This window comes from Vogesella lacus, assembly GCF_979366295.1.
On sequence record NZ_CEETQT010000003.1, the window covers coordinates 1 to 57,671 of the forward strand.

The 57,671-nt window shown below is 59.0% G+C and carries 47 protein-coding genes, 6 tRNA genes and 1 rRNA gene (1 of these 54 running past the window's edge); 35 read left to right on the plus strand and 19 right to left on the minus strand.

Going from position 1 to position 57,671, the window contains the following annotated elements; translation table 11 throughout:
* The first annotated feature begins 8 nt into the window (after positions 1–8).
* Positions 9–122, plus strand: a 5S ribosomal RNA gene (gene rrf / locus ACZ9W6_RS04045).
* Positions 123–370: 248 nt separating this feature from the next.
* Positions 371–2,275, plus strand: coding sequence for a molecular chaperone HtpG (gene htpG, locus ACZ9W6_RS04050; protein WP_465189806.1), 1,905 nt, complete (start codon positions 371–373; stop codon positions 2,273–2,275).
* Between the two features lie 61 nt (positions 2,276–2,336).
* Here the strand turns inward: htpG and ACZ9W6_RS04055 are convergent, their stop codons facing one another.
* From ACZ9W6_RS04055 to aceB, 4 genes are all read right to left on the minus strand, one after another.
* Positions 2,337–2,528: a helix-turn-helix domain-containing protein gene (locus ACZ9W6_RS04055; protein ID WP_465189807.1), complete on the minus strand. Its 192-nt coding sequence runs from the start codon at positions 2,526–2,528 to the stop codon at positions 2,337–2,339.
* A 129-nt stretch (positions 2,529–2,657) separates the two neighbouring features.
* Positions 2,658–3,266, minus strand: a complete 609-nt coding sequence (locus ACZ9W6_RS04060; protein WP_465189808.1) for a glutathione S-transferase — start codon at positions 3,264–3,266, stop codon at positions 2,658–2,660.
* A 112-nt stretch (positions 3,267–3,378) separates the two neighbouring features.
* A complete protein-coding gene (locus ACZ9W6_RS04065; protein WP_465189809.1) occupies positions 3,379–4,083 on the minus strand; it encodes an SIMPL domain-containing protein in 705 nt (234 codons plus the stop codon).
* Between the two features lie 85 nt (positions 4,084–4,168).
* Positions 4,169–5,758, minus strand: a complete 1,590-nt coding sequence (gene aceB, locus ACZ9W6_RS04070) for a malate synthase A (RefSeq protein WP_465189810.1) — start codon at positions 5,756–5,758, stop codon at positions 4,169–4,171.
* 141 nt (positions 5,759–5,899) lie between these two features.
* Here aceB and ACZ9W6_RS04075 point away from each other — a divergent pair, with 141 nt between their 5' ends.
* The gene (locus ACZ9W6_RS04075; protein WP_465189811.1) at positions 5,900–6,790 is read left to right on the plus strand and encodes a LysR family transcriptional regulator; all 891 of its coding nucleotides are present in this window, start codon (positions 5,900–5,902) and stop codon (positions 6,788–6,790) included.
* Between the two features lie 88 nt (positions 6,791–6,878).
* Here the strand turns inward: ACZ9W6_RS04075 and aceA are convergent, their stop codons facing one another.
* Positions 6,879–8,189, minus strand: a complete 1,311-nt coding sequence (gene aceA, locus ACZ9W6_RS04080) for an isocitrate lyase (protein ID WP_465189812.1) — start codon at positions 8,187–8,189, stop codon at positions 6,879–6,881.
* Between the two features lie 386 nt (positions 8,190–8,575).
* Between aceA and grpE the strand changes: the two genes are divergently transcribed.
* From grpE to ACZ9W6_RS04115, 7 genes are all read left to right on the plus strand, one after another.
* Positions 8,576–9,106, plus strand: coding sequence for a nucleotide exchange factor GrpE (grpE, locus tag ACZ9W6_RS04085; protein WP_465189813.1), 531 nt, complete (start codon positions 8,576–8,578; stop codon positions 9,104–9,106).
* A 110-nt stretch (positions 9,107–9,216) separates the two neighbouring features.
* The gene (dnaK, locus tag ACZ9W6_RS04090; RefSeq protein ID WP_465189814.1) at positions 9,217–11,136 is read left to right on the plus strand and encodes a molecular chaperone DnaK; all 1,920 of its coding nucleotides are present in this window, start codon (positions 9,217–9,219) and stop codon (positions 11,134–11,136) included.
* Positions 11,137–11,237: 101 nt separating this feature from the next.
* On the plus strand, positions 11,238–12,359 hold the full coding sequence (dnaJ, locus tag ACZ9W6_RS04095) for a molecular chaperone DnaJ (protein ID WP_465189815.1): 1,122 nt from the start codon (positions 11,238–11,240) through the stop codon (positions 12,357–12,359).
* A 275-nt stretch (positions 12,360–12,634) separates the two neighbouring features.
* Positions 12,635–14,125 carry an alanine/glycine:cation symporter family protein gene (locus ACZ9W6_RS04100; protein ID WP_465189816.1) on the plus strand — a complete coding sequence of 497 codons (1,491 nt, stop codon included), beginning with the start codon at positions 12,635–12,637 and terminating at the stop codon, positions 14,123–14,125.
* Positions 14,126–14,192: 67 nt separating this feature from the next.
* Positions 14,193–14,393, plus strand: coding sequence for a hypothetical protein (locus tag ACZ9W6_RS04105; RefSeq protein WP_465189817.1), 201 nt, complete (start codon positions 14,193–14,195; stop codon positions 14,391–14,393).
* A 97-nt stretch (positions 14,394–14,490) separates the two neighbouring features.
* The gene (hemB, locus tag ACZ9W6_RS04110; protein WP_465189818.1) at positions 14,491–15,492 is read left to right on the plus strand and encodes a porphobilinogen synthase; all 1,002 of its coding nucleotides are present in this window, start codon (positions 14,491–14,493) and stop codon (positions 15,490–15,492) included.
* Between the two features lie 193 nt (positions 15,493–15,685).
* Positions 15,686–17,251, plus strand: a complete 1,566-nt coding sequence (locus ACZ9W6_RS04115; protein ID WP_465189819.1) for an alkaline phosphatase D family protein — start codon at positions 15,686–15,688, stop codon at positions 17,249–17,251.
* A 132-nt stretch (positions 17,252–17,383) separates the two neighbouring features.
* Here the strand turns inward: ACZ9W6_RS04115 and ACZ9W6_RS04120 are convergent, their stop codons facing one another.
* Positions 17,384–18,229, minus strand: coding sequence for a flagellin N-terminal helical domain-containing protein (locus ACZ9W6_RS04120; protein ID WP_465189820.1), 846 nt, complete (start codon positions 18,227–18,229; stop codon positions 17,384–17,386).
* Between the two features lie 265 nt (positions 18,230–18,494).
* Between ACZ9W6_RS04120 and ACZ9W6_RS04125 the strand changes: the two genes are divergently transcribed.
* Positions 18,495–19,922: a diguanylate cyclase domain-containing protein gene (locus ACZ9W6_RS04125; protein WP_465189821.1), complete on the plus strand. Its 1,428-nt coding sequence runs from the start codon at positions 18,495–18,497 to the stop codon at positions 19,920–19,922.
* A 91-nt stretch (positions 19,923–20,013) separates the two neighbouring features.
* On the opposite strand, the gene mfd is transcribed toward ACZ9W6_RS04125, so the two are convergent.
* Positions 20,014–23,409, minus strand: coding sequence for a transcription-repair coupling factor (mfd, locus tag ACZ9W6_RS04130; RefSeq protein ID WP_465189822.1), 3,396 nt, complete (start codon positions 23,407–23,409; stop codon positions 20,014–20,016).
* Between the two features lie 177 nt (positions 23,410–23,586).
* Here mfd and ACZ9W6_RS04135 point away from each other — a divergent pair, with 177 nt between their 5' ends.
* From ACZ9W6_RS04135 to ACZ9W6_RS04205, 15 genes are all read left to right on the plus strand, one after another.
* Positions 23,587–26,844 (plus strand): sensor domain-containing protein, encoded by a 3,258-nt coding sequence (locus ACZ9W6_RS04135; protein WP_465189823.1) that lies wholly within the window; start codon positions 23,587–23,589, stop codon positions 26,842–26,844.
* Between the two features lie 6 nt (positions 26,845–26,850).
* Positions 26,851–27,597 (plus strand): 23S rRNA (guanosine(2251)-2'-O)-methyltransferase RlmB, encoded by a 747-nt coding sequence (rlmB, locus tag ACZ9W6_RS04140; protein WP_465189824.1) that lies wholly within the window; start codon positions 26,851–26,853, stop codon positions 27,595–27,597.
* Between the two features lie 164 nt (positions 27,598–27,761).
* Entirely contained in the window at positions 27,762–28,658 is an 897-nt protein-coding gene (locus tag ACZ9W6_RS04145; protein WP_465189825.1) for a hypothetical protein, read from the plus strand.
* A 12-nt stretch (positions 28,659–28,670) separates the two neighbouring features.
* Entirely contained in the window at positions 28,671–29,039 is a 369-nt protein-coding gene (locus ACZ9W6_RS04150; protein ID WP_465189826.1) for a response regulator, read from the plus strand.
* 13 nt (positions 29,040–29,052) lie between these two features.
* Positions 29,053–29,346, plus strand: a complete 294-nt coding sequence (locus ACZ9W6_RS04155; RefSeq protein WP_465189827.1) for an STAS domain-containing protein — start codon at positions 29,053–29,055, stop codon at positions 29,344–29,346.
* A complete protein-coding gene (locus ACZ9W6_RS04160; RefSeq protein ID WP_465189828.1) occupies positions 29,336–31,468 on the plus strand; it encodes a chemotaxis protein CheA in 2,133 nt (710 codons plus the stop codon). The genes ACZ9W6_RS04155 and ACZ9W6_RS04160 overlap by 11 nt, the downstream gene beginning before the upstream one ends.
* A gap of 13 nt (positions 31,469–31,481) precedes the next feature.
* Positions 31,482–33,131, plus strand: a complete 1,650-nt coding sequence (locus tag ACZ9W6_RS04165) for a methyl-accepting chemotaxis protein (RefSeq protein WP_465189829.1) — start codon at positions 31,482–31,484, stop codon at positions 33,129–33,131.
* Positions 33,132–33,145: 14 nt separating this feature from the next.
* Complete coding sequence (locus ACZ9W6_RS04170; protein ID WP_465189830.1) at positions 33,146–33,709, plus strand: chemotaxis protein CheW; 564 nt, start codon at positions 33,146–33,148, stop codon at positions 33,707–33,709.
* A gap of 22 nt (positions 33,710–33,731) precedes the next feature.
* The gene (locus tag ACZ9W6_RS04175; RefSeq protein ID WP_465189831.1) at positions 33,732–34,538 is read left to right on the plus strand and encodes a CheR family methyltransferase; all 807 of its coding nucleotides are present in this window, start codon (positions 33,732–33,734) and stop codon (positions 34,536–34,538) included.
* A complete protein-coding gene (locus tag ACZ9W6_RS04180) occupies positions 34,531–35,067 on the plus strand; it encodes a chemotaxis protein CheD (protein ID WP_465189832.1) in 537 nt (178 codons plus the stop codon). Before ACZ9W6_RS04175 ends, ACZ9W6_RS04180 begins: the two co-directional genes overlap by 8 nt.
* Positions 35,064–36,137: a protein-glutamate methylesterase/protein-glutamine glutaminase gene (locus ACZ9W6_RS04185; protein WP_465189833.1), complete on the plus strand. Its 1,074-nt coding sequence runs from the start codon at positions 35,064–35,066 to the stop codon at positions 36,135–36,137. The genes ACZ9W6_RS04180 and ACZ9W6_RS04185 overlap by 4 nt, the downstream gene beginning before the upstream one ends.
* 89 nt (positions 36,138–36,226) lie before the next feature.
* Entirely contained in the window at positions 36,227–37,420 is a 1,194-nt protein-coding gene (locus tag ACZ9W6_RS04190; protein ID WP_465189834.1) for an EAL domain-containing response regulator, read from the plus strand.
* 85 nt (positions 37,421–37,505) lie between these two features.
* The gene (locus ACZ9W6_RS04195) at positions 37,506–38,135 is read left to right on the plus strand and encodes a 2OG-Fe(II) oxygenase (protein WP_465189835.1); all 630 of its coding nucleotides are present in this window, start codon (positions 37,506–37,508) and stop codon (positions 38,133–38,135) included.
* A gap of 55 nt (positions 38,136–38,190) precedes the next feature.
* Positions 38,191–39,291, plus strand: coding sequence for a chorismate synthase (aroC, locus tag ACZ9W6_RS04200; RefSeq protein WP_465189836.1), 1,101 nt, complete (start codon positions 38,191–38,193; stop codon positions 39,289–39,291).
* 67 nt (positions 39,292–39,358) lie between these two features.
* Positions 39,359–40,741 carry an EAL and HDOD domain-containing protein gene (locus ACZ9W6_RS04205; protein ID WP_465189837.1) on the plus strand — a complete coding sequence of 461 codons (1,383 nt, stop codon included), beginning with the start codon at positions 39,359–39,361 and terminating at the stop codon, positions 40,739–40,741.
* A gap of 94 nt (positions 40,742–40,835) precedes the next feature.
* Here ACZ9W6_RS04205 and guaB read toward each other — a convergent pair whose 3' ends face one another.
* Complete coding sequence (gene guaB, locus ACZ9W6_RS04210; RefSeq protein ID WP_465189838.1) at positions 40,836–42,299, minus strand: IMP dehydrogenase; 1,464 nt, start codon at positions 42,297–42,299, stop codon at positions 40,836–40,838.
* A gap of 195 nt (positions 42,300–42,494) precedes the next feature.
* Between guaB and ACZ9W6_RS04215 the strand changes: the two genes are divergently transcribed.
* The 9 genes from ACZ9W6_RS04215 to ACZ9W6_RS04255 all read left to right on the plus strand — a co-directional run bounded on the left by ACZ9W6_RS04215 (position 42,495) and on the right by ACZ9W6_RS04255 (position 45,941).
* Positions 42,495–42,905 carry a DUF4124 domain-containing protein gene (locus ACZ9W6_RS04215; protein ID WP_465189839.1) on the plus strand — a complete coding sequence of 137 codons (411 nt, stop codon included), beginning with the start codon at positions 42,495–42,497 and terminating at the stop codon, positions 42,903–42,905.
* Complete coding sequence (uvrC, locus tag ACZ9W6_RS04220; RefSeq protein WP_465189840.1) at positions 42,905–44,698, plus strand: excinuclease ABC subunit UvrC; 1,794 nt, start codon at positions 42,905–42,907, stop codon at positions 44,696–44,698. The genes ACZ9W6_RS04215 and uvrC overlap by 1 nt, the downstream gene beginning before the upstream one ends.
* Before the next feature lie 21 nt (positions 44,699–44,719).
* Positions 44,720–45,301: a CDP-diacylglycerol--glycerol-3-phosphate 3-phosphatidyltransferase gene (gene pgsA, locus ACZ9W6_RS04225; protein WP_465189841.1), complete on the plus strand. Its 582-nt coding sequence runs from the start codon at positions 44,720–44,722 to the stop codon at positions 45,299–45,301.
* Positions 45,302–45,379: 78 nt separating this feature from the next.
* Positions 45,380–45,455, plus strand: a tRNA-Gly gene (locus ACZ9W6_RS04230).
* A gap of 26 nt (positions 45,456–45,481) precedes the next feature.
* A tRNA-Gly gene (locus ACZ9W6_RS04235) sits at positions 45,482–45,557 on the plus strand.
* A gap of 25 nt (positions 45,558–45,582) precedes the next feature.
* A tRNA-Gly gene (locus ACZ9W6_RS04240) sits at positions 45,583–45,658 on the plus strand.
* A 28-nt stretch (positions 45,659–45,686) separates the two neighbouring features.
* Positions 45,687–45,762 (plus strand) — tRNA-Gly (locus ACZ9W6_RS04245).
* A gap of 25 nt (positions 45,763–45,787) precedes the next feature.
* A tRNA-Gly gene (locus ACZ9W6_RS04250) sits at positions 45,788–45,863 on the plus strand.
* 4 nt (positions 45,864–45,867) lie between these two features.
* Positions 45,868–45,941: transfer RNA gene (locus ACZ9W6_RS04255), tRNA-Cys, on the plus strand.
* 56 nt (positions 45,942–45,997) lie between these two features.
* Here the strand turns inward: ACZ9W6_RS04255 and ACZ9W6_RS04260 are convergent.
* The 11 genes from ACZ9W6_RS04260 to ACZ9W6_RS04310 form a co-directional block, all read right to left on the minus strand.
* Positions 45,998–46,312, minus strand: a complete 315-nt coding sequence (locus ACZ9W6_RS04260) for an STAS domain-containing protein (RefSeq protein ID WP_465189842.1) — start codon at positions 46,310–46,312, stop codon at positions 45,998–46,000.
* Between the two features lie 9 nt (positions 46,313–46,321).
* Positions 46,322–47,254, minus strand: a complete 933-nt coding sequence (locus tag ACZ9W6_RS04265; RefSeq protein WP_465189843.1) for an SLBB domain-containing protein — start codon at positions 47,252–47,254, stop codon at positions 46,322–46,324.
* 20 nt (positions 47,255–47,274) lie between these two features.
* On the minus strand, positions 47,275–48,798 hold the full coding sequence (locus tag ACZ9W6_RS04270; RefSeq protein ID WP_465189844.1) for a lipopolysaccharide biosynthesis protein: 1,524 nt from the start codon (positions 48,796–48,798) through the stop codon (positions 47,275–47,277).
* Positions 48,795–50,072, minus strand: coding sequence for a glycosyltransferase family 4 protein (locus tag ACZ9W6_RS04275; RefSeq protein WP_465189845.1), 1,278 nt, complete (start codon positions 50,070–50,072; stop codon positions 48,795–48,797). Before ACZ9W6_RS04275 ends, ACZ9W6_RS04270 begins: the two co-directional genes overlap by 4 nt.
* 166 nt (positions 50,073–50,238) lie before the next feature.
* Entirely contained in the window at positions 50,239–50,760 is a 522-nt protein-coding gene (locus tag ACZ9W6_RS04280; protein WP_465189846.1) for a serine O-acetyltransferase, read from the minus strand.
* A gap of 15 nt (positions 50,761–50,775) precedes the next feature.
* On the minus strand, positions 50,776–51,759 hold the full coding sequence (locus ACZ9W6_RS04285) for a glycosyltransferase family 2 protein (RefSeq protein ID WP_465189847.1): 984 nt from the start codon (positions 51,757–51,759) through the stop codon (positions 50,776–50,778).
* Position 51,760: 1 nt separating this feature from the next.
* Positions 51,761–52,912 (minus strand): glycosyltransferase family 2 protein, encoded by a 1,152-nt coding sequence (locus ACZ9W6_RS04290; protein WP_465189848.1) that lies wholly within the window; start codon positions 52,910–52,912, stop codon positions 51,761–51,763.
* Positions 52,909–54,963, minus strand: a complete 2,055-nt coding sequence (locus ACZ9W6_RS04295; protein ID WP_465189849.1) for a hypothetical protein — start codon at positions 54,961–54,963, stop codon at positions 52,909–52,911. The genes ACZ9W6_RS04290 and ACZ9W6_RS04295 overlap by 4 nt, the downstream gene beginning before the upstream one ends.
* Complete coding sequence (locus ACZ9W6_RS04300) at positions 54,960–56,234, minus strand: glycosyltransferase family 4 protein (RefSeq protein WP_465189850.1); 1,275 nt, start codon at positions 56,232–56,234, stop codon at positions 54,960–54,962. Before ACZ9W6_RS04300 ends, ACZ9W6_RS04295 begins: the two co-directional genes overlap by 4 nt.
* A 64-nt stretch (positions 56,235–56,298) precedes the next feature.
* Positions 56,299–57,669 carry an O-antigen ligase family protein gene (locus ACZ9W6_RS04305; protein WP_465189851.1) on the minus strand — a complete coding sequence of 457 codons (1,371 nt, stop codon included), beginning with the start codon at positions 57,667–57,669 and terminating at the stop codon, positions 56,299–56,301.
* Positions 57,642–57,671, minus strand: the 3' end of a protein-coding gene (locus tag ACZ9W6_RS04310; protein ID WP_465189852.1) for a glycosyltransferase family 4 protein. It continues 1,260 nt past the right edge of the window; 30 of the gene's 1,290 nt are visible here — the last part of the coding sequence; the start codon falls outside the window, past its right edge — the gene reads right to left on this strand; the stop codon is at positions 57,642–57,644. Before ACZ9W6_RS04310 ends, ACZ9W6_RS04305 begins: the two co-directional genes overlap by 28 nt.

Here is a 57,671-nt window from a genome sequence, read left to right on the forward strand (position 1 = left end):
AGTTAATGTCTGGTGGCCATAGCGAGGTGGTCCCACGCCTTCCCATTCCGAACAGGACCGTGAAACGCCTTAGCGCCGATGATAGTGCAGATTGCCTGTGTGAAAGTAGGACACCGCCAGACTCCCCCACGGAAGCCCGACTCTATGAGTCGGGCTTTGTGCTTTGTGCAGGACGAAGCAAGGCAATCTCCCCGCCAAAACGATGCCGACCGGCATCTGTCCCGCCAATTCCACTTCCAGCTAGATCCAGCATCCGCCTTGCGGCCAACTTTGGCGGCCATCTAACAACATCGTGATCGAATGGACTTGAAGCTTGGCACTCTGCAACCATATCAAGAGTGTTATCAACTCTGAATAATGATTGCTGTCTATGAGCGCACAGAAAGAAACCCTGGGTTTTCAGACCGAAGTCAAACAGCTGCTTAAGCTGATGATCCACTCCTTGTACTCCAACAAGGAGATCTTTTTGCGTGAGCTGGTATCCAATGCCAGCGACGCGGCTGACAAGCTGCGCTTCGAGGGACTGAACAACGCTGCCTTGTTCGAGAATGACCCTGAACTGAAAATTCGTATCCTGCTTGATCAGGAAGCGAAGACCATCACCATTGTCGATAACGGCATTGGCATGACTCGTGATGAGGTAATTGCGAACATCGGTACCATCGCCAAGTCCGGTACCAAGGCGTTTTTTGAACAGCTGTCTGGCGATGCCAAAAAAGATGCCAATCTGATTGGTCAGTTTGGTGTGGGCTTCTACTCTGCTTTCATCGTGGCAGACAAGGTCACCCTGACAACGCGTCGTGCCGGCGCTGTGGCTAGTGAAGGTGTACGCTGGGAGTCGGCCGGCGAGGGCGACTTCACACTGGAGCAGGTTGAAAAGGACGAGCGTGGTACCGAGATCGTGCTGCACCTGAAAGAGGGCAACGAGGACTTCCTCAACGACTGGTCGCTCAAGCGTATCGTACGAACGTACTCCGACCACATCTCGATTCCGATCGAGATGAAAAAGGGCAACAGCTACGGTGAAAACGGTGAGGTCATCGTCAGTGACGATTTTGAAACCGTAAATGAGGCTTCTGCCTTGTGGACGCGCAGCAAGAACGAGATTACCGAAGAGCAGTACAAGGAGTTCTACAAACACGTTGCACATGATTTTACCGAGCCGTTGGGCTGGAGCCATGCGCGGGTTGAAGGCCGTCAGGAATATACCGAGTTGCTGTACATTCCGTCGCGCGCCCCGTTTGATATGTGGGACCGTGATCGCAAGCAGGGTGTAAAGCTGTATGTGCGCCGAGTCTTCATCATGGAAGACAGCAACAAGCTGATGCCGCAGTATCTGCGCTTCGTGCGAGGTGTGATCGACAGCAATGATCTGCCGCTGAACGTATCGCGTGAAATCCTGCAAGAGTCCAAGGATATTGACGCTATCCGTGCTGGTTGCGTGAAGAAGGTGCTGGGTCTGCTGGAAGATCTTGCGGCCAACCAGCAAGAAAAGTACGCCGACTTCTGGAAAGAATTCGGTCAGGTGCTGAAAGAAGGCGTGGGTGAAGACTTTGCTAACAAGGAGCGTATCGCCAAGTTGCTACGTTTCGTGTCGACCACCAGCGAAAGCGATGTGCCGACCATCTCGCTGGCCGACTACGTTGGCCGCATGAAAGAAGGTCAGGACAAGATCTATTACATTACCGCCGATACGCTGTCTGCTGCACGTAACAGCCCGCATCTGGAAGTGTTCAAGAAGAAGGGTGTGGAAGTACTGTTGCTGACCGATCGCGTGGATGAGTGGGTAACCGGCTCGTTGACCGAGTTTGATGGCAAGAAGCTGCAATCTGTCGCCAAAGGTTCGCTTGATCTGGGCGCGTTGGAAGACGAGGCTGACAAGGAAGCGCAGAAACAGGTAGAGGAAGCTTCCAAGCCGGTTGTCGAGCTGGTGCAGAAGGCTTTGGGTGAGCGTGTCAAGGAGGTTCGTGCGACTGCTCGTCTGACTGACAGCCCCGCCTGCCTGGTCGTGGGTGAGCATGATATGAGCGCTCATCTGGAGCGTATGCTGAAGGCTGCGGGCCAGCCAGTGCCTGAAGCGGCAAAACCGACCTTGGAGATCAATCCGGAGCATGTACTGGTCAAAAAGCTGGCGGCAGAATCCGATGAAGCCCGTCGCGAAGATCTGGCCAATGTGCTGTATGACCAGGCCCTGCTGGCCGAAGGTGGCAAGCTTGAGGACCCTGCTACATTTGTGAAACGTATCAACAAACTGATGCTTGAGTTGTCAAACTAAGTAGCATTTATCTTCAATAAAAAACCCGGCGGCTGCCGGGTTTTTTATTGGGGCGGGTAAGTCAGCGTTCCTGATGTTTAATGGCATTCCGAAAGCGACAGTGGGCACGGGATACGGTCGATGGGCTGATGTCCAGTTGCTGGGAGGCTGCCAGGCACGACATGCCATCAATTTCAATCAGGCAAACCGCTTCGCGCGAACGTTTTTTCAGGCCAATCTGGTCGATAACGCGTTTCATTTTTTCAAGACGCATGATGAATCCCTCTCGGCTAGATTTGGATACTGCCAGATTCAAGCATAGTGCTGGATGCCGGATTTACCAAGCAGTTGCAGCCTCGTTCTCGAGAGGTCATATCTGCTGTGTGGTGACTGTAACGTCAGGCTAATGTGGTGGCTGGGTTTCTTGAATGCTGGGTCTTTGTTCGAGGCGGTAGAACCACTGTGCAAGATTCGGATATGACTCACGCCAGTTGAATTGCGGCAGACGAAAGTCCAGGTAGGCCAGCGCGCAGACAGTACAAATGTCCGCAATCGAATAGCTGTCGCCACAACACCACTGACGCGACCCCAGCCAGTCAGACAGGGTTGCTGTTCCGCGCATGACTTTATCTTGCTGGCGTGCTATCCACTGCGGGCTTTGTTGTTGTGCCGGGCGGCGCTGTTCGATGACCATGTTGGCCGCAGCATCGCAAATCCCGTCTGCGAGTGCCTCCCAGCGCCTCGCTTCGAGCAGAAGATGGCGGTCTTGCGGAAAGAGACGTGACACCGGTGAGATACTGTCCAGATATTCGGCTATCACGCGAGAGTCGAACAGATTATTGCCGTCATCCATTACCAGAACCGGTACTTTGCCTAGCGGATTGGCTTGGGCGACCTTACTGTCAGGCTCCCAAGGGATGTCTAGTTCCAGCGGGCAGTCGAGCTTTTTTTCCAGCAGAACAATACGGACTTTGCGGGCGTAGGGGCTGGTCAAGGAGGCGATCAGTTTCATGATGGTGGCTGCGCAGAGTAATGTTGTGACCAGTATTGGCAATCGGCCGTGGGGCGTCAAACCGCGCATGAAAAAGGCCAGCATTTGCTGGCCTTGTTTATTCCGGGCGGGCTTAGTGCAGTAACACCCGGCCATTAATAGTCAGGGAAATGCTGCTGCTGCCACTTTGCCATTGTGGCGTGGCCACATCTGCTGCCTCGCCAACGGCCATGGCAGCCTTGGCGCGATACATGATGGGTGGCGACTCGGGGCGGGCATCACCGAGCGTCAGCTCCTGAAAATCGATCTGCTGGCGGGAAAGCGCTTTGGCCGTGGCTTGGGCCTGGGACTTCAGGTCGGCAATGGCCAGTGGAATCAGTGCGGTTTCAGCCGCCTTGCGGGTTTCGTCAGCGACGCCGAACTGGATGTTCTCAAGCAACAGGTATTTCTGCAGCTGGGCAATGGCATTTGCCATCGCGGTGAAGTCCCGGCTTTGCAGTTGAATACTGGCTCGGCCACTCCAGCTCTGGATCTTGCCATTCTTGTCGTATACCGGCCAGCTCTGGTATTGGCCTTGTTCCTGCTTGATAACCGGGAAGGCTTTGAGCTCGCTGCCAGCACGATTCAGCAGCTTGTTGAGCTTGTCTGCCAGTACGCTGGCCTGGGCATGCTGATCCTGTATGAACAGGCTGGCACTCACCTCATCATTTGGTAGTTCTTTTTGCACCGATGTGCGCAAGTGAACAATGGTGCCATCGGCAGCGTGGGAGATCAGGGGTTGCGCCAAGGTGGCGGCCAGCAGGCTGGCCGTGGCGAGGATGCTGAGTTTGCGGGTCATATCGGGCTCCATTCTGGCCAAGGTTGGCCGCATCAGCCGATTATGGCATGTGAATCTAGGCTGTCCCGGCCAGAATTGTTAGCTTTTATGCCAGGTACTCATAGGCGGCCAGCGGGAAGAACTCGACAAAGTCATCGTTGCTGATCAACAGGTCAAACAGCTGGCAGGCTTCATCGTAATGCCGCAGCCAACGGCTGCCGTATTCGGCACGCAGCTTGTTGATCTCTTCGGCAGCGAGGTCGCGGAACAGATTGACCGTTACCTTGCGACCATCATCGAGCTGCCCCTTGTGGCTGCGTATCCATTGCCAGATCTGGGTGCGGGCAATTTCGGCGGTGGCGGCTTCTTCCAGTTGGTTATGAATGGGGACGCAGCCATTACCGCCCAACCAGGCGCCCAGATACTGGATGCCGACATTGATGTTGTTGCGCAGGCCTTGCTCGGTAATCGGCCACTCTGGCTGAAAGTTCAGCAGGTCGTGTGCATTGATCAACACGTCATCGCGTTGCTTGTGCCACTGCCGGGTTTCTTCGCCAAGCAGATCACGGAAGGCTTCGAATGTCAGTGGTACAAGTGAAGGATGCGCGACCCAGCAGCCATCATAGCCATCCTGCACGTCGCGCTGTTTTTCGCCATAGATCATCGAAAGTGCTTTTTCATTGCGGCTAGGGTCATGCTTGATGGGCAGCAGTGCTGAAATGCCACCAATTGCGGGGGCACCACGGCGATGGCAGGTCTTGACCAGCAAAAGCGAGTAGGAACGCATGAAGGGGACGGTCATGCCGATATCGTCGCGATTGGCGAGGCAGAACTCGGTGTTGCGACGGAAGTGGCGAATGCAGCTGAAGATATAGTCCCAACGCCCGGCATTGAGGCCGGCGCTGTGCGCCCGCAGCTCATACAGGATTTCGTCCATCTCGAAGGCGGCCAGAATATCCTCGATCATCACCGTGGCCTTGATCCAGCCGGCAGGGAGAGCCAGCAGTTGCTGGGCACGCTCGAACAGGGCGTTCCACCAGCGCGCTTCGAGATGGGATTCCAGCTTGGGCAGGTAGTAATAGGGGTTGCGGCCAACCTTTTGCAGTTGCGCCGCGCTGTGGAAAAAGCTCAAGGCAAAATCGAACAGTCCGGCATTGACAGGCTTGTTGTCGATTTTCAGATGACGCTCGGTCAGATGCAGGCCGCGAATGCGCAGCATGGTAACTGGCCGGCCTTGCTGGCATTCATACTGCCGGCCATCAGGGGCTTGCCAGCTTAATGCGTCATGCCAGATATCCCGGACATTCTGGTGGCCTTGCAGGATATTGCGCCAGCCAGGGCTGAAGGCATCCTCAAGGTCAACCATCACCACGCTGGCACCCGAATTCATGGCATTGATCATCGCGCGGCGTTCGGCGGGTGCGGTAATTTCAACGCGCCGATCACGCAGCTCTTCGGGGAGCGGAGCGATCTGCCAGTCCGCTTCGCGGATATGGGCGGTCTCCGGCAAGAAATCAGGAAGGGCACCAGCATTAAATTGTGCTTGTCTTTGCTGGCGCAGATTGAACAGTTGCTGCCTGTCGTCTTCGAACTCGCGATGCAAGGTCGCAATGAAAGCCAGCGCTTCAGGGCAAAGCAGGTCGGCAAACTGCGGTGACGTTGACGGGTCGACGACGGTTTCTGGCAGGCTATTCATATCGGCGTGTCTCTTCTCTGTATTGGTATGCAATGCTGTTGATATGGTTAGGCATATGCAATTTCAATGATTTTATCACATGAAATTTATTGGAATACCGGCTATGGTGCTAAACATATTTCACTTTTAATTAGCTAATCCATGTTCAAGCAGCTCGAAACATTTGTGACCGTGGCAACGCTGGGCAGTCTTTCTGCCGCAGCAAGGCAGGAAGGTGTCGTGCCGGCCATGATAGGCCGGCGTCTCGATGCGCTGGAGGAGCGTCTGGGGGTGAAGTTGCTGGTGCGAACCACGCGCAGTATCACGCTGACACAAGAGGGCGAGGCATTTTTTGAAGATTGCCAACGCATTCTTGCCGAGTTGGCCGAGGCCGAGGCGATGGTGGCATCTGGCAGCAGTCGGGCTCGTGGTCATTTGCGTATATCTGCTCCGGCCGGCTTCGGCCGCCGGCACGTTGCCCCGCATGTGGCCAACTTTCAGCAGCAGCATCCGGATATTCGAGTCACGCTGGACTTGTCGGATCGGCTGACTGATCTGGCGCGGGAGAAGGTCGACTGTGCGATTCGTATTTCTGATCTGGCTGACTCATCCCTGGTCGCGATCCGGCTGGCGGAAAACCGGCGGGTGGTCGTGGCTTCGCCTGCCTATCTGTCGCGGCGCGGGATTCCCAAACAATTGGAAGATCTGGCCCAGCATGATTGTCTGTCTTTAGGGGAAAGCCAGAGCCGGGGCTGGACTTTCAAGGTAGATGGCGAGCTGGTCAATCTGCGCGTGCGCGGTAATCTGGAGTGTAATGATGGTGCTGTGCTTCATGACTGGGCGCTGGCCGGACTTGGTCTGGCCTGGCGCTCGCTGTGGGAGGTCAAGGATGATCTATCAGAGGGGAGGCTGGTGATGGTACTGGAGCGGTTTTCCTCGCCAGACTATCCGGTTTATGCGGTGGTACCGCAGCGTCGCTATATGCCGGTGCGGGTGAGGTTGTTTATTGACTATCTGAAGTCGGTCTATCGGCAGCCCGGGTATTGGGACTAGTAATTGCCCTATCAACAAATGAAAACCCCCGGCGGGTGCCGGGGGTAGACGCAGACGGCGGGGTCGAATCGCCGTTTGAAGTCAAGACTTAGTGGAACTGTTCTTCTTCGGTAGAGCCAGTCAGCGCTTTAACCGAGGAGGAGCCGCCCTGAATTACGGTGGTCACGTCATCGAAGTAACCGGTGCCCACTTCTTGCTGGTGAGATACGAAGGTGTAACCCTTCTCGCGAGCTGCGAATTCTGGCTCTTGTACCATTTCCACGTAGTGCTTCATGCCTTCGCCGCGAGCGTAAGCATGGGCAAACTGGAAGGTGTTGTACCAGTTGACGTGGATACCAGCCAGGGTGATGAACTGGTACTTGTAGCCCAGTGCAGACAGTTCGTCCTGGAAGGAGGCGATCTGGCTGTCGTTCAGGTTCTTTTTCCAGTTGAAGGATGGCGAGCAGTTGTAGCTCAGCAGCTTGCCCGGGCAGGCTGCGTGAACTGCCTGAGCAAATTCACGAGCGAAGCCGATATCCGGCACGCCGGTTTCGCACCATACCAGGTCGGCATATGGCGCGTAGGCCACACCGCGGGAGATGGACTGCTCCAGACCGTTCTTCACGCGGAAGAAACCTTCCTGGGTGCGTTCGCCAGTCAGGAACGGCTTGTCGTTGTTGTCGTAGTCGGAAGTGATCAGGTTGGCCGCTTCTGCATCGGTACGAGCCAGGATCAGGGTCGGAACACCCATTACGTCAGCAGCGAAACGTGCGGAGATCAGCTTTTCGATGGCTTCACGGGTTGGTACCAGTACCTTGCCGCCCATGTGGCCACACTTCTTGGCGGCAGCCAGCTGGTCTTCGAAGTGCACGCCGGCAGCACCAGCGGCAATCATGTTCTTCATCAGTTCGAAAGCGTTCAGTACGCCACCGAAACCGGCTTCCGCGTCAGCGACGATAGGCAGGAAGTAGTCGATGAAGCCTTCATCACCCGGGTTAACACCACGCGACCACTGGATCTCGTCAGCACGCTTGAAGGTGTTGTTGATACGGCGAACCATGGTCGGTACGGAATCGTAGGCATACAGCGACTGGTCCGGGTACATGGTTTCGGAAGTATTACCGTCAGCAGCAACCTGCCAGCCGGACAGGTACACCGCTTCCAGACCTGCTTTGGCTTGCTGCATGGCTTGACCGGCAGTGATGGCACCAAAGGCATTCACATAACCTTTTTTCGCGCCGCCGTTCACTTTGTCCCACAGCACCTTGGCGCCACGCTGTGCCAGAGTGTATTCCGGCTGCAGCGAGCCGCGCAGACGAACGACGTCAGCGGCGGAGTAGCCACGCTTGATGCCTTTCCAGCGCGGATTTTCGGCCCAGTCTTTTTCCAGAGCGGCGATTTGCTGTTCACGAGTCGTCATGGTGATGAGTCCTTAACTTGATAGTTATGTTTTTGCCGGCTAGGCCAGCGTCCCAGTTTCTCTATTTCGCAAGCCGGACAAGGCACAGGCAGGACTTTTATCAAGCTGCCCGTCATGCCTCGATGAGGCATTTATGCCGGTAAGGTTGCGTTGTTGTGAAATCATTAAATCATAAAAAAATGCAGTTGTGTGCACTGCAGCACAAAAAAATCCTTTGTTTTCAAAAGGTAACAAAGGTGCACAAAAACGAATCATAACGAAACATCAGATGTGATCATTTGTGAAAAGCCGCTGTGCGAATGTGTGAAACAAGCGGCTCTTGAAATGCCCGGCAATGTCCCTATCTTGGGTGGGTCTATCATTGTTCGGTGTATTGGAATCCAGTCATGCAGGAAAACCAGAATCCTCAAGTAGAAGAAGTGCTTGAAAACGTGAACGTGCAGGCAGAAGGTGCCGCTGCGACTGACGCAGACCGCATCGCGAAGCTGGAAGCCGAATTGGCGGAAGCGAAAGAGCAGTTTTTGCGCGCCAAGGCCGAAACCGAAAACCTGCGCCGTCGTGCCCAGGAGGATGTCGTGAATGCACAGAAATTCGCGATCCAGAAGTTCGCCTCCGAATTGATCAGCGTAAAAGACAGCCTGGAAATGGCGCTTTTGGATCAGAGCGGCCAGTTCGATACTTTGAAGTTTGGTGTAGACCTGACCCTGAAGCAGCTGGTGTCTGCATTCGAGAAGGGCCAGATCAGCGAAATTAATCCGCTGAACGAAAAACTGGATCCGCATCGTCATCAGGCCATCAGCGCCGAAGAGTCTGATGCCGAGGCCAACACCATCATCCGCGTCATGCAAAAAGGCTATCTGATTGCCGATCGCGTGCTGCGTCCGGCCATGGTTGTCGTGGCAAAGGCAAAGAGCTGAACAAGGCTCTTGAAAACAGAAAAATAGCCAATATCTGGCAGAGCAACAGCCCGCTGCAAGACAAGCAAACGTAGCGGGATAAACAGAATAATGTGAAAGGAATCAGTCAAATGGGCAAGATTATCGGTATTGATCTGGGTACAACCAACTCCTGCGTTTCCGTAGTCGAGAACGGCAACCCGATCGTGATCGAGAATGCTGAAGGCACTCGTACCACCCCGTCCATCATTGCTTACATGGAAGACGGCGAAATCCTGGTAGGTGCACCAGCCAAGCGTCAGGCAGTGACCAACCCGAGAAATACCCTGTATGCGGTAAAGCGCCTGATCGGCCATCGCTTTGAAGACAAGGAAGTACAGAAAGACATCGAACTGATGCCTTTCGAAATCATGCGTGCCAAGAACGGTGACGCATGGGTGAAAGTACGCGACCAGGAACTGGCACCGCCACAGATCTCCGCAGAAGTACTGCGCAAGATGAAAAAAGCTGCCGAAGACTATCTGGGTGAAGAAGTTACCGAAGCCGTGATTACCGTACCGGCCTACTTCAACGACAGCCAGCGTCAGGCAACCAAGGATGCCGGCCGTATCGCCGGTCTGGATGTAAAGCGCATTATCAACGAGCCGACCGCTGCAGCCCTGGCTTTTGGCCTCGCCAAGCAGGAAGGCGACCGCAAGATTGCCGTATATGACCTGGGCGGTGGTACGTTCGATATCTCCATCATCGAAATCGCCGACGTAGACGGCGAGCACCAGTTCGAAGTGCTGGCCACCAACGGTGACACCTTCCTCGGCGGTGAAGACTTCGACCAGCGCGTGATCGATTACATCGTGACCGAGTTCAAGAAAGAACAGGGCGTTGATCTGAAGCAGGACGTCATGGCACTGCAGCGTCTGAAAGAAGCTGCTGAAAAGGCGAAGATCGAGCTGTCTTCCGCGACCCAGACCGAAGTGAACCTGCCATACATCACCATGGATGCGACTGGTCCTAAGCACCTGGCGATGAAGATTACCCGTGCCAAGTTCGAAAGCCTGGTGGAAGATCTGGTTCAGCGCTCCATCGAGCCTTGCAAGGTGGCACTGAAAGACGCCGGCGTATCGCTGTCCGACATCACCGACGTGATTCTGGTTGGCGGTCAGACCCGTATGCCGAAAGTACAGGAAGCCGTGAAGGCCTTCTTCGGCAAAGAGCCACGTCGTGACGTGAACCCGGACGAAGCTGTTGCTGTTGGTGCCGCGATTCAGGGTTCGGTACTGTCCGGCGATCGCAAGGATGTACTGCTGCTGGACGTGACCCCGCTGTCGCTGGGTATCGAAACCATGGGCGGCATCATGACCAAACTGATCCAGAAGAACACCACCATCCCGACCAAGGCGTCGCAGGTGTTCTCGACTGCTGATGACAACCAGACTGCCGTGACCATTCACGTGCTGCAGGGCGAGCGCGAGAAGGCTGCTGCCAACAAGTCGCTGGGCCAGTTCAATCTGGGTGACATTCCGCCAGCACCACGTGGCGTGCCACAGATCGAAGTTGAATTCAACATCGACGCGAACGGTATTCTGCATGTGTCGGCGAAAGACAAGGCGACCGGCAAGCAGGCGAACATCACCATCCAGGCTTCCAGCGGTCTGTCCGAAGACGAAATCCAGCAAATGGTGCGTGATGCCGAGCTAAATGCGGAAGAAGACAAGAAGCTGGCCGAGCTGGTACAGGCTCGCAACCAGGGTGAAGGCCTGATTCACAGCGTGAAGAAGTCGCTGGGCGAATACGGCGACAAGATCTCTGCCGAAGAGAAAGCCACTATCGAAGCCGCACTGAAAGAAGCAGAAGAGGTAGTGAAGGGCGACGACAAGGCGGCTATCGATGCCAAGGTTGAAGAGCTGATGAAGGCATCGCACAAACTGGCCGAGCAGATGTATGCCGCCCAGGGTGGTGCTGAAGCCGGTGCCCAGCAGCCAGCATCCGACGACAAGAAGGATGATGGCAATGTAGTGGATGCCGAGTTCGAAGAAGTCAAAAAAGACAAGTAATCGGACTTGATTCGGCAAGGCACAGGCTCCGCATGGGGCGCTGTGCCTTTTTCGCGATGGTATTGCGTTGCGGCCAACGTTGGCCGCACGGGTGAGACAGCATGGCAAAGAAGGATTTTTACGAGGTACTTGGCGTCAACCGTGATGCGTCCGATGACGATATCAAGAAGGCGTATCGCAAGCTGGCGATGAAGTACCACCCGGATCGCAATCCGGACAGCAAGGAAGCCGAAGAGAAATTCAAGGAGGTGAAATCCGCCTATGAAATTCTGTCGGATAACCAGAAGCGTGCCGCTTACGACCAGTATGGCCATGCGGGTGTTGACCCACAGGCCGGCATGGGTGGTGGTGGTCAGGGCTTTGGCGGTTTCGACTTCGGCGATATCTTCAGCGATATCTTTGGCGGCCAACGTGGTGGTGGTGGCGGTCGTTCCAATGTCTATCGTGGCTCCGATCTGCGCTACAACCTGGAAATCTCGCTGGAAGAAGCTGCTCGCGGCTGTGAAAAGCAGATTCGCATTCCGTCACATGAAAACTGTGACGTCTGCCATGGTTCCGGCGCCAAGCCGGGCACGCAGCCGAAAACATGTACCACTTGCGGTGGGCATGGTCAGGTACGCATGAGCCAGGGCTTCTTCTCCATCCAGCAGACTTGCCCGACTTGCCATGGCAGTGGCAAGCAGATTACCGATCCGTGCCACAAGTGCCACGGTGCCGGTCAGGTCAAGACCCACAAGACGCTGAATGTGAAGATTCCGGCAGGTGTGGACGAGGGTGATCGCATCCGTCTGTCGGGAGAGGGGGAGCCTGGCCAGAATGGCGGCCCGCCAGGTGATCTGTTCGTCGTTGCTCACATCAAGAAGCACAGCGTGTTCGAGCGGGACGGCATGGATCTGCATTGCGAGATGCCGATCAGCTTCTCGACTGCCGCCCTGGGTGGCGAGGTCGAGATTCCGACGCTGGATGGCATGGTCAAGGTCAAGATCGCAGCCGAAACCCAGAGCGGCAAGGTCTATCGCGTGCGTGGCAAAGGGGTGAAGTCGGTGCGTGGCAGCGATTTTGGCGACCTGATGTGCCATGTGATTGTCGAGACACCGGTGAACCTGACCGATCGCCAGAAAGAGCTGTTGCGCGAGTTTGAAGCCATCAGCCAGGGAGATGTGGCGACACATAACCCGCGAGCAAAAACCTTTATGGATAAGCTCAAAGACTTTTTCGGTTAATAAACTGTAGTCGTTTTTTGCCTGAAAACACCGCCATCAGAATTTTGATGGCGGTGTTTTTATTTTGTTAGCAATTATGTGAATCGGGTTTGCTGAATGTATTACAGATAATGGTTAATGTATCCAAGGTGCTGTTCAGCGCATGCATGTTTCAGTAAGGTTTCGGCTTCGCGAAGCAGACAAACGATCTGCGCGAAGGTGACGGGGCTGATCGCCGCGTCACGGTTACAACACCGTTGCAGACGGGGTTTCCCCAAAGAATCAGAGGAGTAAGCATGCAAGCAGCCGTTGATTTTCTGAATAGCTGGATCTGGAGCAAAGGTCTGATCTTCCTTTGCCTGGGTGTCGGCCTGTATTTTTCCATTCGTAGCCGTTTTGCCCAAGTCCGTCACTTTGGCGAGATGATTCGCCTGATGTTTGACGGCAAGTCCAGCGATAGCGGCGTGTCGTCGTTCCAGGCGCTGGCGATGACGCTGGCTGGCCGTGTTGGTACCGGTAATATTGCTGGTGTCGCCACCGCGATCACTTTCGGAGGCCCGGGTGCCGTGTTCTGGATGTGGATGGTTGCCTTCCTCGGTGCCAGTTCCGCCTTCGTCGAGTCCACCCTCGGCCAGATCTACAAAGAAAAAATCAACGGTGAATACCGTGGCGGCCCGGCTTTCTACATCGAGAAGGGCCTCGGCATGAAGCCATTCGCGATTGTATTTGCCATCGCGACCATCTTTGCCTGCGGCGTGCTGCTGCCGGGTACCCAGTCCAACTCCATCGGTGCCGGCCTGCAGAATGCACTGGGCATTGATCCGAACGTGACTGCTGCCATTCTGGCGCTGATGCTGGGCTTCATCATCTTCGGTGGCGTGAAGCGTATCGCCTCCTTTGCCGAGATCGTGGTGCCGTTCATGGCGCTGGGCTACATCCTGGTGGCCTGCGTGATCGTGGCGCTGCATATCGACCAGCTGCCTGACGTCCTGGGCCTGATCTTCAAGAGCGCATTCGGTTTTGACGCTGGTTTCGGTGCCATTCTTGGTATGGCGATCCAGTGGGGCGTTAAGCGTGGCGTGTATTCCAACGAAGCAGGTCAGGGTACCGGCCCGCACGCCTCGTCCGCCGCTGCGGTATCTCATCCTGCCAAGCAGGGGCTGGTGCAGGCCTTCTCGGTCTATATCGATACCTTGTTCGTGTGCTCTGCCACCGCCTTCATGCTGCTGATTACCGGCCAGTACAATGTACAGGGCCCGGATGGTCAGGTTCTGCATACCGGTATCGCCGGTGTGGCTGCCGGTCCTGGCTACGTGCAGACCGCGATGGAAAACATCATGCCTGGTTTCGGTTCCATCTTCGTGGCCGTGGCACTGTTCTTCTTCGCCTTCACTACCATCATTGCTTACTATTACATCGCTGAAACCAACATCGCCTACCTGAGCCGCAAGGTGAACCGTCCATGGCTGACGCTGGTACTGAAGATCGCGATCATGGCGACCGTGGTTTACGGCACCGTGAAGACTGCTGATCTGGCCTGGGGTCTGGGTGACATCGGCGTCGGCATGATGGCTTGGATGAACATCGCTGCCATCCTGATGCTGCAAAAGCCGGCTTTTATCGCGCTGCGCGATTACGAAGCACAAAAGGCGCAAGGTCTGGATCCGGTTTTCCATCCGGAAAAACTGGGCATCAAGAACGCCGATTACTGGCGTGGTCATCAGTCCGAGGACAATCTGGAAGCCGAGCGCAAGCATGGCGGCCAACCTGTCTACGACAAGGTTTGATATCCTTGTAATTCGGGATTGAACTGAACGCCGGGTTTCCCGGCGTTTTTTTATTTGGATATCAAGTATGGATCTGCTGCACAGTACCTGGCTTTGGGTGATCATCATCGCGGCGCCTATCGCCACCATCATCGGCACGCTTGCGCGCATGTCGCAAAAGCAGCCGCCACTAAATCTGCCGCCCGGTGTGGCTCCCGGTACCTATGCCCCGGCCAAACCCAAGGTTGACAAAGACAAGGCAGCCGAAGGCGAACAGGGCAAGGTCTGAGTTTGTGACAGAACAAGTTTTTCCGGATTGTGACTGGTACACCGGCAGCCGGCTTGTTATCGTAGTGCCCCTTCCTACCACCCACTGAAAGCGCGCCATGTTCACCAATCGCTACTTCCCGGCCACCCGTCTGCGTCGCATGCGCAAGGACGAATTCTCCCGCCGCCTGATGCGCGAGAATGTGCTGACTGCCAATGACCTGATTTATCCGGTATTTGTGCTGGAAGGGGAAGGGCGTGAACAAGCGGTAAGCTCGATGCCGGGTGTGGTGCGCCAGAGTCTGGACAAATTGCTGTTTACGGCCGAAGAGGCGGTGAAGCTGGGTATTCCGATGCTGTCGATTTTCCCTGTCATCGAAAACGGCAAGGATAACTCGGGCGAAGAAGCCTACAACCCGGATGGTCTGGTGCCCACCGTGGTGCGCGAGCTCAAAGCGCGCTTCCCGGAGCTGGGCATCATGACTGATCTTGCGCTGGATCCGTACACCGTTCACGGCCAGGATGGCATCCTGGATGACAGTGGCTATGTGCTGAACGACGAGACTACCGAAGTGCTGGTGCAGCAAGGTCTGTGTCATGCCGAGGCCGGTGCTGATGTGCTTGGCCCTTCCGACATGATGGATGGCCGTATCGGCGCCATTCGCAGCGCGCTCGAAGAAGAAGGCTACATTCACACCAAGATTCTGGCTTACAGCGCCAAGTATGCCTCGGCCTTCTACGGCCCGTTCCGCGACGCGGTAGGCTCTGCGGCCAACCTTGGCAAGGCCGACAAGTACACCTACCAGATGGACCCTGCTAACTTGGACGAAGCGCTGTACGAAGTGGCGATGGATCTGGAAGAGGGCGCGGACATGGTGATGATCAAACCGGGTATGCCGTATCTGGATGTGATTCGTCGCGTCAAAGACCATTTCAAGGTGCCGACCTACGCTTATCAGGTATCCGGTGAATACGCGATGCTGAAAGCTGCCGCGCAGAATGGCTGGCTGGATCACGACAAGTGCATGATGGAAAGCCTGCTGGCCTTCAAGCGTGCCGGCGCTGATGGCATCCTGACTTACTTTGCGCTGGATGCGGCACGTTTGTTGCAGCAAAAGTAAGTACGGGCTGGCGCCTGTTTGCCAAAACATCAAACCGGTTTCGCCTCTTGGCGGGCCGGTTTTTTATTTGGGGCAGCAGGCAACGCATGCTGAATAACATGTCATGCCGGCTTAAGGCAATTGCCATCTGCCAGCCATGCTGCTGTGATCTTCAACCCTGATCATGCCGCTTTTACCCACCGGAAGCACAAGCATGGATCGCCGTCATTTTCTCAAGTCTGCCCTTGCCGGCAGCAGCCTGTTATTACCTGCCGGCAGTGGCATCGCTGCCCCGGCCCTGATCACCAACGACAAGCTGCGTCCGCAATTATCGTCGGGCATCCAGTTTGGCGACGTTGGCCGCGACCGTGCCATCGTCTGGGCGCGCAGTGACCGCGCTGCCCGCATGTGGGTTGAATGGGATACCAGCGAGCGCTTTGCCAATCCGCGCAAGGTTCGCGGCCCATGGGCAACCGAGAGCAGCGACTTTACCAGTCGTATCGATTTGCAAGGCTTACCCGCTGGCCAGCAGCTGTTTGTCAGAGTGCAATATGAGGATGCGGCCAACGGCCGGGTCTGGTCCGAGGCGTTGCAAGGCAAGTTTCGTACGGTAGCCGACAAGGCGCGTGATGTGCGCTTTGTCTGGTCTGGTGATACCGCAGGCCAAGGCTATGGCATCAATGCCGAATGGGGTGGCATGCGCATCTACGAAACCATGCGTCGCCAACAGCCGGACTTTTTCGTGCATTGTGGCGACACGATTTATGCCGACGGGCCGATTCAGTCTGAGCTGAAAGTCGAAGGCGGCAAGATCTGGCGCAATCTGGTGACGCCAGAAGTCAGCAAGGTAGCCGAGACACTGAATGAGTATCGCGGACGCTACCGCTATAACCTGCTAGACGAAAATGTACGCCGCATGGCTAGCGAAGTGCCGCAAATCTGGCAGTGGGATGATCATGAAGTGACCAATAACTGGTCTGACGGCAAGGACCTGACAGGTGATAGCCGTTATATCGAGAAAAACATCGGGGTGCTGCAAGCCCGGGCTACGCGTGCCTTCATGGAGTACGCGCCGATGCGGCATTTTGGCGGTGTCGAGGAAGAGCGTGTCTATCGCCACCTGCCACAAGGTCCGTTGCTGGATGTCTTTGTTGTCGATATGCGCAGTTATCGCGACCGGAACAGTGCCAATCTGCAGACGGCAGGTGAGGACGGCAGTCAGTTTATGGGTCGTACCCAATTGAACTGGCTGCTGGATGGCCTGCAAAAATCCAGGTCTACCTGGAAGGCCATCATGGCTGACATGCCACTAGGGCTGCAGGTCGGCGACGGCAAGAATGCAGATGGCAGTGCACGTTGGGAGGCAATGGCTAATGGCGACGCAGGCGCACCCAAGGGACGCGAGTTGGAGCTAGCGTGGTTATTGGCCGAAATCAAGCGTCGTGATATCCACAATGTAGTCTGGTTTACTGCCGATGTGCATTACACCGCAGCACATGAATACCACCCTGAACGTGCGGCATTCCAGGATTTTAACCCGTTCTGGGAGTTTGTTTCCGGCCCGCTTAATGCCGGCAGTTTTGGGCCGAACCAGCTGGATATGACTTTCGGGCCAAAGGTGGTCTATCACAAGGCACCAGAGCAGCAGAATACTTCGCCTTTTGCTGGTCTGCAGTTCTTCGGTCAGGTGGATATTGATGCGCGCAGCAAGGTGATGACGGTGAGTCTGAAAGATCTGGATAACCAGTTGCTGTTCAGCAAAGCGCTCTCACCGGTATAAGCCTGTGTCGCAGGTTGCTTCATTGAAAGATGGGTGAGGTAGCTTGGCTGGCTGGTATTGGCGAAAAAGCAAAAAAAAGACGGCGGCCAACTTGGGGGCGATTGGCCGCCTTAGGGGAAATTATTAGTGAAATCAGTCTCTGAGCAGGCTCAGTGCCAGTTGCGGATTGAGATTGGACTGAGCCTGAACCGCGAGGCTGCTGTTCGACAAGATTTGCTGCTGGGCCAGTTGGCTGCTCAGTGCAGCAAAGTCGGCGTCCTGAATGCGACTGCGGGAAGCCTCATTGTTGATACTGCTGTTAGTAAGGTTTTCGACAGCAGTGCCAAAGCGATTGCTGGCGGCACCGAGATCGGCGCGGTATTGCGACAACTGCTGCAGATCAGATTGAACTTGCGACAAGGCATTAGGGGTGGTGATATCTATCGTGCCGGCAGCCTGCAGGTTGGCGTTATAGCCATTCAGCCCGCCAGCGCCTGACCCAGCACTCAGATTCGGATTCTGTACATTGATTTGCGACTGGCTGCTTCCATCCGGCCCCGACTGGAAAGTCAGCGAACCGCCAGTCAGCAAAGACTGGCCATTGAATGAGGTGTTCTGCACGATTTGCGAGTTGGCTTGGGTCAGCTGGTCAACTTCTTTCTGGATCGCAGCCTTGTCATTGGCATTAAGTGCACCGTTGCCAGCCTGAATCGCCAGCTCGGCAATGCGCTGGCTGTTATCCGTAATTCTGCCTAAGGCGTCGTCTGCCGTCTGTACGACGGAAACTCCGTCAAAGGTATTCCTTACTGCTTGGTTATAGCCGTTTATCTGACTTTGCAAGCCTTCGGCTACGGCCAGCGCTGCAGCATTATCAGCGGCATTATTAACGGCCTTGCCTGACGAAAGCTTGGCAAGAGTTTGACGTTTGCTGTTCTCTACTTCACTCAGATTGCGCTGGTTTTGCAGGGCATTGAGGTTGGTATTCAGATTGATGGCCATGACGGTTGGACAAGTTGAGGAATCTGGTTTTCAGTGTAGATCAGCGGAAGCAATCCACAAGGGTGATTTGTAGCTGCCATATGGATGGCATGATCTAAGATGTATCAAGTTTGCGCTGCAGCAAATATGTATTCTGAATAAAAAATCATGATGGATGATTTTCTGACTCAGATCATATCTCAGTATTTTGCTTTTTAATAACATTATCAATATGAAACATATTGCTGAAAATAAGTTGGCAAAAAGCACGCTTGTGGCGGTGATCATGTTTCTGTTTTTTGATCTCACGGCCTTGGGGCTGAATGTCTGGCTCAGCTGGCATATCGAGCAACAGGCCGTTGCGATCAACCTGGCTGGCAGACAGCGCATGTTGTCGCAAAGAATGGTCAAGAATCTGCTGCAGCTGGAAAAGGCTGCAACAGAGCAGAAGCCGCTTGCCGGCATCAAATCAGAGCTGACCCAGACCTATCTGTTGTTTGACAGCACACTCAACGCATTTCGTATCGGTGGTCAGACGCAAGATACCAATGGCGCCATCATCTACCTGCCACCCGCGCGCGAACTGGCATTGAGACAGGTGCTGAATGCCAGTTGGGAATTGTGGCAGCCCTACCGTACGCAGATCGAACAGGTCTTGCGCTCGCGCACCGCAGATATCCAGACCACGTTGCCCGATGCCATCGATATTGCAGAAACACGCAACCCAGTCTTGCTGGAGCAAATGAACCAGCTGACCTACCAGCTGGAAGTAAAAACCCAGAAAGAAGCAGCGCGAATCCGTTATTTCCAGGGTCTTGCCTTTGGTTTGGCCTTGCTGAACTTTTTCGGGGCCTTTTACTTCTCGAGGCGGCGCATCAACGAAGTCGAGCAGCAGACCGGCCTGCTGGACCAGATCATCAATCGGGTCGGTGCCTCCATCTTGGTGCTATGTCCGGATGGCAAGGTGCTGAAAGCCAATGACACGGCAGAGCGGATGTTTGCAGCAGGTGCTGCCGGGCTGAACGGTAAAACGCTGCCGGATTTGTTGTCACGTGATGGCCCCAACGACTGGCAAGGGCGGCGGCTGGATGGCAGCATTTTTGCCGCCGAAGTCGAGTCGAAGCCGATGAAGAGTCATGGGCAGGCGCTGACTATCCTGACCGTGCTCGACATCACACGAGAACGGCAACATCAGCAATATCTGAGTTCGCTCGCCTATCATGATCCGCTTACCGGGCTGCCAAATCGCATGTTGTTTGACGATCACCTGAAGCTTGAAATCGCCCACGCCACCCGGCGCAACAAACGCCTTGCCGTGATGTTTGTCGATCTTGATCGCTTCAAGCCGGTCAATGATCAGCATGGCCACCATGTCGGTGACGAGTTGTTGCAGCATGTTGCGCGACGACTCAAACATGCCGTGACCGAGGGCGATACGGTGGCTCGCCGTGGTGGCGACGAATTTACCCTGCTGATTTGCGACCTGGACACGCCTGAGCAGTCGCTGAAAATTGCGGACCGCATCCAGATCATGCTGTCACAACCCTACCACCTTGCCGGGCTACAGCTAGATATTGGTGCCAGCATCGGTATCAGCCTGTATCCGGACCATGCGGCAAACAGTGATGATCTGCTTGATCGGGCAGACCAGGCGATGTACCAGGCCAAGCATCAGGGCAGGGCATGTTGTCACTTGTTCAGCGAACTGGCCTGAGAGAAAGGAACTTCCAACGGACTTGCGGCCAACCTTGTATCAAGGTTGGCCGCAAGTATTTTTGGCTATGGTTCGTGTGGCTAAGGCCCCATCAAGCCAGTTCTTTCAGCAGCTCCTTCACCCGCACGATGCGCATGGCGATGTCGGGTAGCGGGCTTTCGACGCGCAGCTTGTCTTGCCCTGCCAGCTTGTAGTTCTTGCGGCTCTGGATCAGCTGGATGATTTTCATCGGCTCGATCGGCGGGTTGGGCACGAAGGTCAGCTGGATGGCGACTTCGCTGGCGTCAAGCTTGTGAATGCCCAGTGCCTTGGCGGCCAACCTCAGGCGATGGCTCTCGATCAGCGTTTTCACGCTTTGCGGTGGCAGGCCGAAGCGGTCGATCAGTTCTTCGTGGATGTCGTCGATATCGCTGTCGCTGTCGCAGGTGGCCAGCCGTTTGTAGATCACCAGTCGCTCGTGCACGCCAGGGCAGTAATCTTCGGGCAGTAGCGCCGGCGCATGCAGCTTGATCTCGGTGGTGACGCCCAGCGGCGCGTCAAGATCCGGCTCGCGCCCCTTTTTGAGGTCGCGCACGGCTTGCTTGAGCATTTCGGTAAACAGCGAAAAGCCGACTTCCTGCATTTCACCGGACTGGCCTTCGCCGAGAATCTCGCCGGCACCGCGGATTTCCAGATCGTGCATTGCCAGATAAAAGCCGGCACCCAGTTCTTCGGACGCCTGAATCGCTTCCAGCCGTTTTTGCGCGTCGCGGGTCATGCCGTCGCCGGTCAGCAGATAGGCGTAGGCCTGATGATGGCTGCGGCCAACCCGGCCGCGCAGCTGGTGCAGCTGGGCGAGGCCGAATTTGTCGGCGCGGTTGATCAGGATGGTGTTGGCGTTGGGGATGTCGATGCCGGTCTCGATAATGGTGGAGCACAGCAGCACGTTGTAGCGCACCTGCAAAAAGTCGCGCATCACCTGTTCGAGTTCGCGTTCGCGCAGCTGGCCGTGGGCGATGCCGATGCGCGCCTCCGGCACCAGCTCGGCCAGTTTTTCGCGCATATTCTCGATGGTGTCGACCTCGTTATGCAGGAAGAACACCTGGCCGCCGCGCTTGAATTCGCGCAGCATCGCCTCGCGGATGATGCCGTTATTGCTGGGGCTGACGAAGGTTTTGACCGCCAGCCGGCGCGATGGCGCGGTGGTGATGGCGGAAAACTCGCGCAGGCCCTCGAGCGCCATCGACAGCGTGCGCGGAATCGGCGTGGCGGTGAGGGTCAGCACGTCGACATTGGCGCGCAGGCGCTTGAGCTGTTCTTTCTGGCGCACGCCAAAACGGTGTTCCTCGTCGATGATGACGAGGCCGAGATTCTTGAACACGACATCGGGCTGCACCAGTTTGTGGGTGCCGATCACGATGTCGATGCTGCCGGCGGCCAAGCCTTCCATCGCCTGTTTGACTTCCTTGGCGCTCTTAAAGCGCGACAGCTCGGCAACTTTCACCGGCCAGTCGGCAAATCGGTCGGAGAAGTTCTGGTAATGCTGTTCGGCCAAGAGGGTGGTCGGCACCAGCACGGCTACCTGTTTGCCGCCCATCACCGCGACAAAGGCGGCGCGCAGCGCGACTTCGGTCTTGCCAAAGCCGACGTCGCCGCAGACGAGGCGGTCCATCGGCCGGCCGCTGGTCATGTCCTGGATCACCGCCTCGATGGCGGTGGCCTGATCCGGCGTTTCTTCAAAGCCGAAGCCGGCGGCGAAAGCGTCGTAATCGTGGTGGCTGAGGGTGAAGGCATGGCCTTCGCGCGCGGCGCGCTGGGCGTAGAGGTTCAGCAGCTCGGCGGCGGTGTCGCGTGCTTTTTCGGCGGCTTTTTTCTTGGCCTTTTCCCAGGCCGGGCTGCCAAGGCGATGCAGCTGCACATTGTCGCTGGCGTGGCCGGCATAGCGGCTGATCAGCTGCAGCTGCGATACCGGCACGTACAGCGTGGCGCCTTCGGCGTACTCCAGCTGCATCATTTCGGATTCGCCATCGCCAAGGTCGATGGACACCAGGCCCATATAGCGGCCGATGCCGTGCGATTCGTGTACTACCGGATCGCCTACTTTGACCTCGGCCAGATCACGCAGCATGGCGTCGGAGTTGGCCGCATGCTTGCGGCGGCGGGTGTGGCTGCGGGCGACATGCTGGTACAGCTCGGCCTCGCTGACTACCGCCAGCTGTTGTTCGCTGTCGATAAAGCCGTTGTAAAGCGGCGCCTGCACCAGCGCGATGGCAGCCTTGCCGCTGGCAAACTCGGCCCAGCTGTCGATCGGGCTGGCGTGAATGCCGTTTTCTTTCAGGAACTGCCACAGCGTCTCGCGCCGGCCCAGACTCTCGGCGGCAATCAGCAGGCGGCCGCTGTGGCGGCGGCTGAAGTCATCGAGTTTCTGCAGCGGATTGTCGCTGCGGCGATCGACGCCAAGATCCGGCAGCGCCTGCCAGTTGCTGTCGCCTTCGCCGCACAGCTCGATACGGCTGTAAGGCTTGAGCGCGCTCATCAGCTCGTCAGGACGCAAGAACAGCTCGGCCGGTGGTAGTACCGGCCGCTCTGGGTTGCCGCCTGCCATCTGGTGGCGGCTTTGCGCATCGCGCCAGAAGCTCTCGGCCTCGGCCAGTACATCGCCGTGCAGGATCAGCTTGGCCGCGGTGCCGAGGTAGTCGAACAGGGTGGCGCTGTCGTCAAAGAACAGCGGCAGGTAGTACTCGATGCCGGCGGGCCACAGGCCGTTGGAGACATCCTTGTAGATGCGGCTCTTGCTCGGATCGCCTTCCATTTTTTCGCGGTAATGCTGGCGGAAGGCGGTGATGCCGGCCTCGTCGGTCGGGTATTCGCGTGCCGGCAGCAGGCGGATTTCCGGCACCGGGTACAGCGTGCGCTGGCTGTCGGGGTCGAAGGTCTTGAGGGTGTCGATCTCGTCGTCGAACAGGTCGATGCGATAGGGCAGGGCACTGCCCATCGGGAACAGGTCGATCAGGCTGCCGCGAATCGAGAACTCACCAGGTGCCAGCACTTGCGACACGTTCTGGTAGCCGCCGGTCACGAGGTCGGCACGCAGCTGGTCGGCATCCAGTTTCTGTTTTTGCTTGAGCCAGAAGGTGCGGCCAACAATGTAGCCGACCGGGGCGAGGCGCGACAGTACGGTGCTGACCGGCGCGATCACCACATCACACTCGCCCTTGCGAATCTGCCACAGCGTGGCGAGGCGTTCGGACACCAGGTCGCCATGCGGCGAGAAGTGGTCGTAGGGCAGGGTTTCCCAGTCCGGCAGCAGGGCGATACGCCAGTCCGGACGGAAGAAAGGCAGCTCCGCCTTCAGGCGCTGGGCGTCCTGAGCGTTGGCAGTCAGCAAGAGCAAAGGTTGGCCGCAAGCAGGCAAGCGGGAAATCAGGGCACTGTCGGCGCTGCCGCTCGGGCGGGGGTGACGGATTTTCTGCCCGGCGACGGGCCAGTTCGGCAAGTGGTTCGTCATATCGCTTCACAATGACAGGGAGGCAGGTATTATAGGGCCACACTGATGTCATGACTGTGCAAAATAGTCTGAAAAAAGCATAAACAATCAGTTGATTACCCGTATCGATATATTCAAAAAAAGCCTGCCGGAACAAAGCCTTGTTGCCGAGCGGCGGATATGAGGGTGAGAAGAGAGGTGGAAACGACATTGCGTGATCATCTGCTGGCCTGGCTGTTTTTTCTGCCGGGCTTGTTGTTATGGCCGTCTGGTTCGCTGCTGGACAGTACACCTGCGGTATTTCTGGTACATGGCGCGATCTTGTGGCGCTGCCAGCAAGGGGGCTTGAAAGCCTGCTGGCCGATGTTGCTGACTGCCGCGGCGTGGGCGGCCTTCATCTGGCCGTGGCCGTTGGCCGTACCCTGGCTGGCTGGCCTGATCTTGTTGCCCTTGCTGGCCCGAAAAATCCTGCCTGACCGTCGCCATCGCCTGTATGCGCATATGGGCATAGAACGGCTGATGTGGCGCATCGGCTTGCTCAGCGTGCCGCTTACCGCGCTGGCGGCGCTGACCCAGCCTTCGCAGTTCTGGTCGCTGGCCTTGCTGCTGGCGCCTTCGTGCTGGATGGTGCTGCTGCTGTTCGCCGTTCAGCCTTATTCGCCCGAGCCGGGGCGCTTGATCCGCTTGCGTGGCTGGCAGATGCTGGCGGCGCTGACCGTGCTGGCACCGCAGCTGTGGTGGCTGTGGCCTGCCGCCGGAGTGCTGCCTGAAGTCATGCTGCTGTTGCCGGTACTGCTGTTTGCCGCGCCACGCCTCGGGGTGGCGGTGCTGTCGGTTGCGCTGCTTGGCGTGATCAGTCTGTTGTCCCTGTCGGCCCATGCCGGCTATGGTGCCTGGCAGGTGTTGCAGCAGCATGTCGCCGTCTGGCTGCTGGCACTTGCCGTTGGCTTGCTGAGCGGTGCCGCCGTGCTGGGTGATCTGCATCGCCGGCGCGAGCGCCTGCTGGGCGATGTGCGCGCCCAGTTCGAATCCCTGCTCAACCAGAGCAGCAGCCTGATGACGCTTAAGGATACCGATGGCCGCTATCTGCTGGTCAATCTCAATTTCGCCCGCCTGTTTGGCCGTCCGGCCAGTTTCTTCAAGGGCAAGACCAGCCATGAGGTGTTTGCCAGCGAAGAGGCCAGACGGATACGTGAGCATGATCTGCAGGTGATGCAGAGCCTGGAGTCACGCGAATTCGAAGAAGAATTCTGCATCGGCGAGCGTCACTACCGCATGCTGTCCAGCGTGTTTCCGCTGTTTGACAGCGACGGCCTGCCCTCGGGTGTGGGCAGTATTTCGGTAGACATCAGCCTGCGTGCCGAAGAAGAACGCAGCCGCATCGAGGCCATCGAAAAATACCAGGCGGTGGTCGAGCAGTCGCTGGTCGGTATCTACATCATGCAAGACGAGCTGATGGCTTATGTGAACCCAAAGCTGGCCGAGCTGGTGGGCTATCCGGAGAGCGAGCTGATCGGCAAGCCCTTTGATTTTGCGCTGGCACCGGGCGAGTCGGACAAGATCCAGGCACAAATCCGCCGCCGCATGCGCGAGAACGTGCAGGTGATGCATTACAGCACCCGCTTGCTGCATCAGCTGGGCGAGGTGGTCGATGTCGAGATTCACAGCCGGCTGATGGACTATCGCGGCCGGCGCGCCATCATTGGTGTGGTGATGGACATTACCGACCGTGTGGCGGCCAACAGCGAGCTGAGGTTGGCCGCAACGGTATTCGAGAATGCCACCGAAGGCATTCTGGTGACCGACCATGATGGCCATATCGTGATGGTCAACAGCGCCTTTACCCGCATTACCGGCTTTGCGCCGGACGAGGCGATCGGCCGCGTGTCGCGCATGCTCAAGAGCGGCAATCGCCAGCGCAACAAAGCGTTGATCGACTCGCTGCAGGCGGTCGGCCACTGGAAGGGCGAGATGAACGATCGCCGCAAGACCGGCGAGCCCTACACCGCCGAGCTGTCGATCAGCGCGGTGCGCGATGCGCACGGCCGGCTCAGCCATTATGTTGGCGTGTTTTCCGACATTACCGGCCGCAAGCAGGCCGAAGATCGCCTGCAGTTTCTGGCCAGTCACGACCCGCTGACCCGCCTGCCCAACCGCAGCGCGCTGATCGAGGAAATCGACACTGCCATCCTGACGGCTGACGAGACCGTGCCCAAGCTGGCGCTGATGTTTATCGACCTTGACCGCTTCAAGCTGATCAACGACTCCTTCGGCCATCAGGCCGGCGACGAGGTGCTGCACGAAATTGCCGCGCGGCTGCTGCAGAGTGCCGATCGTTATGGCCTGGTGGCGCGTCTGGGCGGCGACGAATTCACCCTGATCGTGCATGACTTTGACGGTCATGAAGACCTTGGACGCATGGCGGAAGAAGTGTTGGCCGCACTGGCGCGGCCGATGCGGGTGGCCGATCACGAGGTGTTTGTCAGCGGCAGTATCGGCATCAGCGTCTACCCGAATGATGGTGTCGATGCGGCCACTTTGTTGAAGAATGCCGACGCTGCCATGTATCGCGCCAAGGAAGCCGGCAAGAACACCTACCAGTTCTTTGATGCCGAAATGAACAGCCAGACTTTCGAGCGCTTGCTGATGGAAAGCGGCCTGCGCCAGGCGCTGGAGCGCGGCGAGTTCGAGCTGCATTACCAGCCGCAGGTCTGCAGCCGCAGCCACACGGTGACCGGAGTCGAGGCGCTGTTGCGCTGGCGTCATCCGCATCTGGGGCTGGTGTCGCCGGCGCGTTTCATCCCGCTGGCGGAGGAAACCGGCTTGATCAAGCCGATTGGCCAGTGGGTGTTGCGCACGGCGTGCGAGCAGATGGTGCAGTGGGATCAGCGCGGTATTCACCTGCCGCAGATGGCGGTGAATCTGTCGGCGCGCCAGTTCGAGCAGCAAAGCCTGTTGTCGGATGTCAGCGGCGTGCTGGCCAGCACCGGCCTCGCTGCCGAGCGGCTGGAGTTGGAAATCACCGAAAGCATGCTGATGCAGAATCCGCAGGAGGCCATCGAGCTGCTGCGCGAACTCAAGGCCATGGGGCTGAAACTGTCGATTGACGACTTCGGTACCGGCTATTCCTCGTTGTCCAACCTCAAACGCTTCCCGCTGGACAAGCTCAAGATCGACCGCTCCTTTGTCGAAGGCTTGCCGGCGGATCAGGACAGCGCCGCCATTACCGAGGCGATTATCGCCATGGCGCACAAGCTGCATTACATCGTGGTGGCAGAAGGTGTCGAGACCGCCGCACAAGGCGAGTTTCTCAGCCAGAGCGGCTGCGAGGCGCTGCAGGGTTATTACTTCAGCAAACCGTTGCCTGCGGCCAACCTTGAAAGCTGGCTTGCCGCAAGACAGCAGGGCGGCGATGGCGTGAAACCGCTACAATATGCGTTTACCGAAGCATGCTGAGCTGACATGAGCAACAAGAAAATGATCCACGGTTTTCACGCCGTGAATGCCCGGCTGTGGCAAAACCCGAAATCCGTGCTGGAAGTCTTTCTGGCTGGCGGCCGTCAGGATGCGCGTGCGCAGGCTGTGCTGGAAAAGGCCGGCAGCGAGCAGGTGAAGGCACACATTGTCGACAAGGCGCGTCTGGACAGCATGACCGGCAATGCGCGTCATCAGGGCGTGGTGGCAGTGATTGATGCCAACCAGAACTTCGTCACGCTGGATGATGTGCTGGAAAACCTGGCCGAACCGCCGCTGTTGCTGATTCTGGATGGCGTGACCGACCCGCATAACCTTGGTGCCTGCCTGCGCGTGGCGGATGCCATGGGCGCGCATGCGGTGATTGCACCAAAAGACCGTTCGGCCACACTGAACGCGACCGTGTCCAAAGTCGCCTGCGGCGCGGCCGAAGTCGTGCCTTACATCACCGTCACCAATCTGTCGCGCACCCTGCGTGATCTGAAAGACGCCGGGGTGTGGATTGCCGGCACCACCATGGAAGCCGATAGCGATCTGTATCACTTTGATGCCAGCGGCCCGCTGGCCTGGGTGATGGGTGCCGAAGGCGAGGGCATGCGCCGCCTGACGCGCGAGCACTGCGATGTGCTGGTGTCGATCCCGATGTTCGGCACGGTCGAAAGCCTCAATGTGTCGGTGTCTTCCGGCATGGTCTTGTCCGAGAGCCGCCGTCAGCGCCAGATGAAGCAGGGCTGATCCTGCTGGCAGTTTGCAAAAGCCTCCCCGTAATCGGGGAGGCTTTTTCAATTTGTACTGATTGAAAAGTGCTTCCACGACAGCTATAGCGGATTAGCACCTGTGGCATGCCAGAGTGATGATGTTGGCAAATGCTCGGGCTGAGGCGGGACTCACTGGGGGGCATGGTGTCGGCAAAAATCCATTGCGGCAAACTGGTCTGGCTGGTGCTGGCGCTATTGTTGATGTTGCCACTGTTGCTGGGCTGTTTTTTTGCGGGCGTTCCGCTCTGGCTGCTGCTGTTGCAGAGCCTGCTGTCGGCGCTGGCCTTTGGCCTTTGCCTGATGCTGGTCAGGCGCGCATGTCAGCCCCCCTCACCGGCAGCACCTCTTGTCGCGGTCAAACCGCCCATGAGCCATGCGGACTGGCTCGCCAGCATACTGCCCTTGTGGCGGGAGAATCTGTCACTGGCTGTCTTGCACAGCGAGCACGCCGGCCGGCAGCTGGGTCAGCATCTGATGGTGATTCACACCTTGCTGCACTCCATCCAGAACAAGGCGGTGGACGAGCCGGTCAGTCGCGTTGGTGTACACCTGGCCCGTCTGGCCGAGTCGGCGTCCCAGCTCGAAGTTTTGTGTAGCCGAGGTGCCGTGCTGGTGTCGGAGGATCAGCGGCAGGGATGGCTTGGGGAGCTGCATGGCCTCGCCTGCCGGCTGCAGCAGGATGCCCGCCACGCCAGGCAATCCTTGCTGCCGCTGCAAGCCGCGATCAGCCAGCCGGATGAAGGTTGGCCGCAACCCTTTTTCAATACATTGCAGCAAGCCTCTGCCGCCTTGCAGCAGGCATTGGTCGAGCTGCAGGCGGAAGACCGTGTCAGCCAGATCATCGCCCAGGTGGCCCAGGATCAGCAGGCCCTGCAGGATTTTCTGCAAGATCACCCAGCCGGAATGAATGCCGAAGAGCTGGAAAACTGGCTTTCCCGCTTCCGGGCGAGCTATACCACTGATGAGCAGCGTGCCATGGCAATGGTGTCGACAAATATTAAGCCGGGCCGCCACGATGATGACATCACCTATTTTTGAACCGGGGGGCCTATGCCCAAAACCATCCTGATTGTCGACGACTCCGCTTCCTTGCGGCAGGTCGTCAAGATCACCTTGCAAGGTGCGGGTTACGAGGTCATTGATGCTGCCAATGGCCAGGAAGGATTGGCGCAGCTGGATGGCAGGAAAGTTCACCTGATTGTCTCGGATGTAAACATGCCGGTGATGGATGGCATCAGCTTTGTCCGGGCGCTCAAGCAGCTGCCGTCCTACCGCTTTACGCCGGTGATCATGCTGACTACCGAGAGCAGCGAGGCCAAGAAAAAGGCCGGACAAGAGGCCGGGGCCAAGGCCTGGGTCGTCAAGCCTTTCCAGCCGCCGGTGCTGCTGGATGCCATTTCCCGGTTGATTCTTCCCTGAGGCGGGCTTGTCCATGAGCAAACTGACGCTGGACGCCGAATGCACGATCTATCAGGCCGCCTTGCTGCATCAGCGTTGTCTCGAGCTGTTGCAAAGCGCCGATGTAATGGTGCTGGACTGTGGCCAGGTTATCGAAATGGATAGCTCGGCCTTGCAGATCATGCTGTGGCTGCAGGCCGAGGCCCGGCAGGCTGGCAAGAGCATGCTGCTGAGCAATGTATCTCCTGCGGTGAGGGAGATGCTGGATCTGACCGGTGCCAGCTTGTTATTGCAGGCCGCGATGGCAGGAGGCACAGATGAATCTTGATATCGCCATGCAGACCTTCAAGGAAGAGTCGCGCGAGCTGCTGGCCGAGATGGAGAGCATCCTGCTGCAGGTCGAGGCCAGCGAAATAGATGCCGAGCAAGTCAACGCGCTGTTTCGCGCCATGCATACTATAAAGGGTTCGGCCGGGCTGTTCGGGCTGGATGCCATCGTGCATTTCAGTCACGAGGCGGAGAACGTGGTCGATATGGTCCGTTCCGGCGAGCGGCCATACGATGACGAACTCTCCGGCCTGCTGTTGCGCTGTCATGACCATGTCAAGGCCATGCTGGGGCAGCTGGATGATGCGGCTGCGCTGGCCGACATGGCCGAGCCGCCATTGTTTGCCGAACTGCAGGCCTGGCAAGGTGCCAGCCTGGCTGTGGTCGCACCGCCAGAGCCTGTAGGTGAGGTGCTGTCTGACGTGCCGGCGGCTTCCCTCGCGCCTGATTGGGCCTTGTCGCTGCGTTTTGGTGACGATGTCTTGCGCAACGGCATGGATCCGAGTGCCTTCCTGCGTTATCTGGCCGTTCAGGGCCGCATCCTGCAGATCCGGCTGATCAGCAGCCGACTGCCATCCGCTGAGGCATTTGACCCGGAGACCAACTACCTGCGTTTTGAATTGTGTTACCGCTTTGATGGCCCCGAGCAGGCTTTGCACGACACGTTCGAGTTTGTCCAGGACGGTAGCCAGATAGTGATCTTGCCACTTGGGGAGCTTGCCGGGCAGTTCGAGCGACTGCTGCAGTACGGTGATGAGGGCGAGCAGCAGCAGGTGATTGCGGCATGGCAGCAGATGGGCATCGCCACCGGGCACGAGAGTACCGAGCTTGTCGTGCCGGAGGCCATTGCACCGGCGGTCGAAGCCAGCAGCGGTAATAGCGAGAAAAACCCTGCAGAGCCACGCCAGGGCAAGAGTGTCGAGAGCAAATTCATCAAGGTCGAGGCCGGCAAGCTGGATACGCTGATCAATCTGGTGGGCGAGCTGGTGATTGCCGGTGCTGCGGCCAACCTGCTGGCCCGGCGTTCAGGACAGTCTGCGCTGGTCGAGTCAACCGTGGCGATTGCCGGGCTGGTCGAGCAGATCCGGGCCGGCACCCTGTCGATGCGCATGGTGCAGATTGGCGAGACATTCGGCCGCTTTCCACGGGTTGTGCGCGACATCTCGCGAGAGCTGGGCAAGAGCATTTCGCTGCAGGTGTCCGGGGCCGATACCGAGCTGGACAAATCCATGGTGGACAAACTGTCCGACCCGCTGATGCATCTGGTTCGCAATGCGATTGATCATGGTATCGAAAGCGCCGGCAAAAGGTTGGCCTCAGGTAAGCCGGAGACCGGCCGCATCTGGCTGAATGCTTATCACGAGGCCGGCAGTGTGGTGATCGAAGTGGCGGATGATGGCGGTGGCCTGAATCGCGAAGCCATCCTGGCCAAGGCGATAGCCAATGGACTGGTCAGCGAAGACAGCCTGCTGAATGACCGAGATATCTACCGGCTGGTTTTCGAGGCGGGTTTTTCGACGGCAGAGCAGGTAACCAGCATTTCCGGGCGCGGGGTCGGCATGGACGTGGTCCGGAAAGCCATCGAACAAATGCGTGGCTCGATCGAAATCGATGTCGAGCCGGGCGAAGGCACTACGTTCCGTATCCATCTGCCGCTGACGCTGGCCATTATCGACGGCTTTCAGGTGGGCATCGGCAGCGCCACTTTCATCATCCCGCTTGATGCCGTGATCGAATGTATCGAGCTACCGGCAGCGGCCCGTCCGGGGCAGGCGCACAACTGTCTGAATCTGCGCGGTGAGGCCTTGCCCTTGCTGGATCTTAACCGCTTTCTCGAGCTGGATTTCCCGCCGGGCAAACGGCAGAACGTCGTGGTGGTGCGCTATGGCGAGCGCAAGGCCGGTTTGCTGGTGGATGAGTTGCATGGCGAGTTCCAGACGGTGATCAAGCCGCTTGGTGCGCTGTTTCGCAAGCTGCGGGCAATCAGCGGCTCCACCATTCTCGGCTCGGGCGAGGTGGCGCTGATTCTGGATGTACCAGCCCTGATACGGCATGCGGTCGAGCAAGAAAATGCCATTTCCAGAGCCTTGCCCGGCTTGGGCGTGTCACGAAACGAATCATGAACGGGGAGAAAACATGGAAACCGGAAAGAAAATGACGGTGGCGATGCGGCTGGGGCTGAGTTTTGCAGCGGTTGTCAGCCTGATGGTATTGCTGGTTGCTTTTGCGGTGGCGGGTTTTAACCGTATTCATGTCGCGATCATGGATATTGTTGATATCAACAACGCGCAATTGATCGAGTCCGTGTTGCTGATGAACCAGCTGAAAGAGGCGCGCATTCGCTATCGTGAGGTGATTATTTTTCATGACGAGCAGGGCATGCGGAATTCCAAGCTCAAGCTTGACAAGGCCCGAGCGGAATATATGGAAAGCCTGAGCCGACTGACCAGTCTGTTTGATCGTTACCGTGACAGGATGACACCAAAAGAGGCCGAGCTGCTCGCGCTGATTCAGGCACAGAGTGCCCCGACATTTTCAGCAATTGATCGTGTTACAGAGCTGGCGCTGGTTAACAGCAATGATGAGGCCGCCCAGGTGATGTTTCAGCAGGCCAGCCCGGCCGGAGATATTCTGGGACGCAATATTGAGCAGCTGGTCGAGCTGGAGCAGAAGTTGAATCAGGAGGCTGCACTTTCCGCAGAGGAAACTTACCAGAATTCGCTGCTGCTGATTCTGGTGGTCGCTGCATTGGCACTGCTTGTCGCGACAATGTTGGCTGTGCTGATCATTCGCAACATCCTCAAGGCACTGGGCAGTGATCCGCATGTTGTTGCCGACCTGATGCGTGAGTTGGCCGCAGGCAATCTGATGATACGCATCCCTGTGCGGCGTGGCGACGAGACCAGCCTGGCCGCTGCCATCAGCCAGACGGTTGAGCGCTTGCGCGGTCTGATTACCGAGGTGCGCAGCAGTGCGGACAATCTGTCTTCAGCTGCCCAGCAGGTCAGTGCGACCTCGCAGTCGCTGTCGCAAACAGCCAGCGAGACTGCGGCCAGCGTTGAAGAGACGTCGGCCAGCGTCGAGGAAATGTCAGCCTCTATCGATCAGGCACGCGGCAATGCCCGCGTGACCGAGAATATTGCAACCAAGGCGGCGATGGAGGCGGCCGAGGGCGGCGAGGCGGTGCGCCAGACGGCGATGGCCATGCGGCAGATCGCCGACAAGATCAGCATTGTTGATGACATCGCCTATCAGACCAATCTGCTGGCTCTGAATGCTGCCATCGAGGCAGCGCGCGCTGGCGAGCACGGCAAGGGCTTTGCGGTTGTGGCGGCCGAGGTGCGCAAGCTGGCCGAGCGCAGCCAGATTGCCGCCCAGGAAATCGGCGATGTAGCCAGTAACAGCGTGTCACTGGCCGAGCGTGCGGGCAGCTTGTTGCAGGAAATCGTGCGCACCAGCTCGCAGACCTCCGACCTGGTGCAGGAAATCGCCGCCGCCTCAAGCGAGCAGTCCGATGGCGTGGCCCAGGTCAATATGGCCATCCAGCAAATCAGCAATACCACGCAACTGAATGCATCAACCAGCGAGGAGCTGGCATCCACCGCCGAAGAGATGAGCAGTCAGGCGGAAAACCTGCAAGACCTGATTGCCTTTTTCCATCTGGAAGGCAGCCAGCGCGAGCGCCGTCTGCCTGTGCATGCTGCGCCGGGGCGCTTTAACGGGCGGGCAATCAAGCACAAGCCGATTGCCGATGGTCTGGATGAAGACGATTTCGTCAGATTTTGAGCGGGAGGCGAAAAATGGGCGCGCTAGTGTTACGACGACAGAAGGATGCCAAGCTGCAGGATGAGGTGCTGGAAGATGCCATGCAGTATCTGACTTTCCAGCTGCACGGCGAAACCTTTGCCGTCAGGATTCTTGCCATCAAGGAAATTCTCGAGTACAGCCAGCCGACGCTGGTGCCGCTGATGCCGTCCTTTATTCGCGGGGTCATGAATCTGCGTGGCACGGTCGTGCCGGTGATAGATCTGGCGGTCAGGTTTGCTCAGGCAGAAACCGTCATCAATCGGCGCAGCTGTGTGGTCATCATCGAGCTGCATGACGAGGAGTTGCCGCAGTTTATCGGCATCGTGGTGGATCAGGTCAACGAGGTGCTGGCCATTCGTCCTGCCGATGTCGAGCCGCCCCCCCAGTTTGGCAGCCGGATCCGGGTGGATTTCATCTCGGGCATGGCCAAGATAGATAGCCGCTTTGTGATTCTGCTCGAGATCGACCGGGTGTTGTCGGTCGAGGAAATGGTGGCGCTTGGCAGTTTGCAGGAAATGCCGGCCGGCGAAGCGGCGGATGCGGTAATGCAGGACTGAGATTGGACCGACCGGGGGTGGCATGCAGCTTTCTGATGCGATGTTTTACCGTATCCGGGTCTGGATGAAGGAACAGACCGGCGTTCACTTTCCGGATAGCAAGAAAACGCTGGTGCATCAGCGGCTGCTCAAGCGCCTGAGTCTCAGGAAGATAGCCAGTTTCGAAGCTTATTTCCGCCTGTTGCAGCAGCCCGAGGAAGAGCAGGAAAGGTTGGCCGCAATCGATTTGCTGACAACGCACGAGACCTTTTTCTTTCGCGAGCCGCGTCATTTCGAATGGTTGTCCGACTGGCTGGGCTCACGGCCCAGATCAGCACAGCCTTTGCGGATCTGGAGTGCCGCCTGTGCCAGTGGCGAAGAGGTATGGAGCCTGGCCATGTTGCTGGCCGACAAGCTGGGGTATGAAGGCAATTGGCAGGTGATGGGGTCTGATATCAGTCAGGCCTCGCTGGACAAGGCGCGTTCCGGACACTATCAGATGGCGCGTATCGAGGGCTTGCCGCGCGATTATCTGCACCGCTTTTGCCTGAAAGGTGTGAGGGAGTACACCGGCACCTTTCTGGTTAACCGGCAATTGCGTGCACGGGTATGTTTTGATCGCATCAATCTTGATCAGCATCTGCCGCCCATCGGCCATTTCGACTTGGTGTTTCTGCGCAATGTGCTGATTTATTTTGATACCGAAAGCAAGATCAGCATTATCGGCAGGGTGCTGCAGCATATTCACGAGGGCGGTTTTTTGCTGGTCAGCCACTCGGAAAGCCTGCATGGCCTGGGCTTGCCGCTGAAGCTGCTGAAACCGGGGGTTTATCGTAAGAATCATGAATGACGCCAGGCATGGTTTCGAGGTTTTCCTGCGCCCCGGGGAGTGGTACGTCGGGGACGAAGAAGTCAGGATCAGAACCCTGCTGGGCTCATGCGTATCTGTCGCTATGTGGCATCCGAAAATGCGTATCGGCGGCATGTGTCATTACATGCTGGCACAACGGAAAAGCCATGAATTGCCGGGTGTGCTGTCCGGACGATATGCCGATGAGGCCGTATTGCTGTTGCTGCAGAGTCTGCTGCGATACGGCTGCGCCATCCGCGAGTTTCAGGTCAAGCTGGTGGGCGGTGCTTCGGTCTTGTCTTCTCTGGAGCGCGAGATGCAGCTCATGGATGTACCAGCGGAGAACGTTGCAGCTGCCCGACGGCTGGCGCGGCAGCTGGGGCTGAATGTGCTGGCAGAAGATCTGGGCGGCAATAGCGCACGACTGGTGGTGTTTGATCTGGCTAGCGGCGATGTCTGGGTTCGACAGAACAGTGAGCGCGATGCGCTGGCGAGTGCTGCTGGGTTGGCAAAGAGGGAAATGCGATGACGATCAAAGTCATGATTGTGGATGACTCTGCCGTGGTGCGGCAGGTCATGACCGAGCTGCTGACGGCTCCGACTGGCATGTCGGTTATCGCGGTCGCCAATGACCCGGTGATGGCCATGGAGCGGATGAAGCTGCAGTGGCCGGATGTACTGGTGCTGGATATCGAAATGCCACGCATGGATGGCATTACCTTCTTGCGGCAAATCATGGCTACCCGTCCCACGCCGGTGGTGATTTGTTCCTCGCTGACCCAGCGCGGTTCGGAGATGGCCATGGTGGCCTTGGCCGCAGGGGCCGTCGAGGTGATCCCGAAGCCGACCGGGGGGCTGAAGGCCTTTTTGCAGGGGAATGGCGACCTGCTTGTCAATGCGGTCAGGGCTGCAGCGCAGGCGCGTATGGCTCGTGTCCGTTCCAGTATTACGCCGGCGAGCCCGCCTGGTATGCCGCCAGCCAAACTCAGCGCAGATGCCGTGTTGGCAGCGCCCACCGGTAACGAGATGATTCGTGCCACCGAGAGAATTGTGGTGGTAGGGACATCAACCGGCGGTACCCAGGCCCTGGAAGAGGTGTTGACGGCCTTGCCTCGCAACTGCCCGGGGCTGGCGATTGTCCAGCATATGCCCGAGCGCTTTACGGCCTCATTTGCCGATCGGCTTAATCGCTTGTCAGCTATCGAGGTCAAGGAGGCAGCACAGGGCGACAAGGTGATGCCGGGCCGCGCGCTGATTGCACCCGGTGGCAAGCATATGGTGATCAGGCGCAGCAACACTTTTTACCATGTGGAAATCATGGATGGCCCGCCTGTCAGCCGGCACAAGCCTTCGGTTGATGTGTTGTTCCGCTCGGCCGCCAAGTGTGCGGGCAAGAATGCGCTGGCCATCATCATGACAGGCATGGGTGATGATGGCGCCAGAGGCATGCGCGAGTTGTTTGATAGTGGAGCCTACACCCTGGCACAGGACGAAGATAGCTGTGTCGTCTATGGCATGCCCAAGGAGGCGGTGCGCCTGGGCGGGGTGAACGAGATCGTCAGCCTGGGCAAGATTGCAAGTTTGATCGCGAAATATTGAGTTTCTGCTGCTATCGTTACTGAGGGGCGGTTGATATTGCATTTAATCGATACGGCAATCAGGTAACTAGATTTGATTTAAAGCTGATCATGACCAGACAAACGCTAGATGATGTGCTGATCGTTGACGACAGCAAGACACACACGCAGTTTCTGGAGGATCTGTGCCAGCAGCTGGGGGCCAAGAGCACACGCATTGCCTGGCATGGCGAGGATGCACTTCGCCAGATGCATGAGCGCCTGCCATCGCTGGTGTTGCTGGATCTGGAAATGCCGCAGCTAGATGGTGTGCAGGTGTTGCAGCGCATGGCTGCCGAATCGCTGGTGACGCCGGTGGTCGTTGCCTCGGCCAAGGACATGATGTTGCTGTCGACTGTCGAGCTGATGGGGCGGGAGCTCGGCCTGCCGGTTCTGGGGGCGCTGCGCAAGCCTATTCAGCTGGGCGATCTGAGCGATCTGGTTTCGCGGATTTACAGCGGGGTCGGTGACGAAAAGCAGCAGGCATTGTGCTCGGATAGTGATGTCAGGCTGGCTTTGCATAACAAGTCCATCGTGCCGTATTTTCAGCCCAAGGTGACATTGCAGGGGCAGTTGCTGAAAGGTGCAGAACTGCTGGCACGTTGGCCGCAAGGCGACCAAGTGGTGTCGCCGGCGAGTTTCATTCCGGTGATCGAGTCCTGCGGCTGGAGTACCGAGCTGACCCTGCAGATTCTCGATCAGGCCTTGCTGCAATGGCAAAGCTGGGCACGCAAGGGCTTGCGTTTGCCGATGTCCATCAATCTCTCGGCCTTGTCACTGTCCTCTGCCGCGCTGGTGCCGCAGATCGAACATCAGGTCAGCAGCAGCAAGGTGCCGCCGCGCTTCATCATCTTTGAAATTACCGAGACAGCGGTTGCCGAGAATCTGGCCGAGGCAATGGGGGTGGCGGCCAGATTGCGTCTGGCAGGTTTTGGCCTGTCGATTGATGACTTCGGTACCGGCTTTGCCACCATGCAACAGCTGGTGCGTTTTCCGTTTACCGAATTGAAGATAGATCAGTCGCTGGTCAAGTCGATCAGCAGCAAACCCCACTTGCAGAATGTGGTGCATAGCGTGATCGAATTGGCGGATCGCATGAATCTGACCACGGTTGCCGAGGGCATCGAAACCGACGTGGACGGCCTGTGTCTGGAGGAGCGGGGTTGTCTGCTGGGGCAGGGTTATTATTATGCCAAGCCGATGCCGTCGGCCGCCTTCGAAAGCTGGGTCAGGCAGCGACGGCCGCAAGAAAATCCACCGGGCTGACAAATCGGTGATTTTTTGATGCACTACAGATGAATGTGCATTTTGTATGGTAAAACAGCCGCCTCTCGGCTGTTTATTTTTTGCTATGACACATCTTCAATTTGAACTCGATCCGGTGCTGGATGCCTTGGCAGACAAGGGCTGGGTCGTGATTCCCCATGCCATTCACCCTGATATTGTGCGCGGCTTGCGCGACGAATGCCTGCAGGTCTGGGAGCGCGGCCTGTTTCATGAGGCGGCGACTGGTCGGGCCGACGGGCAGGCTCGTCGCAGCGAGATCCGGTCCGACTCTGTGTTGTGGCTGGATCAGGTGCAGGATTCTGTCGGTGTGAAGAATTACCTGGCGACGATGAATGAGGTGATGCTGGCGGTCAATCGCGGGCTTTACCTTGGCCTTGTCGAGCTGGAGGCACATTTCGCCGTTTATCCCGAAGGTGCGTTCTACAAGAAGCATCTCGACCGCTTTCAGGACGATGATGCGCGCACCCTGACGACGGTCTTCTATCTGAATGAAGGTTGGCCGCATGATGCGGGTGGCCAGATCCGGCTTTATCTGGATGACGATTGCCAGCAGTTTGTCGATGTCGAACCGGAGGCCGGTACGCTGGTGTTGTTCCTGTCAGACCGCTTCTGGCACGAGGTTTTGCCGGCGCGACAGCAACGTTTGTCGGTAACCGGCTGGTATCGCCGCCAGAACGGCGCGGTGAAGTGGTAGTTGCAACAGGCATGCTAGAATCAGTGCCATCAAAAAAGAGCACAAGGACGAAGAGATGTCAGGCAATAGCATGGGTTTGCTGTTTTCGGTAACGTCATTCGGCGAAAGCCATGGTCCCGGAATCGGTTGCATTGTGGATGGTTGCCCGCCGGGACTGGCGCTGAGCGAGGCAGATATCCAGCTGGAGCTGGACAGACGCAAGCCGGGTACCAGCCGCCATGTCACCCAGCGTCGCGAGCCGGATACCGTGGAGATCTTGTCCGGTGTTTATGAAGGCAAGACTACCGGCACGCCGATTGCCTTGCTGATCCGCAATACCGACCAGCGCAGCAAGGATTACGGCAATATTGCCGATACCTTCCGTCCGGGCCATGCCGATTACACTTACTGGCATAAATACGGCATTCGCGATCCGCGTGGCGGTGGCCGCTCATCCGCGCGCGAGACAGCGGTGCGCGTTGCTGCCGGTGCCATCGCCAAGAAATGGTTGAGCGAGAAGTTTGGCATCGTGATTCGTGGCCATATGACACAGATCGGCGAAGTCGAGATTCCGTTCAATAGCTGGGAGCACGTTGGCCACAACCCGTTTTTTGCCGCGGATGACAGCAAGGTTGACGAGCTGGAAGCCTATATGGACAGCGTGCGCAAGAGTCTTGACTCGGTGGGTGCACGCCTGCGCGTGGTCGCCGAGAATGTGCCGGTAGGTTGGGGCGAGCCGGTTTACGACCGTCTCGATGCCGATATCGCCTACGCAATGATGAATATCAATGCAGTGAAGGGCGTGGAAATCGGTGCCGGTTTTGCCAGCGTTGCCCAGCGTGGCAGTGTGCACAGCGACGAGCTGACACCGGAAGGATTTGCCAGCAATCACGCCGGCGGGATTCTGGGCGGGATTTCGACCGGTCAGGACATCGAAGTGTCGATTGCGATCAAGCCGACTTCATCTATTGCCCAATCCCGTCGCTCTATCAATAAGGCCGGCGAAGCAATCATGATGGAAACCCACGGTCGGCACGATCCTTGTGTCGGCATCCGGGCGACGCCGATTGCCGAGGCCATGCTGGCGCTGGTGCTGATTGATCATGCCTTGCGCCATCGCGCACAGTGCGGCGATGTCCATGTCGACACGCCACGTATTCCGGGCCGTATAGGCTAAAGTTTATTTTAGAGATGACAGTGCCACCGGGTGCGGTTTGCTTGCCTGGTGGTGGTACGGGGGCAAGATGTTCAAGAATCTGTTTGGTGGTCTGGGCAAGAGTAATACCGCCCCGAAGGAAGAGGCACAATCGGTCGACAAGGGCGAGAGCAAGCGTGATGACTTTGCCAACTTGCCCCATACCCTCGGGTTTGTCACGCATCAGCCGGTTCATGATCTGCAGCAACGCGTGGTCGCTTACGAATTCATGGTGCGTGATGCGGCCAAGCGTCGTGAATCTCCGGCCGGGCACTGGTTGCAATTCGACAAGCTGATGACCACCACGCTGGTGAATATGGATGTGTTCCGTCTGCTGTCGACGCGCAAGGCGATGGTGCATATTTCGACGGTTTCGCTGGACGACAAGGCCTTGCTGGACTTTCCGGCAGATTCGGTTTACCTCGTGCTGAATCCGGCGATTGACGATCCGGTTACGGAAGACACGTTGGCCAAGATCGATGCGCTGCGCGCCAACGGCACGCGTTTTGCACTGGAACCCGCCCAGTTCGACCGTCGCGTGCTGCCGGTGCAGTTGCAGGATGAACTGCTGTCTCGCATGGAGTTGCTGATTCTCGACTTCAACAGCACTGCAGACAAGGTGCTAGCACCCTTCATGGATCAGATGCTGGCGCGTTATCCGGCGGCACGCTGGTATGCGCGCAATATCAATTCGGCCGAAGACTTTGACGTCTGCATCAAGACACCGGGCGCGGCCAAGCGTTTTGCGCTGTTCCAGGGGCCTTATCTGGTAGCTTTCCGCGAGACGCCGGGCAGCAAGGCCGATGCCAGCCAGATGCGTGTGATGGAAATCATGCGCCTGCTGCGAGCCGGGGCGGAAACCAAAGAGATCGATGCCCAGTTCAAGCTGGATTCGCTGCTGTTGTTCAAGCTGCTGCGCTTTATCAACTCGCCGGTGAATGGCCTGTCGCGCAAGGTGATGTCGATTGAAGAGTCGCTGATGCTGCTGGGGCGCGAGTCGCTGTTCAAGTGGCTGACACTGCTGCTGTTTACCTCACGCAAGGATGACGGCCGCTCGGTAGGCCTGCTGGAGCGCTCGCTGTTCCGCGCACGCTTTATGGAGTCCTTGGGCAAGCTGGGTGGCAATAACAAGCTGGAGTGCGAGCACCTGTTCCTGACCGGCATGTTTTCCTTGCTGGATTCGCTGATGCAGATCGAAATGCACAAGGCACTGGCGCCGATGGAGTTGCCGCCGCCGGTGACGGATGCCTTGCAAAACCAGCGTGGCATGTTTGCGCCGTATCTGGCTCTGGCGATTTCGGCCGAGCAGGATAATGCGGATCGTGTGACCTCACTCGCCGATGTGCTGAAGCTGGAGCTGGGCGAAGTTAACCGCGCGCATATCGATGCCATGGTCTGGGCGCAGCAGATGATGTCGCAGTCGGAAGCCTGAGACGGTATCGTTGCCACTTGTCAGTCTTCGAGTGGCAGACAGCAAAACACCCCGCTGAGGCGGGGTGTTTTGTTTGCGGCCAACCTTGGATGGCTTAGCCGGCAACGTGGTAGTTCGGCGCTTCCTTGGTGATCTGCACATCATGGACGTGCGATTCGCGCATGCCGGCCGAGGTGATTTCCACGAAATTGGCTTTTTCGTGCATTTCATCAATGGTGCGGCAGCCGAGGTAGCCCATGGAAGAACGCAGACCGCCCACCAGCTGGTGAATGACCTGGGCGATCGGGCCCTTGTATGCCACGCGGCCTTCGATACCTTCCGGTACGAACTTGTCGGCAGCGTTGGTGCTGTCCTGGAAGTAGCGGTCAGCGGAGCCCTGGCTCATCGCGCCCAGGCTACCCATGCCGCGGTAGGACTTGTAGGAGCGGCCCTGATACAGCTCGACTTCGCCCGGAGCCTCTTCGGTACCGGCAAACATGCCGCCCAGCATCACGGCGTTGCCGCCGGCAGCCAGTGCCTTGGCGATATCGCCGGAGAAGCGGATGCCACCGTCAGCAATCATCGGCACGCCAGTGCCTTTCAGTGCTTCGGAAACATTGTGGATCGCAGTCAGCTGTGGTACGCCTACGCCAGCCACGATACGGGTGGTGCAGATCGAACCCGGGCCGATACCGACCTTCACGCCATCCGCGCCAACGGCAACCAGTGCACGGGCAGCATCGGCGGTGGCGATATTGCCGCCAATCACGTCAACCTGCGGGAAGTTGTCTTTTACCCACTTCACGCGGTCAATCACGCCCTGGCTGTGGCCGTGGGCGGTGTCAACGATGATCACGTCCACACCGGCAGCAACCAGTGCCTTGACGCGAGCTTCGGTGTCGCCACCGGCGCCAACGGCTGCGCCGACACGCAGACGGCCCTGGCTGTCCTTGTTGGCGTTCGGGTGTTCGCTGGTCTTGACGATGTCCTTGACGGTGATCAGGCCCTTCAGTTCGAAGGCGTCATTGATAACCAGCACGCGCTCGAGGCGATGCTGGTGCATCAGTTCGCGCGCTTCATCGATGCTGGCACCTTCCTTGACGGTGATCAGCTTGTCGCGCGGCGTCATGATGCTGGCAACCGGCTGGTCGAGGCGGGTTTCGAAACGCAGGTCACGGTTGGTCACAATGCCGACAACCTTGCCGTTTTCCACGACAGGCAGGCCGGAAATCTTGTGCATGCGGGTCAGCTGATGCACATCGCGAACCAGCATGTCCGGTGCGATGGTGATCGGATCTTTTACCACGCCGCTTTCATAGCGCTTGACCTTGGCGACTTCCAGAGCCTGCTTTTCAACGGACAGGTTCTTGTGAACGATGCCGATACCACCTTCCTGCGCCATGGCAATCGCCAGACGAGATTCGGTTACGGTATCCATGGCAGCGGAAATCAGGGGGAGGTTAAGGCTGATGTTGCGGGTGAGGCGGGTAGCGAGAACAACGTCACGTGGCAGAACGGCGGAGTGGGCCGGCACGAGCAGAACGTCGTCGAAAGTATAGGCCTTCTCGATGATGCGCATCTTGCTTTCCTTAGGCGGCAAAAACGCATTATACCGATACCGCGCGATCATGGCAAAAACACAAGATGATGTGTAGGCGCCTGTGTGAAGATCACAACAGAAAGGGGTGGTCATGCCTCAGCCATTTCGCATCGCGCGGCCCCGTGTAACGGGATAGAATCAGAGGCTGAAAGCAATAGGGCGATAAGGGTGATCATGACTGTCAAGAACGCATTGCTGTGCCTGATGTTGGCCGCGCTGGCCTTGCCTTCCATGGCGGCGCAGGTCTACCGCTGGGTCGACGCCAACGGCAAGACCGTTTTTTCCGACCAGCCACCGCCGGGCGGTAATGCCAAAAAGCTGGATGTCCGTGCAGGCAGCCAACCAGCAGTAAAACCGGCTGCACCGACTGCCTCGGGTGTGGTGGAAAAAGATCTGGAAAGCCAGGTCAAGGCGTTGAACGACAAGGTCAAGTCCGAGAACTTGCGCATCAAACGCGAGAATTGCCGCATTTCCAAAGAGAATCTGTCGCGGCTCGAGCAGGCTGCGGCCAACCCCAAACAGCAGATCAGCGATGCAGCAATGGCTGCGGCGCGCGATAACGTCAAGACATGGTGTACTGACTGATGAGTTTTGATGCCAAGGCATACTTGCCGACGCTACCGGCCTTGCCCGGGGTTTACCGCATGCTCGATGCCGCCGGCAATGTACTGTATGTCGGCAAGGCCATCGATTTGCGTCGGCGGGTCAGCAGCTATTTCCAGAAGAGCGATCTGAGCCCGCGCATCCAGCTGATGGTGCGGCAGATCGCCAGCATCGACACGACGGTCGTGCGTAGCGAGGCCGAGGCGCTGATTCTCGAGAACAATCTGATCAAGGCGCTGGTGCCCAAGTACAACATCCTGTTTCGCGACGACAAGTCATATCCCTATCTGATGTTGTCGCATCATGACTTTCCGCAGCTGGCTTATTTTCGTGGCGAGCCGAAAAAACCCAACCAGTATTTCGGGCCGTTTCCTAATGGCTATGCGGTGCGCGAGAGTATCCAGATCCTGCAAAAAGTCTTCCGGCTGCGTACCTGTGAAGACAGTGTGTATGCCAACCGCTCGCGCCCGTGCATGCTGTATCAGATCAAGCGCTGCTCGGCACCCTGTACCGGCGAGATCACTCAGGACAGCTATCGCGAGGCGGTACGCAGTGCCGTGAGTTTTTTGCAGGGCAAACACAATGAGCTGCTCGATGTCTTGAGCAAAAGAATGGAAGAGGCATCGGCGGCCTGGGAGTTCGAACGCGCTGCCGAGCTGCGAGACCAGATCCAGGCCCTGTCACGGGTGCAGGAAAAGCAGTTCGTGTCGAGCAATGCCAGCCAGCTGGACGCCGATGTGGTGGCCATTGCCAGCGAAGGCGGGGTGGTGTGCGTGAATCTGGTGATGATACGTGGCGGTCGTCATCTGGGTGACAAGAGCTATTTCCCGTCCAATCCGGAAGACGATCTTGCGGCCAACCTGGAGGCCTTCCTGTCGCAGCATTACCTTGGCCGCAGTCTGCCGGCCGTCATCATTCACAATCACGAGATCAGCGCCGCCTTGCAGCAACTGCTGATCGAACAGGCCGAAAAACGGCTGGCTTTTGTCGGGAATCCGATCAGCGAACGCCGCGTCTGGCTGGAGATGGCCGAGAAGAATGCGCAGATTGCCATCGGCCAGCGTCTGCAAAGCGCCGCCAGCCAGGAGGCGAGGTTGGCCGCATTGTCAGCGCTGCTGGATGGCGAGCCGGTGGCGCGGCTGGAGTGCTTTGACATCAGCCACACGCTGGGCGAGGCAACGGTGGCCTCTTGTGTGGTGTACGACCGTGGCGGCATGCAGCCGTCCGAATACCGCCGCTTCAATATCACCACCGCCGAGGCGGGCGATGATTATGCCGCCATGCGCGAGGCGCTGGAGCGCCGCTACAGCAGGTTGGCCGCAGAGGATGGCCGCTTGCCCGATGTGCTGCTGATTGATGGCGGCAAGGGGCAGGTGGGGGTGGCGCTGCAGGTGTTGCAGGAAGTCGGCGTTGATATTCCGGTGGTCGGGGTGGCCAAGGGCGAGGAGCGCAAACCGGGGCTGGAAACGTTGATCATCCCGCATCTGCAAAAGACGCTACAATTGCCGCGCGATCACGCCGCCCTGCATCTGATCCAGACGGTACGCGACGAGGCCCACCGCTTCGCGATTACCGGCCACCGTGCTCGGCGCGCCAAAGCCCGCATCAGTTCTTCGCTGGAGGATATCCCCGGTGTAGGGCCGACGCGCCGGCAAAGGCTGCTGACCCGCTTTGGCGGTTTGCGCGGCGTGGTGGCTGCCAGTGTCGATGATCTGGCCCAGGTAGATGGCATCAGCCACGCCCTGGCCGAGAAGATTTACCAAGCCTTGCACTAGAGACAGAACAAGAAGCACATAATGCCCTTCAATTTGCCCATTTTCCTGACCTGGCTGCGCATAGCCATGATTCCCGTCTGTGTGGCGGTATTTTTTCTGCCGGACAGCGTGTTGCTGGCGCATAACCGCAATCTGCTGGGTGCCATGATTTTCATGCTGGCCGGTTTTACCGACTGGCTGGATGGCTATCTGGCACGACGCCTCGGACAGACTTCGGCCTTTGGTGCCTTTCTCGACCCGGTAGCCGACAAGCTGATCGTGGCCGCTGCGCTGATCCTGCTGGTCGAGCTGGGCCGTACCGAAGGCTGGATGGCGATGATCATCATCGGGCGCGAGATCGCGATTTCGGCCCTGCGCGAGTGGATGGCCGAGCAGGGGCGAAGCGGCAGCGTGGCGGTAGCCTATATCGGCAAGCTGAAAACCGCGGCGCAAATGCTGGCCATCGTGCTGTTGTTGTACGCGGGGCCGATTCTGCCGGGTCTGCACGCATTATTTTTAGGAAATTTTTTCATGGTGGTCGCGATTATTTTGACTTTGTGGTCAATGGCTTACTACCTGAAAATGGCTGCAGGGCAGTTTGCGGGTAAAAAAATTGATGTTTAAACGCTTGACTTTAAAATTCGGATCCTTATAATTCGCAGCTCTCGACAACGCAGTAACGCAGCGAAGACGAGTAGCAAAGCGGGAATAGCTCAGTTGGTAGAGCGCAACCTTGCCAAGGTTGAGGTCGCGAGTTCGAGCCTCGTTTCCCGCTCCACAATTTAAGTAGTGCCGGTTTTAGATGCGGGAATAGCTCAGTTGGTAGAGCGCAACCTTGCCAAGGTTGAGGTCGCGAGTTCGAGCCTCGTTTCCCGCTCCAGCAAACCGACAATACAAAGTTTTACGCGGGAATAGCTCAGTTGGTAGAGCGCAACCTTGCCAAGGTTGAGGTCGCGAGTTCGAGCCTCGTTTCCCGCTCCACAATTTAGAAGTAGTGCCAGTTTTAGATGCGGGAATAGCTCAGTTGGTAGAGCGCAACCTTGCCAAGGTTGAGGTCGCGAGTTCGAGCCTCGTTTCCCGCTCCATCAAACCGGTAATACAAAGTTTTACGCGGGAATAGCTCAGTTGGTAGAGCGCAACCTTGCCAAGGTTGAGGTCGCGAGTTCGAGCCTCGTTTCCCGCTCCAGTTTGGCGCGATAGCAAAGCGGTTATGCCCCGGATTGCAAATCCGGTCAGTCCAGTTCGACTCTGGATCGCGCCTCCAGACAAAAGCCCTGTGAATCAATGATTCACAGGGCTTTTTCTTTGCTGCTAAGGCCGTCAACCTTCTTCGAGCAGCAAATGCTGCAGACGGGTGATATCCAGCAAGGTCAGCCAGCGCGGCTTGCCGGCAATCAGCCTGATGCCGCCATCAGCCTGAAAGTGCTCATCCAGCGCCAACAGCGCCCCCAGGCCGTGGCTGTCTATCTGTTCCAGCCCTGTCAGATCAATCAGCAGTCTTGCCGGTTGCGCCGTGATGCTCAGGCAGTCCTGGTAGAACTGCCGCGCATGCTGGCGGGTCAGGGCCAGCTGTTGTGGTTCGATCCGGAAGCCGTCTTCACTTGGCCTGCCTTGTCTGATGGTCACCGTTTGCATGATTTCCCCTTATTTGACTGACTGGCCGAGCATGAAAAACGACAAACCCGGTGCCAGCTGGCGTACCACATAGCCGAATCTGGCGAGGCCGCTGCGTGGCACATAGATGATGTCGCCTTCCTCCAGCGTGACATTGCTGTTCTTCTTGGCCGACAGCAGTGTCTGGAAGGGGGCGTCATGCACACCGCCACTGGCCGGACGGTACAGCGTGATGTCCTCTTCGGCGGCATCTTCCGATGGTCCGCCGGCCTGGGCCAATGCATCCATCAGTGACATATCGGGGGTCAGGCGGAAGGCACCGGGGTTTTTCACCGCGCCCATCACATACACCAGCGTGTCATCCGAATCGGGGATGTAGATGGTGTCGCCGGGTTTGAGGGCGATGTTGTAGCGCAGGTCACCCTTGTTCAGCAGCGTTTTCAGATCCACCCACATGATGCGTTCGCGACCACGGATGATGGCGCAGCGCGTCAGCGTGGCCTTCTTGTCGAGCACCGGCAGGGCGCCGCCACGCGCCAGTGCTTCCATCAGCGTGGGCGGGCCGTCAAACAGCAGATTGCCCGGATTTTCCACCCGGCCCAGCAGGGTGACGCGGTTTGCCTTGTATTCCTGCACACTGACTGCCACCGCCAGATTGCGGTAATAGGGCTGCAAACCTTTGGCAATCACGTCGGCCGCCTGTTCGCGGGTATCACCCGACAGCTTCATTGTGCCGGCCAGCGGCAAGTTGATGCGGCCATCAGGGCCAACCGTGTGGCCGCCAGACAGCTCGCTGCGCCCCCAGATGGTCAGCTGCAGCTTGTCGCCCTCGCCAATGCGATACAGCGTCTCGCTTTCACTCTCGAACTTGGCCAGCTCGCCGGGGGGCGCGTACTGGATGCTTTCCAGCTTTTGTGCCGGCTTGAACTCGCCATGCGCATCCAGCCATGGCCGGCTGGACATGCAGGCGCTACAGAGGGCACTCAGGCCAAGCCACGCAAGCGTAGCCAACCGTGACTGAGCCATGATTTCTCCTCCTGTTGCAGTGAAAAACGGGCGAGCAACAACAACCCGGCCGCATAAGCGGCACCGGCCAGCAGCAAATCAAACAACGCGCTGCTGCGGCCAACGTAGTGGGACTCGGGCCAGGCACCGGCCAGCAAGCCGGCCAGCAGCCACGGCCCCAGCGTGGTGATGCCGCAGCCTTGCCAGATGGTCTTGCCGGCGATGCCGAGCTGGCGATGGGCGTATTGCAGATACAGCAGCGCCGACACGCACATCGCAGCGGCGACGGCGACGGCAATCGCGTAGACGGTCTTGCCCTGCGTGCCCAGCAACAAGGGCAGCAGTACCAGCAGCAAGGCAATTTGCAGCAGCGGAAACACCAGTTCGCGTGCCGGAGTGCCGGCGGCGCGGAAAAAAGCACTGGCCGGGCCGGTCATCGCCAACAGTTGATAAGGCAGGCAGAACAGCGACAGCAGCATGACGAGCTCGGGCATTTCCGGCCGCGCGCCCAGCCAGGCAGTCAGCACCGGGGTGGCAAAACAGGCGAGAAAGGCGCAGATCACCGAGCACAGCATGCTGACGTAGCGCAGATTGGCCAGATACAGCCGGCGTGCGGCCAACATTCCTTCGGTTTCGAGCGCATGGGTGGTGGCCGGAAAGGCGGCGGCATTGATTGCCGATGGAATCGACACCAGCATCACCGGAAACTTCTGCCCCAGTTCGAACAGCGCGGTGGCGGCCGGGCCGATCAGGCTGCCGGCCAGTACTTTTTCGATGGAGCCCAGCATCATGCCTAGCATGCCCGACAGCTGCACTACGCCGCCAAAGCGCCAGAACAGCGGCAGCAGGCTGCGATCAAAATGGCGAAGTCGCAACTGCAACTGCGGCAGGTGCTGATGCAGCCGCCAGCAGGCCAGCGTGGCGGATAGCGCATTACGCAGCGCAAAGGCCAGCACCAGCCCAGCCAGCCCCCAGCCGGCCAGCAAAAAGGCGATGATCAGCACGCTTTCCAGCAAAAAGGCACACATCCAGATCAGCGCCTCCTCGCGGTAATGCTGCAGCGCGCCCAGCACATGCAGCAGCGAACCGATGCTCATATCCAGCAAGAAAGCCGCCACCACGCCGAGAAACACCAGCTGCGCCTGGGCAGCAAGCGTCTTGCTTACCGCCAGCCAGCCCAGCAGCGTGGGCAGGCCCAGCCACAGCAGCAACAGTGCCAGCAGGCTGAGGCCGGCTGACAGGATCAGCCCGGTAGACAGCAGGCGGCTGATGGCCGGCAAGTCGCCCTGCACATGCCACTGTGCGGTATAGCGGATCAGCACATTGCCGATGCCGAAGGCCGACATGCCGACATAGGCCACCAGAATGAAGGCGCTGGCCCACAAGCCATATTCGGCCAGGCTCAGATGGGCAAGGATGACGGGGGGCAGGATCAGCCGCGTTGCCAGATACACCACGCGCGAGCCGACGGATACCGCCACCTGGTTGGCGAGGGTACTCATGATGCCTGCCGCCGCTTGCTGACTGCATGCGCCAGCTGCTGCAGGCGGAAGTCATTCCAGCAATCCAGCGTCTCACGTTGGCCGCGTGCTGCGGCCTCGGCCATGGCGCTGGCCAGCTGCGGTCTGTGCTGTTGCAGCCAGATCAACTGATTGGCCAGTGCCAGCGGGCTGTCGCACTCGGCCAGCCAGCCATCCACCCCGTCGCGGATCAGTGCAGCGGCGGTCTCGGTGCGGTAGGCGACTATCGGCGTGCCGCTGGCCAGCGCATCCATAGCGGCGCGGCCAAAGTCGTTGGTGCGATGCGGCATCAGCATCACATCGTGCTCGGCAATGGCCTGATACAGCGCCTCGCCATGCGGCAGGGTGCCGGCAAACGTCACCACCTCCTGCAGCTGCAATTGTGTGCACAGCTGGCGCAGCTCGGCGTTTTGCGGGCCATTGCCATAGAGGGTCAGCTGCAGCGGGGCGTGATGGCGGGCGTGGCTGATGGCCAGCAAGGCATGGTCCAGCCCTTTCAGTGCGGTGTGGCGACAGGCCATGATCAGGCGCAGCGGGCTGCCGGCGGCGCGTTGCTGTTTGGCCGCCAGTTGCGCGGCGCTGATGCAGTCTTCGCTGCGATGCAGGCTGTGGTAGATCACCGCCAGATTGCGTGCATGCAGGCGCAGCTTTTGCTGGGCACCGCCGCCAAAGCAGAAGCTGGCATCGGCCACCGATACCGCATAGCGTGCGGCAGCCAGGGTCAGGCGGCGGGTGAGTTCGCGCTTGAGAAACTGCCAAGGGTTGGCCGCAAGGCGCACCCACTCCCACGCCATCACATCGGCGAAGTCTTCCGGCTGCACGTAGATAGTGTTGACGCCATGGCGGGCGGCCTTGCCCAGCATGGCAATCAGCAAAAGATGGCGGCCGAACTGGTTATTGGTGTGCAGCACGCCGCTGTTGCGCAGCTGCGGCCACATCCGCCAGAAAGCCAGCATGCCTTGCCAGCTGTGCAGATCGGGCAGGGCGCTGAAGCGAATCCGCTCGTCGGGCAGGATGCGGCTGCTGCTGGTGCCCCAGCACAGCTTGTCATCGTTGGCCGCCGCTTGCGGCGCGATGATGTGGACAAAGCCGACACGGTCGCGCAGCGCACGCAAGTCCTTGCTCCACATCTGGTCGAGCAGCACGCTGCCATCGGGCTGCGGGCACCACGGGATATGGCTGAGCTGGGTGTAGGGGTGGCGGGCATCAATGCCTAACAGGCTGGCCAGCGGGGCTTGAAGGGTTTCGGCTTTCATGATGCCTCCTTGTGTGCAATTTTTACATTAGTTTCATTTTTATCATTTGCAAGGTAAAAAAAGCCGCCATGCAGGATGGCGGCAAGGCTGGAGATCACTTGCTGTTTCACGCGCCTGGCTACGATCAGGCGCTGGTGTCATGCAGCCAGGGCAGATTGCCGACCGTTCAGGCCACCAGCACCGGACGTTGGCCGCGCCGCGGCTTGATACGCGCCGGTACGCCCACCGCCAGTGCGCCGGCCGGCACATCGCACAACACCACGGCATTGGCACCGATGACCGCGCCGTCGCCGATGGTCACCGGCCCGAGGATGCAGGCACCGCAGCCGATATCGACACGGTTGCCGATGACGGGCGCGCCGCGCTCGCCGGTATGGCGCAGCCCCAGCGTCACGCCGTGGCGGATCACCACATCGTCGCCGATCACGCTGTCGCCGCTGATGATGATATTGCCGAAGTGCTCGATCCGCAGTCTGCGGCCAACCCGGGTTTCGCACGGCAGGTCGATGCCGGTGAGGATCTGCACCCAGATTTTCAGCCACTTGTAGCACAGCGAGACGGGTGCACGCAGCCAGCGCGGGCCGATGCGATAACGCCAGCGGCCAAAATGGTAGACCAGCATCACCCACAGGCCCTGACGCCAGGGGTCGCGCTCATAGCATTGCCACAACTCTTGCAGGGTAGACATGGCGGGTCCTCCGTCTTACCACGGCCGTGGCGGCGAAATCTGGCCGCCGGCCGTGTCGCGCCAGGCCTGGCTCAGCAATTGCAGCTGCTGGCGGGCGTGGCTGATGCGATCGCGAGCCAGCTCGCCGCCGCGCAGCAGATTGCGCAGCAGGCGCAAGCTCTGCCAGCCGTACTCCAGCAGATTGCTGGCACCGGCGGCCAGCAGGCCGTGATGCTTGCGGTAGTACAGCAGAGCGCTGCGCATGCGCCACAGCGTCAACTGCTGGCCGCTATCCGACAGGGTGAGACGGGTGACGGTGCGGCTGGATTCGCCGCCCAGATGAATCACGCGGATATCAGGCCAGTAGGCAATCTGCCAGCCGGCCTGTTTCAGGCGGCGGCACAGGTCTACCTCCTCGAAATACAGGAAGAAACGCTCGTCAAACAGCCCGACGTCCTGCAGCGCCTTGCGGCGGATGATGGCAAAGGCACCGGGCACCCAGTCCGGCCGCAGCGCGGCGTCGGCGCTCTCGCAAGTCTGGTCGGGCTGGCCGAACAGGCGCGATTGCGGAAAACGCGCCGACAGGCCGCTGAGGATGAAAAAGTCGTACATCAGACGCGGAAAACGCCGTGCCGAGGGTTGCAGGCTGCCGTCACGCCCCAGCAGCTTGCCGCCGGCCAGCGCCACTTGCGGCCATTGCCGCATATGGCGCAGCGCATGCTGGAAGCAGTGCTGGTCGACAAAGGCATCGCTGTTGAGCAGCACGATAAACTCGCCGCGGGCATGATGCATGCCCAGATTGTTGGCCGCGGCAAAGCCCAGATTGCTGTCGCTGACGATCAGCCGTGCCTCTGGGCAGGCTGTGCGGATCTGGCGCGGCGAGTTGTCATGCGAGGCATTGTCGATGACGATGATTTCATGGCAGATACCCTGCAGCGCGACTTCGGCAGCATGCAGCGCAAGGCAGGTGAGTTCGGCGGTGTTGAAGGACACCATGACCAGCGAGATCAGCGGTTTCATATCAGATTTCCCCCTTGCGAGCGGTACGAACCCAGCGGCCTTCACGGGCGGTTTGCCAGATGGCCGGCAGCAGGGTCAGCTTCCAGAACACGTAGTGCACGATGGCCGGAAACAGCCGCCAGTCGCGCCAGCCCAGCGCGGCAATGCGTGCCGAGGCCAGCGTGTAGAGCAGGATGGCGGCAAGGTTGGCCGCAACCAGCCACCGTGCCGGGCCGGGGATGGCCAGCAACAGCAGGGTCAGCAGCAGCTGGCTGGCCACCGGCAGAGTCAGTAGTTCAAGCAGCGACTCCAGCGTGCCGTGGCCCTGACGCCAGCCCTGCCAGGCCTGACGCAACAGCAGCAGGCGGCCGCCTTCCCAGCGGCAGCGCTGACTGCGCGCGGCAGCGGCGGTTTCCGGCATGTCGGCCGCTACCCAGACATGGTCAAGAAAACGGACTTTGCGGCCAGCCTTGATCAGCGCGAGGTGGTATTCGCTGTCTTCTACCAGCGAGTTGGCCAGATGCGGTACCTGATGCAGGGTTGGCAGTGACAGCGCAAAACCGTTGCCCAGCAGGCCGGCCGACCAGCCCAGACGCTGGCGGGCACGCGGACGCAGGCAGTTGAAACCGGCCAGCGCCAGGAGCATCAGCCGCGCACGCCAGTTGCCGCGCCGGTTATTGACGGTGTAGCGGGTCTGCACCGCAGCCGCGCCATTGGCAATCGCCCGCGCGATTTCCGGCACGAAATTGGCTGATACCACGCTGTCGGCATCCACCACCGCCACCCAGGCCGGCGGCCGATCGCGTGACAGCAACTGGCTGAAACCATCAGCCAGCGCCGCGCCCTTGCCACGCGCCCCGCTGTGACGCTCGATCACCGTCGCACCCATGCTGCGGGCCACGGCGGCAGTGCGGTCGTGACAGTGGTCGGCAATCACCACGACTTCGGCCAGCACGCGCGCGCTCTGGTGCAGGCTTTGCAGAGTAGGCAGCAGGTTTTTCTCTTCGTTATGCGCCGGCACCACCACCACGCCGCGTAGCGGCAGCTGATCCGGCTTGCGCGCCGGCAGGCGGCGCAGGCCGAACACGGTGTAGATCAGCAACATCAGCATGCCGGGCAACAGCAGCAGCGCCGGCAGGATGGCCAGCAGGGAAAGCAGGTCGGTGAGCTTCATGATGGTTCTCCTTGCGGCATGAGGATGGCGAGGCTGTAGGCAGGCAGATGCAGGCCCAGTTGATGATCTTTGGCGCTCAGGTTTTGTTCGTTGAGGCTGGCCGCTTGGCCGGCGGTGCTGTCGCGGCCATCCAGCCATTGCAGGCGATAAGTCTGGCTGCTGGCCGGCAGGGCGATGGTGATCTGCTTGTCCGCACCACGATTGGCGACGATCAGCCGTGGCGCCTCAGGCTTGCCAAAGGCCAGCAGCTGCAGCGTGTCGCAATCCTGCTGGCAGTGGCTGGCAAGCTGCGGGCCGCCCCAGGCCTGATTCAGGAGACGCATGGCCTGGCCGCTTGGCCGCAGGGTGCCGCTGGCAAGATTCTCGCTGATGCCCCACAGCGGCAGGCTGACGTCGCGGCCGGCGCTGCGGGTTTGCCGCCCCGACAGGGTGTAGATCAGTTGCGGCGAGATGCCGGCCTGCTGATTGCGCATCAGTTGCCAGCCGAGGATGAAGCCCGAGCGCGGGCTGTTGACCAGCGCGGCCAGCTCTTGCGGCTCGGCCTGGCTCTGGGTGCTGTGAAAGTTCAGTTCGTAGGCGGCAATACGATGTGGTGTGTCACCTTGCGCCTGTTGCAGCCGTTCGCGCAGCACCTCGCCATCATCGAGTGCCGCGCTGCTCCATTCGTCAACGCTCAGCCCGGGTGTCGGCTGGTAGGCAAAATACGGGCCGACAGCCAGGCTGATACCGGCGGGCAGGCTGGCAAGCTGGCCGACAGCCTGCTCCGGATTGTAGAACTGGCCGTTGATCACCGGGCGCAGGGTCAGGCCTTTGGCGTGTTGTTGCAGCTGGCTGAAACGGCGTGCGGCCAACTGTACGTGGCTGGCCGCATCGGTGAGCCCGGCCGGCTGGAACAGCGGATTCCAGTTTTCATTGCCGAATTCCACCCACACGGTCATGCCCTGTGCGTGCTGTTGCAGCCATTGCCCGAGCGCGCGGGTTTCGCCGTCGTCCAGCGTGGTCGGCAGGATGATCCACGGCTGGCTGCCCAGGCTGCGCGCCAGCTCGACGAATTCGGGAATGCCGTACAGGAACAGGCTCTCGCCTTCGCCCTCGCGATAGCGCACCGGATGACGTGCCCACGGCGCGGCCAGACGGTTGGCCGCACTGTCGCCAAGCTGGCCTTGCCAGTCGCGCAGCACGCCGGGGCGCAAGGCCTTGAGCGTGTCGATCACCGTCTTGCGAAAAGCACCGCGTTCGGCGCTGGCACCCAGCCAGGCATCATCCAGCTGAACGCTGCCGTCCACGGCCTGCAGTGATAGCTCCAATGCGCCTTTTTTGGCGGCCTGATGGCCGTTGAAGGGCAGGGTAACGGCCTGCCACGCTGGCCCGGCGTTCAGTTCTTGCGCCAGCATGGCGGCCTCGCCCTGGCGGGCAAAGCGTACTTTCAGCCGGGCAGGCCCGGCCGGCGCGCGCAGCCAGAAACGCAGCTGCCATTCGCCGTTCACCGGCAGGCTGTCGCCGGATTCGGTATCCAGCCAGTAGTAGAGGCTGGCATTGGCGGCCAGCTGCACTGCCTGCCGGCCGGGGCTGCCGGGGCGGCTTTGCGGCACATTGCTGACCTCGCCGCGTGGCCACCACATGCTGGCGGCGACAGGCTGGCTCTTCTCCAGCCGCACGACGTCGCCTGGGTAGAGCGTCGCGTTGCCGGCCAGTTGATAGCGGCCATCGGCATGGCTGTTGCCGGCGACCGTGGCCGGGCGGGCATCACGGTTCAGCACAGTCAGGCTGGCCTGCTGCCAGACATCATCGCGGCGGCCGCTGTCGGGGTGACGGTCGAAAAAGGTGTCGCCGGCAACCTTGTCGACGCTGACCAGACTGCGATCCTGCAGCGCTTCGAAGCCGGGATTTTTCAGCACATTGCTCATCAGCTGCTCATCGCCCCAGCTGGTCCAGCTACCCAGATTCAGGCCTAGGCGCGGCTCGTCGCCGATGACTTGGCTGCCGACGGTAAAGTGGGTATCCGCCAGACAGCCGGTCAGGGCGAGGCTGGCGAGCAACAGCGCTTTCATGCCAGTGCTCCTTGCTTGTCGCTGTGCTGATTGGCCAGCAGCTGCAGCCTTTGCTGCATGAAGGCGGCCAGATGATCGGCATTGTTTTCGATGTGATAGCGCGCCAGTACGCGCTGACGGGCGGCAGCGGCCAGCCGTTCGCGCAGTTTTTCCGACTGGCACAGTTGCAACAGCGTCAGATACAGCGACTGGCAGTCGCCGGCCGGCACCAGCAGGCCGCTGTGCTGGTCGTCGATCAGCTCGGGGATGCCGGCAATACGGGTGGCCACGCAAGGGATGCCGCGCATCATCGCTTCCATCAGCACGATGGGCACGCCCTCGGCAAAGCTGGCCATCACGAAGGCATCGGCTGCGGCCAGCCTTGCCATCGCCTCGTCGTGGCGTAGGCCGCCGGTCAGGGTGACGGCGTGTTCCAGTCGCTGTTCGCTGATGAAGTCGCGGATCTGCGGCTCAAGCGGGCCGGTGCCGATCAGCGTCAGGTGGCTGTCGGCCTGCAGCAGATGCAGACGGGCAAAGGCCTGCAGCAGCAACATCTGGCCCTTGGCCGGTGCCAGCCGGCCGATGCTGCACAGCTGCAGGCCACGCGGTTTGCTTGCACGCGGCAGCGCCGGGCTGAGGTCGACGCCCAGCGGAATCACTTCGAACTTGTGCCAGTGTTGCGGCTCGCTATGCAGCATCAGCTGGCTGCGGCAGAACTGACTGATGCAGATGATCCAGTCGGCCTTGGCGACTTTTTCCGCCAGGCGATAGTGACGCGCGGCCGAAAATTCGTCGGGGCCGTGCACGGTCAGAGACAGGCTGATGCCGTAGATTTCCTTGCACCAGACGCCGACGCTGGCAGCCGGGGTGGCAAAGTGCACATGCAGATGGCGGATGCCACGGCGCTGCAGCTGGTAGCCGGTGAGGATGGCCTCCAGCAAATAGGCAAATTGCCACAACAGCTGGCGCAGATCACTGCCGCTGCGTGCCGGCAGTTGCAGCAGGGCACCAAGCAGCCACGGCAGGCGGCTCAACAGGGCGTGGGCGAGTGCGGTCAACATCAACAGCACGCTGCTGTCTTTCAGCACGATACTTTGTGCGGCGAGGGCCTGTTCCTTGGCAGACAGCTGGGCAAAGGGGCGGTCAGGGCGGTTGACCGAGATCGGCAGAATGCTGAAACCGCGTGCCTGCAGTGCCTGGATTTCACGCAGGATAAAGGTGTGCGATAGCGCCGGCAGCTGGCTGACGAGATAGGCCAGACGCGGTTTGGTGTCGGTAGTCGGGGTAGCCATGATGCACTCCTTGTATTTCAATTTTTACATTAGTTTCATTTTTATCAATTGCAAGGCAAAAAAATTACAGCACGCGCTTGAAATGCAGGGCCGGGTTGGCCGCGACGGCGGGAGCGCGCTCGCTGGCCGTTTGCACACTGCGCCCTTGCCGCTGCAGCACGCTCTCGGCCCAGCCGGCCAGCAGGAAGAACATCGGCTGGGTTTGCTCGCCCATGAAAACAGTAGTGATGGCCACCAGATACACCAGCAGGCAGCCCAGCAGGGTAAAGCTGAAATCCGGCGTGCCGGCCGGGCTGCGTATGCCTTGCCGCCACAGTCGCGCACCCAGCCACAGCATGATCAGCAGCAATAGCGCACTGGCGAGCACGCCATGCATCAGCGCAATCAGCAGATAGTGATTGTCGATCGAGGGCATGCCGTCGACCTTGGGCCAGGTGTTGCGCCCCCAGCCCAGCAGGCTGTGTTCGAGTGCGATATCGGTGTATTTGTCGATCAGCTCCTTGCGGTAGGCGGCGCTTTCCTGCGACAGCGTCACCGCGCCGGCGCGGCCAACCGACACATAAGCAATGAACTGGATGGCTGCCGGAATGCCGACCGCCAGAGCCACGCCCAGCATGATCATGGCGTTGCGTACCCGTTTCTGGCTATTGCCCAGCCAGGTGGCTACGCCGCCGGCAATCGCCCCCAGCCACGGCCCGCGCGCAATGGTGGTGATGCTGCCCATGATGATCAGCAGGCTGATGAAGCGGCCGGGTGTCAGCCAGCCGGGCAGGCCGAATGGCGGCCGCCATTGCCAGGCATTGTTCCATTCCAGATAACGGCTGAAGCGGTAGGCGACTGCCAGCATGATGCCGGCGAGAATGCAGTGGGCAAACGGCCCGGCCACCCGCGCAAGGCCATAGCGGAAAGTCGTCAGCCAGCCTTCGCCCTGGCCATTGAAAAACGGCTTGAGCACGGTAAAGAAGGGGTTCATGCCGAAGCGGAATTCAAACAGGCCGACCACCGATACCAGTGCGGCCAACAGTGCGATGCGCTGGGCCACGGCAAAGCGCATGTCTTCCTGCTCGATCAGCGTGCGCGCGGCGACATAGGGCATCACCACCCAGGCCAGCATGTCGAACATCAGGTTTTGCGCTTCGTTGTAGCCGGCATTGCTGAATTCGGAATACGCCACCAGCGCGGCGTAGCTGAAGACCAGCGCATCGGTCAGCGAAAAGCGCAGGCGCGAGGCGATCAGCGGCAGGCCGGCCAGCATGATGGGCAGCATGGCAGCCTGGCTGAAAGTCGGGTCGGGCACGCCCGGCGTGATGGCGCGAAAGGCATCGGGCACCAGCAGCAAGACCGGCAGATACACCCGGTAAAACGCCTGGGCCGGTCCGTAACGCACACAGGCGATGGCCGAGGCGATCAGGGCGAGGTAAACGATATATTGCATGG

Coding starts and splice junctions, on each gene's coding strand:
- ACZ9W6_RS04270 (WP_465189844.1), bottom strand. CDS start 48,798: ATGAGTACCCTCGCCAACCAGGTGGCGGTATCCGTCGGCTCGCGCGTG.
- ACZ9W6_RS04150 (WP_465189826.1), top strand. CDS start 28,671: ATGCCCAAAACCATCCTGATTGTCGACGACTCCGCTTCCTTGCGGCAG.
- ACZ9W6_RS04125 (WP_465189821.1), top strand. CDS start 18,495: ATGTTTCTGTTTTTTGATCTCACGGCCTTGGGGCTGAATGTCTGGCTC.
- ACZ9W6_RS04190 (WP_465189834.1), top strand. CDS start 36,227: ATGACCAGACAAACGCTAGATGATGTGCTGATCGTTGACGACAGCAAG.
- mfd (WP_465189822.1), bottom strand. CDS start 23,409: ATGACGAACCACTTGCCGAACTGGCCCGTCGCCGGGCAGAAAATCCGT.
- ACZ9W6_RS04170 (WP_465189830.1), top strand. CDS start 33,146: ATGGGCGCGCTAGTGTTACGACGACAGAAGGATGCCAAGCTGCAGGAT.
- guaB (WP_465189838.1), bottom strand. CDS start 42,299: ATGCGCATCATCGAGAAGGCCTATACTTTCGACGACGTTCTGCTCGTG.
- ACZ9W6_RS04065 (WP_465189809.1), bottom strand. CDS start 4,083: ATGACCCGCAAACTCAGCATCCTCGCCACGGCCAGCCTGCTGGCCGCC.
- ACZ9W6_RS04260 (WP_465189842.1), bottom strand. CDS start 46,312: ATGCAAACGGTGACCATCAGACAAGGCAGGCCAAGTGAAGACGGCTTC.
- ACZ9W6_RS04300 (WP_465189850.1), bottom strand. CDS start 56,234: ATGGCTACCCCGACTACCGACACCAAACCGCGTCTGGCCTATCTCGTC.
- grpE (WP_465189813.1), top strand. CDS start 8,576: ATGCAGGAAAACCAGAATCCTCAAGTAGAAGAAGTGCTTGAAAACGTG.
- uvrC (WP_465189840.1), top strand. CDS start 42,905: ATGAGTTTTGATGCCAAGGCATACTTGCCGACGCTACCGGCCTTGCCC.
- dnaK (WP_465189814.1), top strand. CDS start 9,217: ATGGGCAAGATTATCGGTATTGATCTGGGTACAACCAACTCCTGCGTT.
- ACZ9W6_RS04180 (WP_465189832.1), top strand. CDS start 34,531: ATGAATGACGCCAGGCATGGTTTCGAGGTTTTCCTGCGCCCCGGGGAG.
- ACZ9W6_RS04290 (WP_465189848.1), bottom strand. CDS start 52,912: ATGAAGCTCACCGACCTGCTTTCCCTGCTGGCCATCCTGCCGGCGCTG.
- ACZ9W6_RS04195 (WP_465189835.1), top strand. CDS start 37,506: ATGACACATCTTCAATTTGAACTCGATCCGGTGCTGGATGCCTTGGCA.
- ACZ9W6_RS04105 (WP_465189817.1), top strand. CDS start 14,193: ATGGATCTGCTGCACAGTACCTGGCTTTGGGTGATCATCATCGCGGCG.
- aceB (WP_465189810.1), bottom strand. CDS start 5,758: ATGAATAGCCTGCCAGAAACCGTCGTCGACCCGTCAACGTCACCGCAG.
- ACZ9W6_RS04280 (WP_465189846.1), bottom strand. CDS start 50,760: ATGTCTACCCTGCAAGAGTTGTGGCAATGCTATGAGCGCGACCCCTGG.
- htpG (WP_465189806.1), top strand. CDS start 371: ATGAGCGCACAGAAAGAAACCCTGGGTTTTCAGACCGAAGTCAAACAG.
- ACZ9W6_RS04265 (WP_465189843.1), bottom strand. CDS start 47,254: ATGTCCAGCCGGCCATGGCTGGATGCGCATGGCGAGTTCAAGCCGGCA.
- ACZ9W6_RS04055 (WP_465189807.1), bottom strand. CDS start 2,528: ATGCGTCTTGAAAAAATGAAACGCGTTATCGACCAGATTGGCCTGAAA.
- ACZ9W6_RS04060 (WP_465189808.1), bottom strand. CDS start 3,266: ATGAAACTGATCGCCTCCTTGACCAGCCCCTACGCCCGCAAAGTCCGT.
- ACZ9W6_RS04100 (WP_465189816.1), top strand. CDS start 12,635: ATGCAAGCAGCCGTTGATTTTCTGAATAGCTGGATCTGGAGCAAAGGT.
- ACZ9W6_RS04120 (WP_465189820.1), bottom strand. CDS start 18,229: ATGGCCATCAATCTGAATACCAACCTCAATGCCCTGCAAAACCAGCGC.
- ACZ9W6_RS04185 (WP_465189833.1), top strand. CDS start 35,064: ATGACGATCAAAGTCATGATTGTGGATGACTCTGCCGTGGTGCGGCAG.
- ACZ9W6_RS04145 (WP_465189825.1), top strand. CDS start 27,762: ATGGTGTCGGCAAAAATCCATTGCGGCAAACTGGTCTGGCTGGTGCTG.
- hemB (WP_465189818.1), top strand. CDS start 14,491: ATGTTCACCAATCGCTACTTCCCGGCCACCCGTCTGCGTCGCATGCGC.
- ACZ9W6_RS04285 (WP_465189847.1), bottom strand. CDS start 51,759: ATGAAACCGCTGATCTCGCTGGTCATGGTGTCCTTCAACACCGCCGAA.
- ACZ9W6_RS04215 (WP_465189839.1), top strand. CDS start 42,495: ATGACTGTCAAGAACGCATTGCTGTGCCTGATGTTGGCCGCGCTGGCC.
- ACZ9W6_RS04305 (WP_465189851.1), bottom strand. CDS start 57,669: ATGCAATATATCGTTTACCTCGCCCTGATCGCCTCGGCCATCGCCTGT.
- ACZ9W6_RS04175 (WP_465189831.1), top strand. CDS start 33,732: ATGCAGCTTTCTGATGCGATGTTTTACCGTATCCGGGTCTGGATGAAG.
- ACZ9W6_RS04115 (WP_465189819.1), top strand. CDS start 15,686: ATGGATCGCCGTCATTTTCTCAAGTCTGCCCTTGCCGGCAGCAGCCTG.
- ACZ9W6_RS04075 (WP_465189811.1), top strand. CDS start 5,900: ATGTTCAAGCAGCTCGAAACATTTGTGACCGTGGCAACGCTGGGCAGT.
- ACZ9W6_RS04295 (WP_465189849.1), bottom strand. CDS start 54,963: ATGAAAGCGCTGTTGCTCGCCAGCCTCGCCCTGACCGGCTGTCTGGCG.
- ACZ9W6_RS04155 (WP_465189827.1), top strand. CDS start 29,053: ATGAGCAAACTGACGCTGGACGCCGAATGCACGATCTATCAGGCCGCC.
- dnaJ (WP_465189815.1), top strand. CDS start 11,238: ATGGCAAAGAAGGATTTTTACGAGGTACTTGGCGTCAACCGTGATGCG.
- ACZ9W6_RS04165 (WP_465189829.1), top strand. CDS start 31,482: ATGGAAACCGGAAAGAAAATGACGGTGGCGATGCGGCTGGGGCTGAGT.
- ACZ9W6_RS04205 (WP_465189837.1), top strand. CDS start 39,359: ATGTTCAAGAATCTGTTTGGTGGTCTGGGCAAGAGTAATACCGCCCCG.
- rlmB (WP_465189824.1), top strand. CDS start 26,851: ATGAGCAACAAGAAAATGATCCACGGTTTTCACGCCGTGAATGCCCGG.
- aroC (WP_465189836.1), top strand. CDS start 38,191: ATGTCAGGCAATAGCATGGGTTTGCTGTTTTCGGTAACGTCATTCGGC.
- ACZ9W6_RS04160 (WP_465189828.1), top strand. CDS start 29,336: ATGAATCTTGATATCGCCATGCAGACCTTCAAGGAAGAGTCGCGCGAG.
- ACZ9W6_RS04275 (WP_465189845.1), bottom strand. CDS start 50,072: ATGAAAGCCGAAACCCTTCAAGCCCCGCTGGCCAGCCTGTTAGGCATT.
- aceA (WP_465189812.1), bottom strand. CDS start 8,189: ATGACGACTCGTGAACAGCAAATCGCCGCTCTGGAAAAAGACTGGGCC.
- pgsA (WP_465189841.1), top strand. CDS start 44,720: ATGCCCTTCAATTTGCCCATTTTCCTGACCTGGCTGCGCATAGCCATG.